Here is a 52,560-nt window from a genome sequence, read left to right on the forward strand (position 1 = left end):
CGCTGGGCGCATGGCAGCTTGCCAATGTCGCCTATCCGGCGATCTGGCCTTACATGGCCATCGCCGCTTACGGATTTTCCACCAGGGACGTGGGCTTGGCCCTTGCCGTGGTCGGGCTGTCGTCAGCGGTGTTCCAGGGCCTGGGCATGCGTTTCATAGTACCACGACTGGGCGAACGGCGCGCGGTGATCCTGGGGGTTGCGGCGCTCGGCGTGTCGGCGGTGCTTTACAGCCTGGTGCACGAGGTCTGGGAAGTCTATCTCGCCATTGTCATCGGCTCGTTCCAAGGGGCGGTCATGCCGTCGATTTCGGCCATGAGCAGCCGTGCGGTCGATGCGCGCAGCCAGGGCGAATTGCAGGGATCGGTGCAGTCGATCGGGTCGATCGCCCAGATCGTCGGACCGCCGCTTTATTCCCAGACCCTTGCCCGTTTCAGCGGCCCGGGTGCGGTGATCGATCTGCCGGCCATGCCGATGCTGGTGGCCGCCGCCGTTGCCGTGGTAACGCTGGTGCTGTTTCTCAAGGGTGCCAGCAGGCGGGGCGAAGCAATCACCTGACCGCCGCGGGCCGCCACAGCCGCTCAGCTTTCCAGTTCGGCATCCCAGTAAAGCCAGTCGCGCCAGCTTTCGTGCAGATGGTTGGGAGGAAAGGCGCGGCCTTTTTCCTGCAATTGCCAGGTGGTGGGGCGGATCGGCTCTTCCATCAGGCGCATATGGGCCTGGGCCGGAGTGCGCCCCCCCTTGGCCATGTTGCACGGCGCACAGGCGGTCGCCACGTTTTCCCAGGTAGTGCGCCCGCCCAGCCGGCGCGGGATCACATGGTCGAACGTCAGGTGTTCGCTGCTGCCGCAATATTGGCACATGAACTTGTCGCGCAGGAACAGGTTGAAGCGGGTGAAAGCGGGAAACTCGCTGGGTTTCACATATTGCCGCAACGCGATCACCGAGGGGATCTTCATGTCGAGCGACGGGCTGTGCACCGCGCGCTCATACGTGGCGATGATGTCGACCCGTTCCAAAAACACGGCCTTGATCGCCGTCTGCCAGGGCCACAGGCTTAGCGGATAATAACTGAGCGGGGTGTAATCGGCATTCAACACCAATGCCGGGCAATTGTCGGGATGGCGATTGGAACCCAGCAAACGCTGCGTCGCGGCGCAATCGCCGCTGTGGGGCCTGGCCGCAGCCGACCGCTCGATCAGCGCCTGGTGAAGCATGCTCCGCTTGCGCTCCTGTGCCAAATCGGCTTCCGCCTCGTTCGGGGCGAGGCATGACGGACAGGCGTGACCGCTTTATGACGCATGGCAGCAACGAACACGTTTGTGCGGTTTGGGTCAAGGCCCGGCTGCCGTGCCCGACAGGCGGCCCGGCGTTATCCACAGCTTGTCAGCGCACGTAGGCGTTCACCAGATCATAGAGATAGGCACGTCCAGTCATCAGCGAGCGGACTTCCATCCTTTCGTTGAGCCCGTGCACGCCATTGCCGTCGGGGTTGCCCCAGGAACCCGGCACGCCATAGGTGGGAATGCCCGCGGCCTCCAGGAAAATGCCGTCGGTTGCGCCGGTCGACATGTCGGGCACCAGCGGCACGCCGGGAAAATATTGCGCCGCAAGCTTTTCCATCGGGCCTATGATCCGGGGATCGAGCGTGGGCGCCCGGGCCAGCGGACGCTGCGGCGGAACCAGCGTGACGGTAACGCCGGCATCGGCCACCACCTCTTGCAGCGCGGCCCGGATTTCTTCCGCCGAATGGCCGGGAAAGATGCGGCAGTTGACATTGGCTCCGGCCCGTTGAGGCAGCGCGTTGTTGGCGTGTCCGCCGTCGAGCAGCGTCGCCACGCAGGTGGTGCGCAGCTTGGAATGATAGGTGCGATCGGTATTGACCAGCTTCTCGGCCTCGAGAAAGGCCGGGCTGCCGACAGGATTGCCGGCCAGCACCGCCATCGCCTTGCCCATGGCATCGCCCCGGGCCGCCCCTGCCTTGCCGAAAAAGGCACGTGTGGTGTCGGTCATTTCGGTGGGGAAATCATGATCGCGCAGCCGGGCAAGGGCGTCGGCCAACTGATAGATGGCATTGTCGCGCACCGGAATCGAGCTGTGCCCACCAGCATTGCGGGTTTCGAAGCGATAGTTCTGGACCGCCTTCTCGCCCACCTGGATCGACTGGTTGACAAGCTTGCCCCCTTCCGACAGGCCCTTGCCGTCGGTACGGCCCCCGCCGCCTTCGTTAAGAGCGAATTCGGCATCGATCAGGTCGCGTCTGTTCTGCGCCAGCCATTGCGCCCCGTTGAACGCCCAGGTGGTTTCCTCGCCGCATGTCAGCGCCATCTTGACGGTGCGCTTGGGTGGCTTGCCGGCCTTCAGGCGGATCATCGTGTCCACCCACATCGCGGCCATCGCTTTGTCGTCGGCCGTGCCGCGGCCATAGAAATAGCCGCCTTCCTCGATCAGAGTGAAGGGGTCGCGCTCCCAATCGGCGCGCTTGGCTTCCACCACGTCCAGGTGGGCCAGCAGCAGGATCGGCCTGGCCGTTTTCGACGTGCCGGGCAGCACGGCCACCAGGCCACCGTCCCTGGGATGTTCGGGCACCGAAAACAACGTCAACTGGTTGTCGGCATAGCCAGCCGTCTTGAGATGCGCGGCCATGCGTTCGGCAGCCAGCGTGCAGGATCCGCTGCTGACTGTCGTATTGGTTTCCACCAGTTCCTTGTAGATCGCGCGGAATTGCGCCTCACCGGCATCACGCGCGGCATCAGGTGCAGCAAGGGCGGGCGTGGCGGCGGCCAGCGCGGCGGCTAAGGCAAAACTGCGGCTGATCAAAGGATGCCCCTTTCGTATCGACAGCGCACCATGCCGCACTGGGCGCGGCATGCAAGGCGGCATCTGCAAACCGACCGCTGGCCTGTGCAAAACACGCCCATTTCGCTTGGGTTTCGGGGGTAAAGTGCCTATGTGCGAAGCTATGGCCAGCAGCAACGAAAACACGCCCAACACCAATTCCTATGGCGCCGACTCGATCAAGGTCCTCAAGGGACTCGACGCGGTGCGCAAGCGCCCCGGCATGTATATCGGCGATACCGATGATGGCTCGGGCCTGCATCACATGGTTTTCGAAGTGTCGGACAACGCCATCGACGAGGCGCTGGCCGGCCATTGCGACCTCGTGCTGATCGAACTGAACCCCGATGGTTCGGTTTCGGTGGAAGACAACGGGCGCGGCATCCCTACCGACATCCATACCGAGGAAGGCGTCTCGGCCGCCGAAGTGATCATGACGCAGCTCCACGCGGGTGGAAAGTTCGAGAACACGTCGGACGACAACGCCTACAAGGTTTCGGGTGGCCTTCATGGCGTGGGCGTATCGGTGGTCAACGCGCTGTCGGAATGGCTGGAACTGACGATCTGGCGCGATGGCCAGGAACATTGGATGAAGTTTGCCCATGGCAATGCCGTGGCCCCGCTCAAAGTGATCGGAGCCGCGCCACTGGCTGCCGACGGCCGGCCCAAGAAAGGCACGCGGGTCACTTTCTTTGCCAGCCACGAAACGTTCAAGAACGTGACCGAATTCGATTTCGACAAGCTTGAGCACCGCTATCGCGAACTGGCTTTCCTCAATTCGGGCGTGCGCATCCTGCTGCGCGACAAACGCCATGAAGAGGTGAAGGAACACGACCTGTTCTATGACGGCGGCATCGCGGCTTTCGTCAGATATCTTGATCGCAACAAGCAGGCGCTGATCCCCGATCCCATTGCCATTTCGGCGATGCGCGACGGCATCGGCATCGATGTCGCGCTGGAATGGAACGACAGCTACTATGAAAACGTGCTGTGCTTTACCAACAACATCCCGCAGCGCGACGGCGGTACGCACCTGGCCGCGTTTCGCGCCGCATTGACGCGCACGCTCAACGGTTATGCCGATCGTTCGGGCCTGCTGAAAAAGGAAAAAGTCTCGCTTTCCGGCGACGACATGCGCGAGGGACTGACCGCGATCGTTTCCGTCAAGCTGCCCGATCCCAAGTTTTCAAGCCAGACCAAGGACAAGCTCGTCTCGTCCGAAGTGCGTCAGCCGCTCGAAAGCCTGATGGCCGACAAGATGAGCGAATGGCTCGAGGAAAACCCGGCTCACGCCAAGGTGGTGATCCAGAAGGTGATCGATGCCGCCGCCGCGCGCGAAGCGGCGCGCCGGGCTCGCGAATTGACGCGGCGCAAAGGCGCCATGGACATCGCCAGCCTGCCAGGCAAACTGGCCGATTGCCAGGAACGCGATGCCAGCAAGTGCGAGCTTTTCCTGGTCGAAGGGGATTCGGCGGGCGGCAGCGCCAAGCAGGGCCGCGATCGCAAGACGCAGGCGATCCTGCCCCTGCGCGGCAAGATCCTCAATGTCGAGCGCGCGCGGTTCGATCGGATCATTTCCTCGCGCGAGGTGGGCACCCTGATCCAGGCGATGGGCACCGGTATCCGCGACGAATTCAATCTGGAAAAGCTGCGCTATCACAAGATCGTGATCATGACCGACGCCGATGTCGACGGCGCACATATCCGCACTCTGCTGCTCACGTTCTTCCACCGCCAGATGCCCGATATCATCCGCGCCGGCCACCTGTTCATCGCCCAGCCGCCGCTATACAAAGTCTCCAAGGGCCGCAGCGAAGTCTATCTTAAGGACAATGCCGCGCTCGACCGCTATCTCGTCGAGGCCGGGCTTGCCGGGCGCGTGCTGGAGACGGCCGGCGGCGCGCGGGGCGGCAACGAGTTGACTGCCCTGGTCGAACACGCCCTGCGTCTGCGCAATCTGATGGCCTTCGTGCCACGCCGCTATAATGCCGATATCGTCGAGGCGCTGGCGCTGGCCGGTGCCCTCGATCCCGATCTGTCTTCCGATCTGCGCGGTACGGCCCTGGCCCGGGCGGCCGCGTGGCTCGATCGAGGCGATGCAGAGGCGCAGTGGTCGGCGGTTATCAACGAGGATGGCGGCTATCACATCCAGCGGGCCTGGCGCGGCGTGACCGATCATCATGTGATCGAGCCCGGCTTCCTGACAAGCGCCGAAGCGCGCAAGCTGGCGCGCCTGGCGGCGGAGCAGGCGGAAGTCTATGGCGGCGTGGCGCGCCTGGTTCGGGCAAGCGCCGCAGCCGTCGAAACGGAGGCGCAAGGAGCCGACGGGGACGAGGCGCCGCCCGCGCGCGCGGACGCCAGGGACGGCGGCATCACCCGGCCCTCGCAACTGCTTGAGGCGGTCATGGCCAACGGGCGCAAGGGGCTGTCGATCCAGCGCTACAAGGGCCTGGGCGAGATGAACGCCGAGCAGTTGTGGGAAACCACGCTCGATCCCGAAGTCCGCTCGCTGCTTCAGGTCAAAGTGGAAGATGCCGACGTTACCGACGAGATCTTTACCCGCCTGATGGGCGACGTGGTGGAACCGCGCCGCGATTTCATCCAGGAAAACGCGCTCAACGTCGCCAACCTCGACGTCTGATCGCGATGAGTACGCAGACCATCCCCTGGGATCAGGCCGCCACGATGATCGATCTGGAAGGCCGCACTCCGATCATCGGCACGGTTCGCGACTGCGCGCTGCATTTTTCGCTCTACAAGCCCCACGCGCGCGCGAACGCCCGCGTGCTGCTGACCGTGCCGATCCACCGGCAAGGCCGCAAGACCCGTACCTGGCTGCTGGATCCGCCGGAAATCGCCGAGCTGGCCGAACGTCTGGCGCGCGAAACGCGGTAGGGCCGGCGTCGCGCGTTCAGGCCGAGGGCATCTGCTGGCTGGCGCAGTGAAAGCCTCCGCCGCCCATCAGCACGGCATCGGCCATCAAGCCTACCGTCGCACGGCCGGGAAACAGTGCCGCAATCGCTTCCACGCCGGCCGCATCGTGCACCGATCCGAATATAGGCACGACCACCAGGTGCGTGGTGATCACGAAGTTCATGTAACTCGCCGGCTGGATCGTCCCGCCCCAGGCGATGCGGCCGGGTGATGGCACTTCGATCACGTTCACCCCGGTGTCGCGCGCGCGGGCGGCGGCATCGGTATAGATGGCGGCGTTCGGGTCATCGGGCCCCGTGGCGCGGGGCAGGGCAAGGCGGTTGGGGCCTACGAAGCGCGCCAGGTTGTCGACATGGCCGTCGGTATGATCGTTGATCAGCCCCTGGCCCAGCCACAGCACACGGCTGAAGCCCAGGTCGCGCTGCAGCCGCATTTCCAGATCGCCGCGCGCAAGATGCGGGTTGCGATTGGGATTGAGCAGGCACTGTTCCGTCGTGGCGACAAGGCCGGTGCCGTCGCTGTCAAGCGCGCCGCCTTCCAGCACCCAGTCCGCCTTGCCGGCCGGCAGACCCGCACTGGCGGCCAGGGCTTGGCCGATGTCCTGATCGCCCGGCATGCGATACTTGCCGCCCCAGCCGTTGAACCCGAACAGTTGCGCGCGTCGCTGCCCCTTTTCCGCCGTAACCACCAACGGTCCGGTGTCGCGCAGCCACACGTCGCCATAGACGTGCTCTTCGATCGTCACGGCGGCACTGGCCAGCCGTTCGGCGCGCATGCGGTTGGCCGCATTGCGGACCACCAGGCGCACCTCCTGGCCGCTGTCGGCCACGGCGCTGGCAAAAGCGGCGATCTGCTCCTGGGCGCGATCGATCACGCCCGACCATTCTTCCGCCAGGTGTGGAAAACCCACCCAGAGCCAGTCCTGCGGTGCGAATTCGGGCGGCATCATGCCGCCCGCAACAGTCGTGTCAGCCATGATGCGCGCTTACTTGGCCGGCGTTACGGCCGCGCGACTGGCATCGCGGATGGCGCGGAATTCGTCGCCGGGATGCCAGTTAGGCCAGGTCGTACCCATGGCCAGTTCGCGGCCCAGCCGGTAATAGAGCTCGACCTCCTGAGCCATGCCGGTCATGTCCCAGCTGTCGGAATATTCGTCGGACGGCTGGTGATAACGGTTCGCGACGTAGTCTTCCGAGGCAGCCTCGCCGGCCTTGCGGCCGCCCGCAACCAGATCGGTGCCCCGGCCCACATCGAACATCGGCACGCCGCGCTTGGCCAGGCTGAAATGATCCGATCGGTAATAGTGGCCGCGTTCGGGGCGATCTTCGGGTGTTTCGGTCAGGTTCATCTGGCCTTCGACTTTGCGCAGAATCGCAGTGAGTTCAGACTTGTCGCCGCCGACCGCCTGCACGTCGCGCGTCGGGCCGATCGGCGATAGCGCGTCCATGTTGACCCCGCCCACTGTGCGCGCCAGCGGATAGACCGGGTGCTGGGCATAGTATTCCGATCCCAGCAGGCCCGATTCCTCAAGCGTCCAGGCGGCAAAGACCTGGCTGCGCGGCGCAGGCCCGGCGCGGCGGTTCATGTCCGCCAGCGCCACCAGCGCACCGATGCCGCTCGCGTTGTCGACCGCGCCGTTGCAGATGTCGTCACCTTTGGCATCGGGCTTGCAGCGGCCCAGATGATCCCAGTGCGCGGAATAGAGCACATATTCGTTGGCGCGCTTGGCGCCTGGGATCACCCCGATCACATTGTGCGAGGGGCTGTGCGTGATCGTGTTATCGAAAGACAGGCTGGCGGTGGCGCCCAGTGGCACGGCGCGGAAGCCCTTCTGCTTGGCAGCCGTCGAGAGCGCGGCAAAATCCTTGCCGGCCGCCTGGAAGATCGCCTCGGCCACCGGGCGGCGGATCCAGCCGTTGCCTTCGGTCTGGTCCATGCCCTTGTTGGCGCTCGCCACGAAATTGCCCGTGCCGCCGCTCGATTCCAGCACGTTCCAGCCATAGGCCGCCGGGAACGTGTCATGCACGATCAGCGCGGCCCTGGCGCCGTGGCGTGCCGCCTCGGCATACTTGTAGGGCCAGCGGCCGTACCACGTCATCCGGCGGCCTTTGAACAGGCCCTGTTCGTCGGCATTCTCGTAATCCGGGTCGTTGACCAGGATCACCGCGATCTTGCCTTTCATGTCGATGCCGGCGTAGTCGTCCCAGCCAAGTTCGGGCGCCGTGATGCCATAGCCGACGAAGACCAGTTCGCTGGCGTCGATCCGGGTGTGGGCGGCCTCGCGATAGGAACCGACGACGAAATCAGTGCCCGGCCTGAACGACAGGGCGCCTACTGTCAGCGGGCTGATATTCCGCGCCGCGATCGTCACCATGGGCACGGCTTGCAGCCACTGGCCCTTGTTGCCGGGCTTGAGGCCGGCCGCCTTGAACCGGGCGATGATGGCGTTCAGCACGGCCTGTTCCTTGGGCCCGCTCGGTGCCCGGCCTTCCATATCGTCGGCAGCCAGCGTCTTGATCGTTTCGCGCATCAACGGCACGGCGACAGCCGGAACCCGCGATGCCGGGGCCGAGGTGGCAGCAATAGGGGTAGCAGCGATGGGGGTAGCACTGGCGGGCGCGGTGCATGCGCCTGCCAGCAAAGCGGCGGCCACTCGGTGGCGAAGGGAAACATGCATGGCAGATCCTTGCTGTAGGACAACTGCACCGGAACAGGGCGCGTTGCATTACCGCTACTTGGCAGAGGCAGCGCGCTGCGGCAAGACGACGGGCCGGAAGCTTGAGAGGATGCCTTGGTGCCGGACGTGATCGACTGGGAAGAGGCACTGGCCCGTGCCCGTTGCCATGCCACGTTCCTGGCTCGGGCGCTCGATCGCCAGCCCGACCTTGCCGCGCTGCTGGGTGAGGGACGCATCGAGGCGGCGCTGGACTGGGCCCGGGCCGCCGGGCAGGGCTGTCACGACGTGGCGGTCGCCCTGCGGCGCGAACGGCTGGCGCTCGCCCTTGCGCTGGCCGTGGGAGACATTGCCGGCGCGCTGCCGCTCGGCCGCGTGGTACAGGAACTTTCCGCCTTTGCCGATCGCGCGCTCGATGCCGCGATTGCCGCCGCCATCGCCCGGCGCGTACCCGATGCCTCGCCGCAGGGTTTTTCCGCAATCGGCCTGGGCAAACACGGTGCGCAGGAACTCAATTACTCGTCCGACATCGATCCCGTTCTGCTTTACGATCCCGACAGCCTGCCGCGCCGCGCGCGCGACGAGCCGGGCGAGGCGGCCCAGCGCGTGGCCCGCGCGGTGGTGGAACTGCTTTCCACCATCACGGAGGACGGATACGTTTTCCGTATCGATCTGCGCCTGCGCCCTGCTGCCGAAGTCAGCCCGCTCGCCATCTCGTTCGAAGGGGCGACCACTCATTACGAATCGAGTGCCCTGGCATGGGAGCGTGCCGCCTATATCCGCGCTCGTGCCGCCGCCGGCGACATTGCCCGAGGGCAGGCCTTTCTCGATACGATCCGCCCGTTCGTGTGGCGCCGCAGCCTGGATTTCGGCGCCATTGCCGAGATCGGCCGGCTGACGGCGCGCATCCGCGATCATTATGCCGCCGGGCAGGTGGTGGGGCCGGGGTACGATCTGAAACGCGGGCGCGGCGGCATCCGCGAGGTGGAATTCTTTGCCCAGACCCATCAGCTCATTCACGGCGGGCGCAACCCGGCGCTGCGCCTGCGAGGCACGCGGCCGGCGCTCGATGCCCTGGCCCGGGCCGGGATCATCGGCGATGACGATGCGCGGATCATGGGTGAAAGTTATGACCGCCTGCGCGTGCTGGAACACCGCCTGCAGATGGTGGCCGATCAGCAGACCCATGCCCTGCCTTTGCAGCAAGCGTCGCTGAACAGCGTTGCGCGCCTCGTCGGCCATGCCGATGGCGCCGGGCTGATCGCGGAAGTGCAGGGCATTTCCCTGACGGTGGCGCAGCGCTTCGACGCGCTGCTCGCGACCATTTCGCCGACCGGCGCCGTGGTCGTCGACAATCGGCGCCTGGCCGCGGATCTGGCCGGCATGGGCTTTGCCGATCCCGATGGCGTCGCACGCCGGGTGGAGGCCTGGGGCAGCGGGGCGTTCCGGGCGCTGCGCGGCGAAGAAGCGCGCGCCGCTTTTGCCCGCGTGCGCCCGCACCTGCTTCAGGCGCTTGCCGAAGCGCCGGATCCCGACCGGGCGCTGACGCGCTGGGAACGGCTGCTTGCCGCGTTGCCATCGGCCATCAACGTTTTCCGCCTGCTCGAAGCGCGGCCCGGCCTGATGGCCGTGGTCATGCGGGTGCTGGCCCATGCGCCGACTCTGGCCGAAGACCTGGCACGGCGGGCGGACCTGCTCGACACGCTGATCGATCATTCCGCTTTTGCCTTGCCCGGCGGGGTGGACGATATCATGGCCGATCTGGCGCGTGGCGAAGTGGGCGACGATTATCAGCGCCTGCTCGATGCCGTGCGGCGCAAGGTTGGTGAACTGCGCTTTGCCCTGGGTGTGCAACTGATCGAAGGGCTGCATCCGCCAATGGCCGTGGCCGCCGCGCTCAGCCGCGTGGCCGAAGCGGCGATTGCCGTGCTGGCTGCGGCAACGGAAGCCGAATTCGTTCGCGTTCACGGCGAAGTGCCCGGTGCGCGGCTGATCGTGCTCGGGCTGGGGCGGCTGGGCGGCGGGGCGCTTACCCATGCTTCCGATCTCGACCTGGTATTCCTGTTCGGCGGCCCGCCCGATGCCTATGTCCGCGAATCCGGCGGTCCGCGGCCGATCGGCGGCACGCTTTATTTCAACCGGCTGGCGCAGCGCGTGATCGCCGCGCTTTCGGTCCCCACGGCGGCCGGCGCGCTTTACGACGTGGATACGCGCCTGCGCCCCTCGGGTGCGCAGGGGCCGATCGCGGTCAGTCTCGACAGTTTCGAGCGCTATCAGCGGGAAGACGCCTGGACATGGGAGCACATGGCGCTGTGCCGGGCCCGGCCTCTGTTCGGCGCGCCGGCCGATCGCGCGGCTCTTGCCGATATTGTCGCCCGCGTGCTGCACCATCCGCGCGGGGCAGACCGATTGCGCCACGATGTGCTGACCATGCGGGCCGACATGGCGCGGCACAAGCCGGCCAAAGGCCCGCTCGACGTCAAGCTGGCGCGCGGCGGCCTGGTCGATCTGGAATTTCTCGCACACTATCTGCAACTGCGCCATCATGTGGCGCTGGAGCCCGATCTTGGCCGGGCAATCGCGGCACTGGAACGGGCCGGCTTGTTGTTGCCCGGGCTGCGCGCGGCGCATGATCTGCTTACCGGCCTGCTGGTGGCGGTGCGACTGGTTGCCCCTGATAGCATGTTTCCGCCCATCGCCAGCCGTGCCATCGTTGCGCGGGCCTGTGGCGAGGCGGGTTGGGCTGACCTGCTTGACGCCGTGGCCCGCGCACGACATCGCATCGCCGAAGCCTGGAGCCAGGTCTTCGGCCAGGTACTGGAGATTGACGCATGAGCACATTCCCCGGCGTGGGCGATCCGCTGCCCGATCTGCCGCTGACGGCGCCCGATGGCACCACTGTCAGGCCGTCCGACTTTGCCGGCCGCAAGCTGGTGCTGTTTTTCTATCCCAAGGACGACACGCCGGGCTGCACGACCGAAAACAAGGATTTCTCGGCGCTTGCCAGCCAATTCGCGGCAGCCGGCACGGCGCTTCTGGGCGTGAGCAAGGACCCGCCGAAGAAGCATGAGAAGTTCATTGCCAAGCATGGCCTGGCCGCTCCGCTCGCCAGCGATGCCGAAAACGGCGGCCTGTCCGACGCGCTTGGCATCTGGACGGAAAAGGCGATGTATGGCCGTACCTATATGGGCATGGAGCGCACGACCTATCTGATCGGCCCGGATGGCCGGATTGCCCAGGTGTGGAACAAGGTAAAAGTCAAGGATCACGCCGCGCAGGTTCTTGCTGCCGCCCAGGCGCTCTAGGCACCATGCCCACGCCGCTTCCCACTGTGGCATCGGCGATCCGCGCGGCGATGCTGACGGCCGATCCTTATGACAAGGCCCTGGCCGTGCGGGCCATCGCGCGTGCGTGGCGGTGCGGACGGCTGGCGCCTGCGTTCGACGTGGCGATGCCCGAAAGGCCCGCACGCCCGGCTCAGCCTGAACTCTTGCCCCCCAACCAGATGCCCCGGCGCGGGCGGGGCGGATCGGAACGCGGCCGTGTCGCGCTGATCCATGCGCTGTGCCATATCGAGTTCGTGGCCATCGACCTGGCGCTTGATGCGGCCGGCCGCTTCGGCGCGGAGCGTGGTCCCGATTTCGTCGGCGACTGGCTCGGCGTCGCGGCGGACGAAGCGATGCATTTCGTCCTGCTCGCCCGCCGTCTGCGTGCTTTGGGCAGCCATTATGGCGCGATGCCCGCGCACGATGGGTTATGGGATGCCGCGCGCGAAACGGCACACGATGTCGCCGCGCGACTGGCTATCGTGCCCATGGTGCTGGAAGCGCGCGGACTTGATGTGACGCCCCAGACCATTTCCCGATTTCTTGCAGCGGGCGATGATCGCACTGCCCGCATCCTGCAACGTATCGTTGACGACGAAGTGCGCCACGTCCGCTACGGCACGCAGCATTTCGCGCAAGTCTGCGCCGAACGTGGTAAACGGGCGCCCGAGTTGTGGAGCATGCTGGTTGCGCGCCACTTCCGGGGCGCTGTTAAGCCGCCGTTCAACGACTCAGCGCGTCGTTCAGCCGGTTTGTCGTACGAAATGATGGCAGCTATTGCGTAACCGGCAATACCGCCGCTACCCCCACAACCACGAGATCGGCGGGGGGTTCCACCAATCTCTGGACAACGTCGGCATGGCGATGCGGTTCCTTCCGCATCAAAAAAACGGCGCGGTTCGCTGGGGGTCAGCACGGAGCAGGTGCCGGCAGTGGCGTGCCCTTTTGGGGTGGCGCGGCCGTGGCACGTGTCGAAAAAGGTTGTACGGGTCGCAATGAAAAAAGCCTTGTTCACCGGTCTGGCTGTCTTGGGCACCATGGTCGTTTCGGGTTTCACCACGCCGGCTTTTGCCAACAACGCGGCGTCAGCCGATATCGCAGCGCCGCTGCGCAATGCCGATGCTGCCAAGGCCGGTCTCGTGACCGGGTCTTCCGGCGACGAGGAATTTTCCAAGCTTTTCGCCAGCTGGGAAGCGCTTGACGGCCGCAGTGCCACATCGGTGCAGGCGCCGCTGGTGCGCAGCCGCACGGTTTCCATTCCCACGCTCATGCCGATCACCAGCAGCCGCGCGATGAGCAGCGGCTTCGGCCTGCGCAATCACCCGATCTATGGCGGCCTGCGCGCGCACAAGGGCGTCGATCTTCCCGCCCCCACCGGCACGCCGATCCGCGCCAGCGCCGATGGCGTGGTGGGCAAGGCCGAACGGTTCGGCGGCTATGGCCTCTATGTCCAGCTCGAACATGGCGGTAATCTGGAAACCCGCTATGGCCATATGTCGCGCATTGCCGTGGCCGAGGGGCAGCGCGTCCGCAAAGGCGATGTGATCGGTTATGTCGGGTCGACCGGGCATTCCACCGGCCCGCACCTGCATTATGAAGTGCGGGTCGCTGGTGCTGCGGTCAACCCGCTGCCCTACATGCAGCGCGATGCCAACCTGGCGCAGCTTGCCAGCGCGGCCGACGCCTCCCGGATCCGCGCGTTCGGCACTACTGACGGTGAAAACGAAGAGTAAGCGTCCGCACGCATCCGGCATCAAAAGAATGCATGAAAAAGGCGGTCCGCAGTGGCCGCCTTTTTCGTATCATCGATTGCCGTTGCCCGGTGGGGGCGGCAAGGCTTTCCTCCCGCCGCGCGGCCGCCCTTGTCTGCGTGCAATCATTCCACCAGTTTCCTGATCACCGCACGTACGTCTTCGGCAAGATCGGGGCGTTCCAAGGCCAGAGCGATGGTCGCTTCGACAAAGCCGGACTTGCTGCCGCAATCGAAACGCCGGCCGGCAAAGGTCACGGCATGAAACGGTTGCGTGCCGATCATCCGGGCCATGGCATCGGTCAACTGGATTTCGCCGCCGGCACCCTTTTCCTGGTTTTCAAGCGTGCGCATCACTTCGGGCTGCAGGATATAGCGGCCCGAGATGATCAGGTTCGAAGGTGCATCCTCGCGCTTGGGTTTTTCCACCAGGCCGGTCACCTCGGTCAGGCTGTCGGAGATCCGCGCGCCCGGTGCGATCACGCCATAGCTCGAAACCTCTTCCTCCGACACTTCCAGCACCGAAATGAAATTGCCGCCCACCGCGTTGTAAGCTTCCACCATTTGCTTCATGCAGCCGGGCGAGCCCACCATCAGTTCGTCGGGCAGGAAAATCGCGAAAGGTTCGTCGCCTACCACTTCGCGGGCGCACCACACGGCGTGGCCCAGGCCCATTGCCACTTGCTGGCGCACGGTCACCAGATTGCCCGGCTTTATGCGGGTATCGTCGAGGACCGAAAGATCCTTGCCGCGACCGGCCATCGTGGTTTCCAGCTCGAAAGCGGTGTCGAAATGCTCGACAATCGCGGTCTTGCCCCGGCCCGTCACGAAAATCAGCTGCTCGATCCCGGCTTCGCGGGCTTCGTCCACGGCATACTGGATCAGCGGCCGGTCGATGATCGGCAGCATCTCCTTGGGCACGGCCTTGGTGGCGGGCAGGAACCGAGTGCCAAGACCGGCGACGGGAAACACGGCCTTGCGAATAGGCTTGGGGCCGATGGGCCCGGGGCGGCTTGCGTTCGTTTCGCTCATGTCGGTCTCTGTCCCATTGTCCTGTTACATATCAATTAAGCAGCATGGCTTGGCGATGACAAGTTCGCTGGCAGCGGCGGCTACGAATAGGCTGCGCGCAAGGCGGTGGATCAATGACCCTTCGCCAGCGCAAGCCCCTTGTCCTGTCCGGCAAACCGGTTAAACCGCCGCGATGGACAAGATCATCATTCGCGGCGGCAAGCGTCTTTCAGGCACGGTTCCGGTTTCGGGGGCCAAGAACGCGGCGCTCACGCTGCTGCCTTGCGCGCTGCTTACCGACGAAGCGGTGACGCTGCGCAACCTGCCCCGGCTGGCCGACATCGATGGTTTCCAGCACCTGATGAATCAGTTCGGCGTGTCGACCGCTATCGCCGGGGCTCGGCCGGAGGATTTCGGCCGGGTGATGACGTTGCAGGCAACGCGGCTCACCTCGATGGTTGCGCCCTATGATCTCGTGCGCAAGATGCGCGCGTCGATACTCGTGCTTGGCCCGCTGCTGGCTCGCGCCGGCGAAGCCACCGTCTCGCTGCCCGGCGGCTGCGCGATCGGCAACCGGCCCATCGATCTGCACCTGAAAGCGCTCGAGGCGTTCGGCGCCCATATCGAACTGGCGGCCGGCTACGTTCGCGCCGTAGCGCCCGATGGCGGCTTGCCCGGCGGGCGCTACAGCTTTCCGGTGGTCTCCGTCGGCGCCACGGAAAACGCTCTGATGGCGGCCGTGCTGGCGAAAGGCAGATCGACCTTGCACAACGCCGCGCGTGAGCCCGAGATCGTGGATCTGTGCAACCTGCTGGTGGCAATGGGTGCCGAAATCGAGGGGATCGGCACGTCCGACCTCACGATCCATGGCGTCCCGCGCCTTCACGGTGCCACCTACATGGTCATGCCCGATCGCATCGAGGCCGGCTCTTATGCCTGCGCGGCAGCTATCACCGGGGGCGAGGTAACGCTGCAGGGTGCCCGGATCGAGGATATGGAAACCACGGTCCAGGCGTTGCGCGACGCCGGCGTCAGTGTGGAGCCGGTGCGCGGCGGCATTCACGTCGCCGCCGATGGCGACTTGCGCCCCCTGACCATTTCGACCGCGCCCTATCCCGGCTTTGCCACCGACATGCAGGCGCAGTTGATGGCCATGCTGTGCCTGGCCAAAGGGTCCAGCGTGCTGACCGAGACCATTTTCGAAAACCGCTACATGCACGTGCCCGAACTCAACCGCATGGGTGCGCGCATCGAAACCGCGGGGCGCACCGCCGTGGTCCACGGCGTGGAGCAGCTTTCCGGCGCCGAAGTCATGGCCACCGATCTGCGCGCTTCGATGAGCCTGGTCATCGCCGGGCTTGCCGCGCAGGGCGAAACTCGCGTTCACCGCCTCTATCATCTCGATCGCGGCTACGAGCGGCTGGAGGAAAAGCTCGCGCTGCTGGGCGCGGATGTGGAGCGGGTCGGCAGCGACTGACGCCGCGCGCCTGGCAAAGCGTCCGGTCCGCCAGCGGCATGGCGGACGCCGCCGCCAAATTCGCCGCGGTCAGCTTGCCGCGCGGGTGCTCAGGATATCGAGCTGGGCGCGGATCGGCGCAATGTCATAGCCCCCGCTTGCCGCCTTGGCCGCGATCTCGGCCGGGTCGGCGCCATCGGCGGCCTGGGCCAGCGCCCATAGCAGCGTCGAGCGGGTGCCCGATCGGCAATAGGCAAGCACCGGGGCGCCCTCTGCCTGGGCCAGCGCCTGTTGCAGCGCTTTGACCTGAGGCATGGAAAAGCCCGCATGCGTGACGGGAATGGCCGCATAGGCGATACCCGCGGCATGGGCGGCCGCGGCGATGGCGGCGCCGGGTGTCTGATCCTCGGATTCGTCTTCGGGCCGGTTGTTGACGATCAGCTTCACGCCCATCTGCTGCGCAGCGCTGACGTCTTCAACGGTGATTTGCGGGCTGGCCAGAAACTGGCTGTCGATCTGGCGAAACTGTGACATTCGCTGCCTTTGCAATCTTGGAGCCGGAACCGGTGGAAATCAGGACTTGTTGCGTGCCGCGGCGCGGCGATGGCGCCCGGTGATGTTGAGCAGTTCGACAAAGACCGAAAAGCCCATGGCCGCATAGATATAGCCCTTGGGAATGTGCGCGCCGAAGCCATCGGCCAAAAGCACGAGGCCGATCATGACCAGGAAGGCAAGCGCCAGCATGACCAGCGACGGGTTGCGTTCGATGAACTGTGCCAGCGGATTGGCGGCCAGCATCATCAGCGAAACCGTGGTGACCACGGCCGCAACCATGATCGGCACTTCGTCGGTCATGCCAACGGCAGTGAGAATCGAATCGATCGAGAACACCAGGTCCAGCGCAATGATCTGGGCGATCGTGGCGCCAAAGTTCGCGGCGACCGCCTGGCCCACGTTCGCCTTGCCGTCGCCCTTGGGATCGAGCATCTCGCCGCTGGGATCGGGATCGAGCGTATGATGGATTTCCTTGGTCGCTTTCCACAGCAGGAACAGCCCGCCGGCTACCAGAATCAGATCCCGCCCAGAAAACGCCGTTTCGAACGACGGTTGGCCATGGGAACCGGCCGCGCCGACCAGGCCCAGATCGAAAAGAGGGGTCTGCAAAGTCACGATCCAGCCGATCAGCGTCAGCAGCGCCAGGCGCAGGATCAGCGCCAGGGCCAGGCCGATGCGCCGCGCGCGCGCCTGCTGATGCGCGGGCAGCTTGTTGGACAGAATCGCGATGAACACCAGATTGTCGATGCCCAGCACGATTTCGAGGAGCACCAGCGTGACGAATGCAGCCCAGGCCTGCGGGTCTGCGAGAAGGGCGACGAGATTCATGCGCTTGCTTGTGCCGCATCGCACCCGCGCTCGCAAGGCATCATCCGCGGTCAAGCGCGGCGTGTTTGTCACGAACGATGGCCGGAGGCGATAATTCATGACTGAATCGCGCGGATCGGTCGATTCCGTTCGCGCATCGGGCTTTTCTTCGTTATAGTCTTTCGCGCAATGGAGAGGGCCGGCTCGAAAACCCGGCGTATTATCCTTGTCGTGCCCCTGGTTCCCGCGTCCGGCCAGAGGCGCCAGGAAGTTTGGGGCGGATTGTAAGGTTTATTGGGTTTTATGGGTTTTGATAGAGGGCGGCGTGGTCGCGGACGCGACAAGCGCGACGGTTTCGGCGACGACAATTTCGATCCCTACGGCGGTGGCGGTTTCGGCGGCGGTTATGATCGTGGCGGCTTTGGCGGCGGCGATCGTGGTGGTTTCGGCGGTGGCAATCGCGGCGGCGGCTTTGGCGGTGGTGACCGCCCCGGCGGTGGTTTCGGCGGCGGCGATCGCGGCGGCTTCGGCGGTGGCAACCGCGGCGGCGGCGGTGGTGGTGGTGGCGGCGGCTTCGGCGGTCCCCGCGGCGGCGGAATGCCTGCCCAGGTTGTCGGCACCGGCAAGGGCGTGGTCAAGTTCTTCAACGGCCAGAAGGGCTTCGGCTTCATCCAGCGCGAAGATGGCGGTGAAGACGTGTTCGTTCACATCAGCGCGGTCGAGCGTGCGGGCCTGGAAGGCCTGGCCGAAGGCCAGACGCTGGAATTCAACCTGGTCGATCGCGGCGGCAAGATTTCCGCGGCAGACCTTCAGGTTGTTGGCGACGTCATTCCCGTGGCGGCCAAGCCAGCCGCTCCGCAGCGCCAGCTGACGGGTGAAAAGGCCACTGGCACTGTCAAGTTCTTCAACAGCATGAAAGGCTTCGGCTTCATCACCCGCGATGACGGGCAGCCCGACGCGTTCGTGCATATCAGTGCGGTCGAGCGTTCTGGCTTGCGCGAGTTGAACGAAGGCGACAAGCTGGAATTCGATCTCGAAGTTGATCGACGAGGCAAGTATTCGGCGGTCAACCTGGTGCCGCGCCAGGATTGATCCCGGCCGCATGCCCGTAGGGTCGGTTGATCCCGGGCCTTGCATCATGACATACGCGTGCAGATGGCGGTCCGCTGGGCCGCCATTTGTCGTTTTGCAGCTCTTTGCCCAGCAACCCGTTTTTCGATTTTCAGGAGTCCTGCCATGTCGATCACCCCGCTCATGCCCGTCTATCCCCGGTGTGGCGTGCGCCCGGTGCGAGGCGAACATTGCCATCTGATTTCGGAAGACGGCACGCGCTATCTCGATTTTGCCAGCGGCATCGCGGTCAATCTGCTCGGGCATTCGCACCCGCACCTGATCGGCGCGATCCAGCGCCAGGCCGAAACGCTGATGCACGTTTCCAATCTCTATGGCAGCCCGCAGGGCGAACGGCTGGCCCAGCGACTGGTGGACCTGACTTTTGCCGATACGGTGTTTTTCACCAATTCCGGCGCCGAAGCGGTGGAATGCGCGATCAAGACGGCGCGCGCCTATCACCAGTACCACGGGCAAAGCCCGGACCGGTTCGAGATCATCACTTATCGCAACGCGTTTCACGGCCGCACGATGGGCACGATCAGCGCGTCGGATCAGGAGAAAATGCACAAGGGATTCCTGCCCATGCTGCCGGGATTCCACTATGTCGATTTCAACGATCTGGCAGCGACCGAAGCGCTGATCGGCCCGCACACAGCGGGTATCCTGATCGAGCCGATCCAGGGCGAGGGCGGCATTCGCGAAGGCGACCCGGCGTTCATCGAGGGCCTGCGCGCTTTGTGCGACGCGCACGATCTGATGCTGATCTTCGACGAGGTCCAGTGCGGCGTGGCCCGCGCCGGCACGCTATTCGCCCATGAACAGTACGGCGTGACGCCCGATATCATGGCGATTGCCAAAGGCATCGGCGGCGGTTTCCCGCTCGGCGGCTGCCTTGCCACCGAAAAGGCCGCGCGCGGCATGGTGTTCGGCACCCACGGCAGTACCTATGGCGGCAATCCCCTGGCCATGGCCGCCGGCAATGCCGTGCTCGACGTGGTCGCCAATCCGGAATTCCTGGCCCAGGTCCGCGCGACGGGCGACCGGCTCAAGGCCCGGCTCGAGCAGTTCATCGGCAACTACCCCGATCTGTTCGAACTGGTGCGCGGGCGCGGCCTGATGCTGGGGGTCAAGTGCAGGATGGAACCGCGCCCCTTCGTTGCCCACATGCGCGACAATCACCAGCTGCTGACAGTGTCGGCCGGTGACATGACGTTCCGCATCCTGCCCCCGCTGGTGATCGACGACAGCCACATCGACGAATTCATGGACAAGCTTTCGGCCGCCGCGGCCAGCTATGTTCCCCCGGCTCCTGCGGCGTGAGGCAGGCAGATATGATCAGGCATTTTCTCAATCTTTCCGATGCCGGCGGTAACGCGGTGGCGGCGATGCTGGCCGACGCGCTCGATCGCAAGGCAATGCGCGCCGGCTATCCCAAAGGGCGCGCCGATGCCGATGCGCCGCTGGCCGGCCACGTGCTGGCCATGGTGTTCGAAAAGAATTCCACCCGCACCCGCGTGTCGTTCGACGTGGCGATGCGCCAGCTGGGCGGCGCGGCCTTGGTGCTCGATGCCGGCACCGCGCAACTCGGGCGGGGGGAGAGCATTGCCGATACCGCCCGCGTGCTCAGCCGCATGGCCGACGCGATCATGCTGCGCACCGACGATCACGCCAAGGTGGAGGAACTGGCCCGTCATGCCAGCGTTCCGGTGATCAATGGCCTTACCGACCTTTCCCACCCCTGCCAGATCATGGCCGATCTGCTCACCGTGATCGAACACGGCAAGGGGCTGCCCGGGCTGGAAGTGGCTTGGCTCGGCGATGGCAACAATGTGCTGAATTCCATCGTCGAGGCGGCCGGCCTGATGAAATTCAACGTACGCATCGGCGTGCCCGAAGGCTATGATTCCGATCCGGCCTTCATCGCCCGGGCGCAGGCCACGGGCGCGGTCGTCACCGTCCATCGCGAGGCTGCCACGGCGGTCGCCGGGGCAGATGTGGTGGTGACCGACACCTGGATATCCATGGGCCAGGCCCACGCCGAGGCCAAACTGGCGGCCATGACGCCGTTCCAGGTGAACGAGGCGCTGATGGCCAGGGCCAAAAGCGACGCGCTGTTTCTCCATTGCCTGCCGGCGCACCGCAACGAAGAGGTGACCGACGCGGTGATCGACGGGTCCCGTTCGGTGGTGTGGGACGAAGCCGAAAACCGTGTCCATGCGCAAAAATCGGTGCTGCGCTGGGTATTTGGCCAGATTTGAAAAGATAACGATCGCGCGACGGAAGCTGCCATGACCGACCAAGCCGAAACCGGTTTCGACCAGGTGTTGCAATTCACCGTTCCCGGGCGCGATGCGCGGGGCCGCGTCGTGCGGCTGGGGCCGGTGCTCGACACAATCCTGTCTGCCCATGCCTATCCGGGGCCGATCCGCAATCTCTTGGCCGAGGCGCTGGCGCTGACCGCTCTTCTGGGGGCGCTGCTCAAGGAAGACGATGGCCAGCTTACCATGCAGGCCCAGACCCAGGACGGGGTGGTAGACCTGCTGGTGTGCGATTACCGCGCCGGCGAACTGCGCGGTTATGTGCGGCACGATCGCGCTCGGCTGGATGAACTGGGACCGCATCCCTCGCTCCATGCCCTGTTCGGCGACGGCTATCTGGCGATCACGTTCGATCTGGCCAGTAGCGACGAGCGGTATCAGGGGATCGTGCCGCTGGAAGGCGAAAGCCTGTCGCGCGCCTGCGAAAGCTATTTCTTTCAGTCGGAACAAGTGCCTACACTGATCCGCGTGGGGGTGCGCAGCGAGAACGGGCATACCGTGGCCGGGGGCCTGCTGGTGCAGCACCTGCCCGATGGCGAGGAGGGACGCGAACGGCTCCATGCCCGGCTCGACCATCCCGAGTGGGAGAATGTGGCGGCCTTGGCCGGTTCCCTGACGGAAGCGGAACTGACAGATCCGCGCCTGGGGCTGGAAAGCCTGGTCTGGCGGCTGTTTCACGAGGAAACCGAAGTGCGTGTCGCGCGCGGCCTGCCCCTTGCCCGGGGCTGCCGCTGCACGGCGGAGCACTACCGCGATCTGCTTGGCCGGTTCGGTGCGGCGGAGCGTGCGGAAATGGCAAATGACGAGGGCGTGATCGTGGTGGACTGCGCGTTCTGCTCCAGGGAGTTTCCGCTTCGTTTCGATTGAGCGCGTAAAGGCGCAGGTCTTCAAACAGGCCCGCGTTGCGCTATATTGCTGCGGGCCTGTCGCATTGCACGTCACAGGGTGGGAAATGGGGTTGATGACGTACCGTGTTGCGTTGCGCCGCGCCTGCGCGGTGGCGATCCTTGCACCGACACTGGCCTGGGTAGCCCCCGCCGGTGCCGAACGAACCCCGGCCAGCCTGGCCATGCTCGATCGCATTGCCCCCGGGCAGTGGCAAGTGCATGCGCGCCAGACCGGCGGTTTCGATGGGCGCCTATGTCTCGACGGCGGGCGCGCGTTGATCCAGTTGCGTCATCCTGGCCAGGCATGCCGCCAGTTCGTGGTCCAGGACGAGGCGAACGCGATCTCGGTCAGCTATGTCTGCGGCGCTGCCGGTTCAGGCCTGACGCGCATCCGTTTCGAAAACGACCGGCTGCTGCAGATCGAGGCGCAGGGGATTGCCCAGGGCCTGCCGTTTGCTTTCAATGCAGAAGCGCGCCACCTCGGCCGTTGCCCGCGCTGAACAGGCCACGCGTGCCGGGGCTTGCCTGCCAGGGGAGACAGGGCTAGCCCGCAAAACCATGAACGACCCTGTACTGCCTTCGTCGCCCGGTGCGCCCCTGCCGCCGCTTGCCGTGGTCCTGCTCTCGGGCGGGCTCGATTCCATGGTTTGCACCGCACTGGCGCAAGAGCAGGGTTTTCGCGTTCTCGCGCTGACGATCGATTACAACCAGCGCCACCGCATCGAGCTTGAGGCGGCGCGCGCTATCGCCGCCCGTCTTGGGGTGGAGCGTCACGTGATCCTGCCGCTCGATCTGCGTCAGTTCGGCGGGTCGGCTTTGACTGCGGCTATCGACGTGCCCAAGGACGGGCTGAGCAACGACATTCCGGTCACTTATGTGCCGGCACGCAATCTGGTGTTCCTGTCGCTGGCCCTCGCCTGGGCCGAAGCGGCAGGCGCCGGGGATCTCTTCATCGGGGTCAACGCGCTCGATTATTCCGGCTATCCCGATTGCCGTCCCGAATTCATCCACGGATTTGAAGGTCTGGCGCGAATTGCCACCAAGGTCGGCAGCCAGGGCGGCACGGTAACCGTGCACGCCCCGCTCCAGCATCTGCGAAAGGCAGAGATCGCGCAGGAAGCGGCGCGGCTGGGCCTTGAGCCGGGGGAAAGCTGGTCATGCTATGACCCGTTGCCCGACGGTCGCGCCTGCGGCCAATGTGATAGCTGCCGCCTGCGCAAGGCCGGGTTTGCCGAAGCGGGCCTGGTCGACAGCACCCCATACGGGGCCTGACCGCCTTTTCCGCACAGCCTGCGACAAACGGACAGGACAGGCCTGATTGCCTGCCCGTTCCTTTGCCGTCACGGGATCATTGCCGTACGAACACGCCACAAGCCAGCCGCGCGCCGCTGTTGCCGCTGGGGTCGGTCTTGTAATCGTCGGGCGCGGCGTGAATCACGAGGGATGTGCCATCGGCATCGAACAGCGCCGGGCCGGTCGCATCGGCTGCGCCGCGCAGAGCAAAGTCCAGCGCGCCGGTGCCATCGGCGTTGACGGTGAGATTGGCTATATCGCCCAGATGGGATCCGGCCGGATTGTCCGAACCGTGCTGGTGCCCGTCGGGATTGAGGTGCGCGCCTGCCGTGGTGAAGCCCGGCGCGTCGCACTTACCCACGGTGTGCAGGTGAATGCCATGGACGCCCGGCGTCAGCCCTTTGGCATCGACATGCACCCGAAAGCCATCAGCACCCTGAAGCACTTCGGCCGTGCCGGCGCTGCCCCCGCTGGCGAGCATCAGCGAAGCGTTGGCCACGACCTGGGCCTTTGCGGCCGAAGCACTGTGCATGCCCGACATGGTTCCCTGAGTACAGGCCGCCAGCGTCAGGGGAACGGCGAGAGCCAGTACAGCGGTTGAAATGGAACCGCGCCGACGATGGGAAAGAGCGGGGAAGGGCATTGCAGATCTCCTTGCCGGGCAAAGGACTTGCCGGCCTGTGCTTCCACCAACGAAAAAGGGGCCGGATTGCTCCGGCCCCTCGTTCGTGTCGGTGTCCGTATCACGGCCCCACCAGGTGGGGCCGTGAGACTTAGTTGCCCGAACCCGGACCGTAGGTGATTTCCACGCGACGGTTCTGCAGTTCGCGCACACCATCCGCTGTCGGAACGCGCGGGTTGGCTTCACCAAAGGCCTGAGTCGTGATCGTCGAAGCGGGGATGCCGTGCGACGTCAGGTAGCTCTGGACCGAAGCGTTACGACGGGTGGACAGACCAAGGTTGTACTTGGGCGAGCCCGAACGGTCGGTGTAGCCGGCCAGCATGATCGGAACCGTCTGGCAGTTGCCATACTGCGAGATGGCGTTGTCCAGAATGGTTGCCGCTTCAGGCGTGATGTCCGACTTGTTCCAGTCGAAGAACACGATGTACGGGCCCTTGTTGCACACAGGCGCCGGAGGCGGCGGCGGCGGAGGAGGGGGCGGCGGAGGCGGCGGAGGCGGGGGCGGCGGCGGAGGAGGCGGCGGAGCGGCCGGCTCTTCACCACCGAAGTTGTAGCTCAGCGTGCCCAGGATCGAGTGCGAGCGCCAACGGGTGGAGAAGTTGGAGCCGGCGATATCGCCTGTGGTGCCCACCAGGTTAACGTCGCTGACGTTGAAGAAGCGATACTTCAGGCCAACGTCGACATGGCTTGTCAGCGGCGCGCGCACGCCGGCAACGACTTGCCAGGCAAACTTGGTCTGCGAGTCATCGAGCGTGCCGAGCGGCGTGGGAAGGAAGTACTTGACGCGGGCGACACCGGCACCACCGCCGACAAAGCCCTGAAGGCCATCGTCGGGTCCGAAATCGAGCAGGCCGTTAACCATGAAGCTCAACGCGCTGCTGTTGCCGCCGATCTGGCCGGCTTCGCGGGTGTATTCCACGCCGGTGGTGTTGTCGCGAAGCTTGTCGTTGCGAGCACGACGATAGCTGGCTTCGGTTTCGAGGCGGAAGCCACCGAAATCGTAGCCGACAATGGCACCGAAATCATAGCCGGTCTTGGAATTGACCGTGAGCGCGTTGTCCGTGCCGTTGACGTTGTGATCGGCATCCTCGAGCAGCATCACGCCGCCGTCGCCTTCCACATACCAGCTCTTGCTCTTGGCAAGCGCGGGCGTCGCCATTGCGCTTGATGCCAAGGCAATGCCAAGGATCAGTTTCCGCATTACGTTTCCCCTTAATTACGAGATCATGCCACGTCGTGGCAGTTGTCTACCGGTTCTGTTATGTTCATGCAAGCGGACACACGCGTGAACTGTTGCCTAAAAACAACTATAACAGTTGCCAGCGCAGCAATTTCCCGGTTGAAACCACCCTCATGTGCCCCCTCCAATGCGGCAAGCGCATGGCGGTTCCCGACGCCATGCCAAAAAATGCCGACGAACCGCATTTTTATGGCGACCAGCGGTGCGATATGGCGCTGCGGCACGGTTGGCAGAGTACCAAACTGGACCCAAACGCTTCGGGGCTTCTCGGGCCGGCTGGCTGTGCGACATGGCTGGCGCGATCTTGTGCACTGCACTAGAGAACGGCAGACAATACCTGTTGCCAGCGACCAGGAGCACGAGACCAGACCATGTTGCGCCGCCTTTACGACTGGACCATGGCCAAGGCCGCTCATCCGCAGGCGCATTGGTGGCTGTTTCTGTTCGCGTTCATGGAGGCGAGCTTCTTTCCGGTTCCGCCCCATCCGCTGCTCGGTCTGATGTGCCTGGCGGAACCGAAGAAGGCCGTGCGCCATGCGGCCTTCGCCACGGCCGGATCGGTGCTGGGCGGTCTTCTGGGCTATGCGATCGGCCATTTCCTTTACGATACCGTCGGGGCGGAATTGCTGGCCCTGTTGCATCTCGAGGAAGGATTTCCCAAGGCGGCCTGCTACTTGCGCGAGTACGGGGTGGAAATCATCGTGCTCAAGGGCGCTACCCCCATTCCTTTCAAGCTGCTTACGATCACCGCCGGGTTCATCGGCATGCCGCTGGTGCCGTTCTTCCTGGCCAGCGTCGTGTCTCGCTCGATCAGCTTCATGATCGTGGGCGTGCTGTTCCGCCTGTTCGGTGCCCCCATCAAGCGCTTCATCGACGCCTATCTGGGCCTCGTTGCCGCCGGCTTCGTCGTTCTGGTGATTGCCGGGTTCGCAGCTGCAACCTTGCTGACCGGCGGCGACAGCAAAAGCGCCAGCGTCGAGCGCTGCGAGCAGGTAATGATGACCCGAATGTAAACGCCGGTCCGGTTAACGCCACGGCTTGACTGTGCGCTGCAACGTGCGAAGCTGAGCGCCTGAAATTTTCAGGCTTTCACGGGGCCTGACCGTTTTGCGTCGGGCCAGGCCCCGTTTTCGGACGGAGGACGGCATGGCGCACGCTGATGTGAATACTGGTCGCATCGACAGCGATTTGGTGAATCAACTTGCAGGCTATGGCCTGACCACGATCGAAGTGCATTATTACATGCCCGACCATCCCGCGTTGTTGCAGATGTTTGCGTTCCAGCAATACGATCTTGCGCCGCGATTTCCGCGTCTCGGCGGCTTTCTCGATCACTGGCGGCGGGAGATCGACGCGGCGCTGCATTCCGTGCGGATCGCCCACCGCCATCTGATCGGCCCGCAGGAATACCGCGCGGTGAACGGCGTGATCACGATCAATTGAAAGTCGGATCAGCGGGCTTTTTCCGCCTCGGCCAGGGCAGCGCGCGCGATCGGCTCCATCACGGCATAGCCGGCCGCGTTGGGATGCACGCCATCGCTGGAGAGGCCCGGCCGCATTGCGCCGTCAGGCGTGGCCATGGCGCTGTAGTAATCGGCATAGGCAAAGCCGCGTGCCCGTGCGAGCTCCTTGAGCCAGGCATTCAGTGCGGCGATCTGTGCTGCAGGCTTCATTTCGGTGCGCCAGTTGAAACCACCCGCCGGCAGCACGCTGCCCAGGACCACGGCAATGCCGTTGGCTTTTGCCAGATCGGCCATGGCCATGACATTGGCGGCATATTCGTCGGGACTGGTCGGCCCGGTGTTGCCGGCCACGTCGTTCGTCCCGCACAGGATATGGACCACGCGCGGGCGCAGGCGCACCACGTCCTGGTAAAACCGCAGGAGGATCTGCGGGCTGGTCTGGCCCGCGATGCCGCGGTCGATGATCCCGCCGGCAAACATCGCCGGGGCCGTCGTCAGCCAGAATTCGGTGATCGAATCGCCGATGAACACCGCGCGCACCGGTTGCGGCACCTGACGATCGGCTTTCTGATAGCGGCACAGGTTGGCCCAGTCATAACCGCCCACGCGGGCCGGCGTGCACGGTTCGGGCACCATCGCGGTCGGCCCGGCGGGCGTGACGATCACCTGCACGCTGGGCGTCTGAGCCACTGCCGCCTGCGGTGCGGCTGCGCGAGCCGCGGTCGCGACAGTCAAGGCCATGGCGGTCGCCATCGTCCCGGTCATGGCAAGGCCCAGGCGCAGGCTGCGCATCAGATGATGCCCACCGCCTTGCCGGCGCGTTCGAACATCCCGATGATAGTCTGCACCTGATCGGCGCTGTGGCCCGCGCAAAGCGAGCAGCGCAACAGGGTCATGCCGGCCGGGGTTGCCGGCGGCCGCGCAAGGTTGACGTAAAGCCCCTCGTGCAGCAGCGCTTCCCACATTGCCGCGCCGCGTTCCAGATCCGGCATGATGACCGAGATGATCGCGCTTTGCGGCGTCTGCGTGCCCAGCGCGAAGCCGCGCTGGATCAGCCCGGCGTGCAGCGTTCGCGAATTGTCCCACAGGTGGGCGCGCTTGTCGGCCGCGTGCATCAGCTTGCGGATCGAGGTACTGGCGGTGTGCACCACGCTGGGCGGCAGCGAAGCGGTGAACACGTAAGGGCGGCATACCAGGCGCAGGATCTCGAACTTGGGATGGTTCGAAACGCAGAAGCCGCCCACGGTGCCGACCGACTTGGAAAAAGTGCCGATGACGAAATCGACCTGGTCCAGCACGCCCTGGTCCTCGGCCACGCCCCGCCCGTTGGGGCCGATAAAGCCCATCGAGTGCGCTTCGTCGACCAGCACCATCGCGCCATGGGCCTTGGCGATGCCGATCATCTCCTTGAGCGGCGCGATATCCCCCAGCATCGAATAGACACCTTCAAGCACGACGAGCTTGCCCGCGCCCTTGGGAATACGCCTCAGGCGCTTTTCCATCGCCTCGATATCGTTGTGCCTGAACGGCACGACTTCGGCATCGCCCATCTTGCACCCGTCCCAGATCGAGGCGTGGCTGTCGATGTCGAGCACGATGTAGTCGCCTTTGCCGGCCACGGTGCTGATGATGCCCAGGTTCGCCTGGTAGCCGGTGGAAAAGACCATGGCATGGTCCATGCCGTAAAAGTCCTTGAGCGCGTCTTCCACGGCGCGATGCCCGGCATAGGTGCCATTCAGCACGCGGCTGCCCGTGGTGCCCGAACCGAAATCGTCCAGCGCCCGCTTGCCTGCGGCGATGACGTCGGGATCGAACGTCATGCCCATGTAGTTGTACGTGCCCAGCAAAATCGTTTCGCGCCCGTTGCAGATCGCAACGGTAGGCGAAATCACTTTTTCCATCACCAGGTTGAACGGATCGGTAACCCCGGTGGACAGCAGGGCGCGGCGCTGTTCGATCAGGGGGTCGAACTTGGAAAACAGATCGGTCATCACGGGCCTTACCCTTGCAGCCTGGTCACCGCGTCGATCAACTGGCCGTAGTTTTCGATCTCGGCCTGCTGGTTCATGCTGATGATGATGTCGAACTCGTCCTCGATCGCGGCGACGAAATCCATCACGGTGAGGCTGTCCCATTCCAGATCGCCGGCAAACGTGGTCGCCTCGGTGATCGTCACGCCCTTCTTGTTGAAGGGCTCGATCAGCTCGGCAATTCTGGCGGCAGTGGCAGTACGGTCCATTTCGTCTCTATCTCCGTGAGGCAGGGTCGTGCCCCTGCCAGAACATTGCGGCGGAAAAGCGGCCCGGGGCCGGTCCTGTCAAGCCTGAACGGGTGGTTACACCAGCTTCATCACCGCCTGCATGAACGGCCCGATCGAAACGGGCTTGGCCAGATAGCCTTCGGCACCCGCCTCGCGGATGCGCTCCTCGTCGCCCTTGCCGGCATAGGCGGTGACGGCCAGCACCGGGATCTGGCGCAGCACGGGATCGGCTTTGAGCGCCTCGATCAGTTCCAGGCCAGAAACATTGGGAAGCTGGATGTCCATGATGACCAGCCCGGGCACGAACTGGCGCGCGCGATCCAGCGCTTCGCGCCCGTCGGCCACCGGCTCTACGGTAAAGCCGTTGGCCACGAGCAGATCGCAGAACAGCTTGCGGTTGAGGTCGTTGTCCTCGACAACCAGAATTCTTTTTGCCACGGAACACCTCTATGGCGCGAGAGGCAGGTGGCGCCCCCGTCACGGGTCCTGCTCTATTGACCCGGAAAGGCTCTGACAATCATCCGCGAACCCGCACCGCCCGTTCCCGATCCGCAGGATCTGGCACTTGCCGCGCTGGGCTGGGTGCTGGCCGAAGGGCACCGGGCCGAACGCTTTCTGGCGATCACCGGCCTTACGCCCGACATGTTGCGTACCGGGCTGGCCGATCCGGCGGGGCCGGGGGCGGTGCTGGGCGCCGTGCTCGATTTCCTCATGGCGCACGAGCCCGATCTTGTTGCCGCGGCGCACGCTCTCGCTATAAGCCCCGGATCCTTGGCCGCCGCACGGGAGAATCTGTCATGACCCGCCCGCTGGTGATCAGCGATTGCGATGAAGTGCTGTTGCACATGGTGGCCCCTTTCAAGGCCTGGCTGAAGGCCCATCACGCTATCGATTTCGCAATGGAGAGCAGCGATTTCGGCAGGGCCATGCGCCATGCCGGGGATGGCCGCGCGGTGGAGCCGGGCGAAATCTGGCGCCTGCTCAACCTGTTCTTCGACACGCAGATGCACGCGCAGCCCGCCATTGCCGGCGCGGTCGATGCCGTGGGTGCCCTGACCGAACGGGCCGACTTCGTGATCCTTACCAATCTGGGCGATGCCTATCGCGATGCGCGAACCGCGCAATTGGAAGGCGTGGGCATCAAGGCGCGCGTTTTCACCAACCAGGGGCCGAAAGGTCCGGCGCTCAAAGCCATTCTCGACGAATATCGACCGACCCGGGCGGTGTTCATCGATGATCTGCCGCTGCATCACCATTCCGCGGCAGAACTGACACCGCATGTCATCCGCCTGCACCTGTGCGGCGAACCGCTGCTGGCGCCGTATATCGATTGCGCGCACAAGGCCGGCCATGCCCATGCCCGTATCGATACCTGGGACCATGCGCTGCCGTGGCTCCTGTCGCAGCTGGACGAAGATGTCTGATTTGGCCCCTGTTTTGTGGAGTTGGTTACGATGACCGTTTCGATCGATGCCCGTCTTGCCGAACTGGGCCTGGAACTGCCGGCGGCCGCGGCGCCGGCGGCAGCCTATGTGCCCACCGTGCTCGCGGGGGGGCTGCTGCATGTTTCGGGACAGCTGCCGTTCGTCGATGGGCAACTGGTGACCGGGCGTCTGGGAGACGACGTCACGCTGGAAAAGGGCACCGCTGCCGCGCGCGCCTGCGCCTTGATGCTGCTCGCCCAGGCCAAGGCAGCGCTTGGCACGCTTGACCGGATCGAGCGGGTGGTCAAGCTCGGCGCCTTCATCAATTCGACCGGCGATTTCACCGATCAGCCCAAAGTGGCCAACGGAGCGTCGGACGTGATGCAGGCCGTTTTCGGCGATGCCGGCCGTCATGCCCGCAGCGCCGTCGGCGTGCCGGTGCTGCCTTTCGGGGTGGCGGTGGAAATCGATGCTGTCTTTGCTGTTCGCGCTGATTGACCGCTTTCTCCTGCCCGCGCGCGCTGCAGAGCGCGCCGGCTGGCTGAAAAGCGCGATCTACGCCCATCGCGGCCTGCATGGCCCCGGCGTGCCGGAAAACTCGCTGGCCGCCGCCGATGCGGCGATCGCGCGGGGCTTCGGGATCGAATGCGATGTCCAGCGTAGCCGCGACGGGCATGCCATCGTGTTTCACGACTGGACGCTGAACCGGCTGACCGGCCGCCCCGGCAGCGTGGCGGAACTGACCGCCGCAGATCTCGCGCACATCGGTCTGCGCGACGAAAGCGGCGCGCCGGCGGCTGGCGAAGCGATCCCCGGCCTGCGCCAGTTGCTCGACCGCGTCGACGGGCGCGCGCCCTTGCTGATCGAGATCAAGTCGCGCGGCACGCAGCGCATCGCCCCGCTCTGCCTGGCGGTCCGCCGCCTGCTCGAAGGCTATCGCGGGCCGGTCGCGGTAATGAGTTTCGATCCGCGTGTGCCGGCCTGGTTCCGCCGCTATTCGCCACGTGTCGTGCATGGCCTGGTGGTGACCGAAGCCGGGCGGCGCACGCTGCTGGCCCGCCTCAAAAGGCACCTTGCGCTGTGGCGCGCGCGACCCCAGTTCCTGGCCTATGACATTGCCGATATTGCCAATCCCGTGGTGCGGCTGGCCCGGCGGCGCGGGGTTCCGGTCTTGACCTGGACCGTGCGGACCCCTGCGGACGCCCGCCGCGCCGGAACGCATGCCGACGCGCCGATCGCCGAAGGGCCGGTGCTGATGACCCTGGGCGCGCCATGAGCCTTACCGCACGGGTCGAACGCGCGGTCGGGGCCATTGCCGCCGACGCCTGGGATCAGCTTGCAGGCGCGGACAATCCTTTCACCAGCCACGCTTTTCTCGCTCTGCTCGAGGAATCCCAGAGTGTCGGCGGGCGCAGCGGATGGACCCCGTTGCCGTTGGTGATCGAGGATGCCGACGGGCGGCCTGCCGCTGCCCTGCCGGCCTATCTCAAGCAGCACAGCCAAGGCGAATACGTGTTCGACCAGGCCTGGGCGGATGCCTGGGAGCGCGCAGGCGGACGTTATTATCCCAAGCTGCAGATCAGCGTGCCGTTCACCCCGGCGACCGGCCCGCGCCTGTTGTGCGGGGAGCGCGCGGACCTGGCGCTTCCGCTGCTGCGCGCCGCCGAGGCGGTGGTGGATCAGCATGGCCTGTCCTCTGCGCATGCCACGTTCATCGCGCCCGATCAGGTTTCCCTTTTCGAAGAGGCAGGCTGGCTGTTGCGGTCCGACCTGCAATTCCACTGGGAAAACCGTGGCTACACCGGGTTCGAAGATTTTCTGGGCGCGCTATCGTCGGCCAAACGCAAAAACCTGCGCAAGGAACGCGCCGCCGCGCAGGAGGGGGTGGAGATCATGGCCCTGACCGGCGATGCGATCGAGCCCGCGCACTGGGACGCGTTCTGGCTGTTCTATCAGGATACCGGCGCCCGCAAGTGGGGCAGGCCCTATCTGACCCGCGCCGCGTTCGATCTGATCGGTCGGCGCATGGCCGACAAGGTCTTGCTGGTGCTGGCGTTGCATGCCGGAAAGCCCGTTGCCGGCGCGCTCAATTTCATCGGCCGTGATGCGCTCTATGGCCGCTATTGGGGCGCGCTGGTGGACAAGCCGTTCCTGCATTTCGAGCTGTGCTATTATCAGGCGATCGATGCGGCGATCGCGATGGGGCTGAAACGGGTCGAAGCCGGGGCGCAAGGGCAGCACAAGCTGGCGCGCGGCTATGAACCGGTGCAGACTTGGTCGGCGCATTACATTGCCGATCGCGGCTTTCGCCAGGCGGTGGCCGATTTCCTGGTTCGCGAGCGTGCCGGGATCGATCAGGGACAGATGGTGCTGGCGGGGCACACGCCTTTTCGCAAGGGCTGAACGGGTTTCACGCGGCGCGGCGAGCCGACGTGCGCAGCCATTCGCGGGCACGGCGCTGTGCTTCGGCGATCTCGCGCGCGGTCAGGTCTTCGGCCACGTCCGCCCGGGCCTGCGCGGCTTCGTCATGGCCGGCCACGGCGGCAAGGTTGAACCACTTGTGCGCTTCGATCAGATCGCAATCGGCGCCATAACTGCCGGTGGAAAACGCAACGCCCAGGTCGAAGAAGGCGTGGCTATCACCCAGCGCGGCGGCGGCAAGGCACGCGGCGATCAGGCTATCCGCGCGATCGGTCGTGAAACATCCGGTCGTGCCGGCCGCGGATGTCGGCACGAGTGCCATCCTGCTTCGCATTTGGCGCATCGAACAATTCCCCCTGCGAATCTGCCATGCCCAACCATGGGCGGCATGTCCAAGGTTGCGAATTAAGGTCAACAAACGGTTAACGATAGAATGCCGCGTTTACGGCCTGCCGGGCGGCACTGTGCCCGCCCGCGTCAGCCCCGTCTTCGCTGCGCCGCAGACCGCGCGCTCCCGCCGTCAGGAAGTGCTTGTGCGGCCTTTCATGCCTGCCTATAGGCGCGGCACCCCGAGGCTGCCCGCGCCGATACGGTGCGTGACTGCCGCGGTGGTCGGAAGGCGCAAACGGAGGGCCGGATGGCTGGGGTTCTGGGTGACGAAATTGACGTGTTGGCGAAGGCCCGACGGGCCATGCCGGGTGATTACGTTCCGCACGACGACGAACCCTACATGAGCGAGCAGCAGCTCGATTATTTTCGCCGCCTTCTGCTCGAATGGAAGAAATCGATCCTGTCGGCTTCGGCCGGTACGCTTTCGGCGTTGCAGGACGGCCCGTTGCGCGAACCCGATCTCAACGACCGGGCATCGAGCGAAACCGATTGGGGCATCGAACTGCGCACGCGCGACCGGCAGCGCAAGCTGATTGCCAAGATAGATTCGGCCATGCGCCGCATCGACGAAGGCGAATACGGATATTGCGAGGTAACCGGCGAACCGATCGGCCTTGGCCGCCTGATCGCCCGCCCCATCGCCACGATGACGGTCGAAGCCCAGGAAGCCCACGAACGCCGCGAAAAGATTTCGCGCGATATGTGAAGGCCCGGGCGGATTGCCGGGCGCCTGCCCGAAGCCCGCCCGAACGCCATGGTAAACGCCAGCGGCGCACCTGTTTCCGCTTTTTGGCGCACGGTGTGGCGGCGATGCCGATGTTAAAGATTTCTTTGCCGTTTTCGTTTACAGAAGCGGTACGGATGGCAGCGCATGGGGAAACGTGCGGCGCACCCACCAACGGAAACCCGCGTGCCTCCCGGCCATCCTTGCTGGAAACGGAACCTGACGGTGACTGACATCGACCATCGGCAACTGGAGCGCGACAGCCTTTTTCTGATGGCCGACCTGCGCCTGGTAGGGCACGAGGGCGAGCATCGCGTGCGGGTGCGCAATCTTTCAGCCGGCGGGATGATGGCCGAAGGGGCCGTGCGCGTGACGCGGGGCAGCCGGCTGGAAGCGAACCTGCGCCATCTAGGCTGGGTGGAAGGCGTCGTGGCCTGGGTGCAGGACAACCGCTTTGGCATCGCGTTCATCGAACAGATCGATCCCAAGCTGGTACGTGAGCCGGTTTCCCCCCCGATGGCCGACACTTATGCGCCGCGTTATGTGCGCCCGCCGCTGACCCCGTTGGAATCCCGACGGCTGCGCAAGCTCTGACCACGGGCCGCGCTGCGTCGCACCGTTCCGTGCTGGCCTGATACGGTCGATCTGCTAGGCAGGGGCATGGCTCAGGTGCTTTGCCATTCGCGCCGCGTCGTCGCCGCGCTCGTGCCGCTTTGCGTCTTCGCGCTCGCTGGTTGCGGCGCCGACCGGCGCGGCCCGCTGCCGGTTGCCCTTGCGGGCGATGACACCGTGTTCCAGACCGCTACGGCGCGGCTTTCGCCGGCCGCGCAGGTCCTGCGCGCCGCGACGGTGGAAGGGCTGGTGGGCTTTGATGCCCAAGGGCGCGTGGTGCCTGCGATCGCCGAACGCTGGATCGTTACCGACGACGGGCTCAGCTATATCTTCCGGTTGCGCGATGGCACCTGGCCCGATGGTGCCGCGATCGATGCGCCCGGCGTTGCCGCCGCGCTGCGTCGCGCGCGCGATGCGCTGGCCGGTACGCCACTGGGGCTGGATCTGGCCCCGATCGAGGACATCCGGGTGATGACCGACCGGGTGGTGGAAATCGATCTGTCTGCGCCATTGCCCGATCTGCTGACTTTGCTCGCCCAGCCGGAGCTGGGCCTGCCACGCCGACGGCTGGGCTCCGGCCCCCTGGGCTTGCGGCGCGACGGGCAGCGTGTCGCCCTTTCGCCGATCCCGCCCGAAAAGCGGGGGCTGCCTGCGCAGGCCGGTTTTCTGGCCGGCGTGCGCCCGCTCAGTGTCGAGGTGCAACCGATGGCCCTTGCCGCCCGCCGGTTCAACGATGGGCTGGTCGATGTGGCGCTGGGTGGAACGATCGATTCGCTACCCCTCGCGGGAACCACCGTGCTGTCGCGCGGGAATGTGCAGCTTGACCCGGTCATGGGCCTCTTCGGCTTGCAGGTGCTGCGCGCGCAGGGATTCCTGGCCGATCCCCTGCGACGCGAGGCGCTGGCCCTGGCGATCGATCGCGAACGGCTCGTCAATGCGTTCGGGGTCGGCGGGTGGGCCGGCACGACGCGGCTGGTTTCGCCCGAAGTGCCCGATGGCGACGACAGCGTTGGCGAACGGTGGACCGGCAGCAGCCTCGATCAGCGCCAGGCGCTGGCGCGTCAGCGTGTGCGGGCCTGGATCGCTACCGGACAGAGCGCGCCGCTGTTGCGCGTGGCCGCACCCGACGGGCCGGGCTCGCGGCTGGTACTGGCGCATCTGGCGACCGATCTTGCCAAGATCGGCCTCGGCCTGGAACGCGTGGACCAAGGCGCGCCGGCTGATCTGCGCCTGGTCGATAGCGTTGCGCGCTATGCACGCGCGGCCTGGTTTCTCAACCAGTTGGCCTGCCCTGTTAGCCCCGCCGCCTGCAGCCCGCAGGGTGACGCCCTCGTTGCCCGGGCCCGGGCCGAGCAGGGCCTGCAGGAACGCAATGCGCTTCTGGCGCAAGCGGAGCGAACGATCACCGCCGCCAACGCTTTCATCCCGATTGCCCGGCCGCTGCGCTGGTCGCTGGTGCGCGGCGGGGTGACGGGATTCGCCCCCAATCCCTGGGGCTGGCATCCGCTGCCGCCGCTCACCGTCGTGCCGAAATAGCCCTGCCTGCCAGCGTCATGCACGGCCAGCGCCGATTTTTCGCATTTGGTCATGGCGGGAAAAGCAACAAGCGGCTAGGGGGCACGGGCCGAACGATGATATATCGGGCCTCGCGTGGTGAGGCCGTGGCATCCAAGACCCCTGCGTATCTGCTCCCCCGCCGGTCTCCGCCCACGCTGCGGCCCGGCCAGACCTGTTGAGTTTCATGCCTTTTTCCTCGCTTCCCGCCGCCGTTTCGCAATCGCTCGCCGCACGTGGCTATCTTGAGCCGACTCCGGTCCAGGCCGCCGTCCTGCAGGCCGAGGCGGCTGGACGCGATCTGCTCGTTTCGGCGCAGACCGGATCGGGCAAGACCGTGGCTTTCGGCGTCGCCATGGCGGCAGACCTGTTGGGCGAGGGAACACCGCCCGCCGGCGCGCCGCTGGCCCTTGCCATTGCCCCGACGCGCGAACTGGCGCTGCAGGTAAGCCGCGAACTGGCCTGGCTTTACGAAAAGGCCGGGCTGCGCATCGCCACTTGCGTTGGCGGCATGGACCCGTCCAAGGAACGCCGCACGCTCAACCACGGCGCGCATATCGTGGTGGGCACGCCCGGCCGCCTGCGCGATCATCTCGAACGCGGCGCGCTCGATCTTTCCGGCCTGCGCTTCGTGGTTTTGGACGAGGCGGACGAAATGCTCGACATGGGCTTTCGCGAAGATCTCGAGGAACTGCTCGACGCCACCCCGGCCCAGCGCCGCACTTTGCTGTTTTCTGCCACCATGCCGCGCCCGATCGCGGCTCTCGCCAAGCAGTATCAGCGCGACGCCCTGCGCATTTCCACGATCGACGAGCGCCAGGGCCATGGCGATATCAGCTATCAGGCCGTCGCCGTCTCACCCAACGACATCGAAAACGCGGTGATCAACCTGCTGCGGTTTCACGAGGCGGAAACGGCCATGCTGTTCTGCGCCACGCGCGACAACGTGCGGCACTTGCACGCCGCGCTGGTGGAGCGTGGTTTTGCGGCCGTGGCGCTTTCGGGCGAGCACAGCCAGAACGAGCGCAACCATGCCATCCAGGCGCTGCGCGACGGGCGCGCGCGCATTTGCGTCGCCACCGACGTTGCCGCGCGCGGGATCGATATTCCCTCGCTCAGCCTGGTGATCCACGTGGAAGTGCCGCGGGATGCCGAAACCCTGCAGCACCGTTCAGGCCGCACGGGCCGTGCCGGCCGCAAGGGCACGGCGGTTCTGGTCGTGCCCTATCCGCGCCGGCGCCGCCTGGAAGAGATGCTGCGCCGCGCACGGATCGCGGCGGAATGGATGGCCGCCCCCGGCGCCGCGCAGATCCGCGCACGCGATCGCGACCGCCTGCTGGAAAAACTGCTCGCTCCCGCCGACCCGGACGACGTGCTGGAAGACGATGTCGCGCTTGCCGAAACGCTGATGGAACGCATGGACGCGCGTGACATCGCGCTGGCCCTGGTGCGCAGCCATCGCCAGGCTCTGCCCCAGCCGGAAGAACTGATCGATCTTTCGTCGGAAGAGGGCCGCAAAGCCACGCACCGGCCCGGGTTCGACGATGTGGTATGGTTCCGCATGGATATCGGCCGTCGGCACAACGCCGATCCACGCTGGCTGCTGCCTTTGCTGTGCCGGCGCGGCCATATCACCCGCAACGAGATCGGGGCGATCCGCATCGGTCCGGCCGAAACCTTTTTCCAGGTGCCGAAGGCACTGGAAGAACGCTTCCGCGCCGCGCTGCAACGCACGGGCCGCGAAGGTGCCGAGGACGAAAGCGGCATTCGCATCGTTCCGGGCGAGCCCCCGCGCGAGATGGCCCGCACCAGCCCCCGTCAAGACCGTCCCCGTCAAGACCGCCCCCGCCAGGGCAACGGCCCGAACCGCCCGCGCGAGGGCTTTCCGCCGCGCGGATCGGGTCCTCGCCCGCCGCACCGCAAAGGCCCCCGTCGCGGCGAGGGCTGAAGCAGCCAGGCCGCGCTTATCCTGCGCGCACGTCCTGCCGTTCCAGCGGTGCGGCACGCAGCAGAGTGGCCAGGGCCCGGGCATCGGCGCAGGTCGCCTCGCCGCCCAGGCGGGCCTGCAACGCGCGATAGTGCGCAAGAACCGCCTGCCCGGCTGCGCTGATCCTGGCGCCGCCGCCATGGCCGCTGCCGGGAAAGGTTTCCACCAGCGGGCTTTGCCAGCACCGGTTCATCACGTCGACCAGTTGCCACGCGCGGCGATAGCTCATCCCCATGGCCCGCCCGGCGCCCGAAATCGACCCTTCGCGCGCAATGGCGTCGAGCAGGTCCGCCTTGCCCGGCCCCATGGCAATGGCGTCGCCGCAATAGAGCTGAAGCTTGATCCTGATCGGGGTAGCCGGTGCCATGCCCCCGTTTAGGCGAGCGCCCCCGCCGGCTCAAGCATGGCGCCCATCCATTTGCCGAAGTGCCTGCCTAACTGGACTGCCCCGTTCCTTTGGAACGGTGGTTGACCTGCCCGCAAAATGCCGTAAATGCGCGGTTTCCCCGGACGGGGGCGGTTAGCTCAGTTGGTAGAGCATCTCGTTTACACCGAGAGGGTCAGCGGTTCGAGCCCGTTACCGCCCACCATCGTTGGCCCTTGCGTTTTCCGCAAGTCTCCCGTTGCGGCTTTACCCGGCTGCCGCCTTGATCAGCGCGGTCGCTTCCGGCCCCGTCCAGTCGAACGCGCCTACCACCCGGCCCGTTTCCCGCCCTTGTCTGTCATAGATCACCGTGGTCGGCAGGACCCCGGTGTTATAGTGGAACGACAGGTCGTTGTCGGGATCGAGCAGCATTTGCACGTCCCCCAGGCCATGGGCTGCGGCGAACGCTTTGACCTTGTCGGCCTGGCCGGCGCTGTCCTGCGATATGGTCAGCACGCGAAGGCCGCCGGCGGCCAGCTTGTCGAGCGTCGGCATTTCCGCCACGCAGGGGCCGCACCACGTGGCCCAGAGGTTGATCAGCACTGGCTTGCCGCGCAGATCGCCAGATGAAATCCGCTTGCCGTCCGGCCCGGCCAGGGCAAAGGCAGGCATGGCCGCCCCCTTGTGGCTGGTATCGATCTTGCCGGTCGCAGCCTCGTTGCCGGCGGGTGCCGTTGCCGGCCCCGCTGTCGAAGAGGCGCTCGATGGTTGCGCCGGCGGGCTTGCTTGCCTATCGCAGCCGGCAAGCGCGGCGCTGGCCAGCGCCCCCAGGATCAACGGCAGGCAGGGCGAACGAGCGGACATGAGCGGCAATTCGGGCTCCAACCAGATGTGGGGCGGGCGTTTCGCCGCCGGCCCTTCGGCCATCATGCGCGAGATAAACGCCTCCATTCCCTTCGACAAGGCGCTGTGGCGGCAGGATATCGCCGCGTCAAAGGCCCATGTGGGCATGCTCGGCGCGCAAGGGATCGTTTCGGCAGAGGATGCCGCGCAGATCGCGCAAGGCCTGGACCAGGTTGCGGCGGAATACGAAGCCGGGGGCGTTCCCGAGAACTGGGACCTTGAAGACATTCACATGACCACCGAAAACCGGCTGGCCGAATTGATCGGCCCGGTTGCCGGGCGCCTGCACACCGCGCGCAGCCGCAATGACCAGGTCGCCACCGATTTCCGCCTGTGGGTGCGCGATGCCATCGACCAGGTCGATTCGGGCCTGCTTGCCCTGCAAGCGGCGCTGGTCGCCCGCGCGGGCGAACATGCCGCCAGCATCATGCCGGGCTTTACCCATCTGCAGACGGCGCAGCCGGTCACGCTGGGCCACCACCTGCTGGCCTATTACGAAATGATCGCGCGCGATCGTTCGCGCTTTGCCGATGCCCGCCAGCGCATGAACCGCTCGCCGCTGGGCGCCGCGGCGCTGGCCGGCACCGGCTTCCCGATCGACCGCTTCCGCACGGCCGAGGCGCTGGGTTTCGACGGACCGACCGACAACAGCCTCGATTCGGTATCAGACCGCGATTTCGCGCTGGATTACCTGATGGCCGCGGCGCAGTGCTCGCTGCACCTTTCGCGCCTGGCCGAGGAATTCATCATCTGGGCCAGCCAGCCGTTCGGCTTCGTCACGCTGCCAGACAGCCTGTCCACCGGCAGCTCGATCATGCCGCAGAAGAAAAATCCCGATGCGGCCGAACTGGTGCGCGGCCATGCCGGGCGGATCGTGGGCTGCCTCACCAGCCTGATGGTCACCATGAAAGGCTTGCCGCTGGCCTATTCCAAGGACATGCAGGACGACAAGCCGCCGGTGTTCGAAGCGGCCGGCCTGCTCGCCTTGTCGATCGCGGCGATGACCGGCATGGTGGCCGAGGCGCGCTTCCGCACCGACCGCATGCGCAGTGCCGCCGAACTGGGCTATGCCACGGCGACCGACCTTGCCGACTGGCTGGTGACCTGCGCCGACATTCCCTTTCGCGAGGCGCATCACATCACCGGCAGCGCGGTGAAGCTGGCAGAAAGCCGCGGCATCGCGCTCGATCAGTTGCCGCTCGAAGATCTCAAGGCGATCGACGCGCGTATCGACGATCGCATCTATGCCGCGCTTTCGGTCGAAGCATCGGTCGCGGCACGTTGTAGCCATGGCGGAACCGCGCCGGCCGAGGTAAGAAAGCGCGTGGCCCAGGCGCGCGAAGCTCTGGGCATGGAGGAGTAGTCGCTTGATCCGTCCCAATGCCCCGAATGCCGCTGGCTTGGTGTTCGCTGCGCTTGCCGTGCTGGCCCTGGCCGGCTGTGGCAACAGACGCGAACTGAAACCGGCACCGGGGCGTGGCCTGCCGCCCGCGCCTTATGGCCGGGTGCAGGGCCGCGGGGCGGACGAGCTTTTGAAAGCGCCGATCCAGGCCAAGCCCGATCGCAACGTGGAGTTGCGCAGCCGTTCGCAGGAGCGGGAAGACGATCCCTTTGATCTTCCGCCCGAAGAATAAGCGTTTTCAAACCGATCCCTGAGAGTTTCGATGGACCATTTCCAACAGGTAGACGGCGTGCTTCATGCCGAGAATATCGCCCTGCCCATTCTAGCACAGGCCGTGGGCACGCCGCTCTATGTCTATTCGCGCGCGACGTTGACCCGCCACGCCCGCGTGTTTCGTGACAGCCTCAAGGTGCTGCCGCGGGTGAAGCTGGCCTTTGCCGTCAAGTCAAACCCGAACCTTGCCGTGCTCAAAGTGCTGGCGGCCGAAGGTTACGGCGCCGACGTGGTTTCGGGCGGAGAAATGGAGCGCGCGCTTGCTGCCGGAATGCCGGCCGAGAGCATCGTCTTTTCGGGCGTGGGCAAGACCCATGCCGAGCTCGCCCGTGCGCTTGAGGCCGGCATCGGCCAGTTCAATCTGGAAAGCGAGGAAGAGGGGCTCGAGCTCGGGGAGATCGCCACGGCCCTTGGCAAGACCGCTTATTGCGCCCTGCGCGTCAACCCCGATGTCGACGCGGGCACCCACGGCAAGATTTCTACCGGCAAGGCCGAAAACAAGTTCGGCGTGCCTTATGACCGGGCGGGCGCGATCTATACGCGCCTGGCGGCAACGCCGGGGCTGGTCATGCGCGGCCTGGCACTGCACATCGGCAGCCAGCTTGCGCGGCTCGATCCGCTCGAGGCCGCGTTCCTCAGGATCGGCGATCTGATGCATGCGATCCGGGCCGCCGGCCATGCCGTCACCCATATCGATTTCGGCGGCGGCATCGGCGTGCCCTACAAGGCGGGAGAGGTCTTTCCCCAACCTGCGGACTATGCCGCGATGGTGGCGCGGGTGGCGCGCGACTGGAACGTTACCGCGATGTTCGAACCCGGCCGGGTGATCACCGGCAACACCGGCGTGCTGCTGACCCGGGTGATTCGCGTGAAGGAAGGCGTGGGCGCGCCCTGGGTGGTGGTCGATGCGGCGATGAACGATCTGGCGCGGCCGGCGCTGTACGATGCCTGGCACGATTTTGCCGCCGTCACGCCCACGGGCGAGACGATGCAGGCCAATATCGTCGGCCCGATCTGCGAGTCGAGCGACACGTTTGCCATGGGCCGCACGATCGACACGGTGGCGCGCGGCGATCTGGCAGTGTTTCGCACGGCCGGCGCCTATGGCGCGACGATGGCCAATACCTATAATTCGCGCCCGCTCGTGCCCGAAGTCATGGTCGATGGCGACAAGTGGGCCGTTGTCGCCGACCGCATCGAGCCAGCCACGATCCTGGCAGCCGAGCGTGTGCCGGCGTGGCTGGCATAGGCGCCTGATGCTGCCGGCGCTGCCCCTGTTTCATCGCTTGGCGGGCCAGCCGGTGATCGTGCTGGGCCACGGAGAGGCGGCGCAGGCCAAGCGGCGGCTGGTGGAGCGGGCCGGGGGGCAGGTGGTGGAAGACCTGGCCCACGGCATCGATATCGGCGCGCGGCTGGCTTTCATCGCCCATGACGATGCCGATGCCTGCACTGCCGATGCGCTGCGTGCGCGGGGGGCGGGCCTGCTGGTCAACGTGGTGGACCGGCCGGCGCTGTGCGATTTTACCACGCCATCGCTGATCGATCGCAGCCCCGTGGTCGTGGCGGTGGGCACCGGCGGGGCCTCGGCCGGGCTTGCCAAGCATGTACGGCTGCGGCTCGAGCGCATATTGCCGCAAGGTTTGGGAGCATTGGCGCAGGCGCTTCATGATGCCCGCGATGCCTTGCGGGCACGTTTCCCCGACGGGGCGGAGCGGCGCCGGGCGCTGGATGCGGCGCTGGGCGAAGGCGGGCCGCTCGATCCCCTGGCGGCGCACGCGGCGGGCGCGGTTGGGGCCTGGCTGGTCAACGCGGCCGACGTGGCCGTGGCGCATCATGTCATCGTGCTGCGCTCTGCCGATCCGGAAGATCTGACCCTGCGCGAGGCGCGGTTGCTGGGCATGGCCGATGCCGTGGCAGCCGATGCCGCGGTGCCGCCGGCGATCCTTGATCGCGCGCGCGCCGATGCACGGCGCCTGCCGCCCGGCGCCGCGCTGCCGCAGGGGCTTACGGTGGAACTGCGCTTTCCGGCCTGATCGGCCGCGGCGTTCAGGCCCTGGGCGCGGAAAGGTGAAAGTTCATCCAGCAACTGGCCACCGGAACGGCGCGATCGGCCTGCCACGCTTCCACCCGCACGTTGGCCACGCGCCGCCCGGCGCGCAGCACCTGGCCCATGGCATGGATCGGCTGCGGCATGCCGGCGCGCAGATATTCGATCGAGATGTTGATCGGCTTCATTCGTGTGATGACGCCGCGCCGGTCAAGCTCGGCGCGCAGCGCGGCAAAGCCGGCCATTTCCAGCAGCCCGCCGATCGCGCCGCCATGCAGGAAGCCGGGGCGCCCCATCGATTGTGGGCCGAATTCCATGGTCACGATCGGGCTGTCTCCATCCGTCGCTGATAGCACCATGCCCATGGCCAGCGCATAAGGGGGCAGCGCGAAGGGCGATACCGGTGCGCTCATTCGGCCTCTCCCACGGCCATGAAGATGCCGGTGGCGTGGGCCAGGGGATCGGTACGATCGCCATCGTGGGCGAGCGCGCGGACGAATGCGAGATCGCCGCGCACCTGATAGCACTCCGCCCGCGCGATCACGCTGCGCCCGGGAACGGCCGCGCGCACATAATCGATCCGCAGATCGAGCGTTACCTGGGGGATGTAACGCTGGCGCCTTGTCCAGATCGCATAGGAGGTGCAGGTGTCGAACAGGCTGATTATCGGGCCGGACGCCAGAATGCCGGTGTTGCCCGCGCCAACCAGATCTTCGCGCCACGGCAGTTCGGCTTCGAACCAGTCCGACCCGTGATCGACATGGCGCAGGCCAAGAAACCCGCCATGCCCGCTGCGGCCCATTTTGAGGCCGGCCGTGGCGGGATCAAAAGGACTTTCGCGCCGCCAGTCCATCGGTAAGTCGTTTGCCATCCCGGCTCCTTGCCGCAATGCAGCGCAGGGTTCAACAGCCCGGATCGCGTTCGGGCGCCAAGGCGGCTGGGTCTGTTGCCGTTGTCGAGCCGCATGTTGAGCAGCACGTTCGCTTTCACAGGACGCCGCCGGCCAAAGCATCGATAGCGGCTTGCAGGATCAGCGCAGCCGCATGCGAATCGATGCGCCGAGCGCGTTTCGCGCGGCTGAAATCCTGCTCGATCATCGCCCGTTCGGCCGCCTGGGTGGACCAGCGCTCGTCCCACATCAGGATCGGCAGGCCGAAATCGGCCAGATTGCGCGCCATGGCGCGGGCGGACTGGCTGCGCGGGCTTTCGCTGCCGTCCATGTTGAGCGGCAGCCCAATGACCAGGCCCTTGACCGTACGCTGGCCGACGATGGCCGCCAATGCGGCCTTGTCCTGCGAGAACTTGCGGCGGATCACCGTCTGCCCGGCGGTGGCAAAGCGCCAGCCGGCGTCGCACAGCGCCACGCCGATCGTCTTCGTGCCGGGGTCAAGCCCCATCAGCACGCCGCCCGTCGGCAGGGCAGCACGCAGTTCCGCGATGCTTTGCGTGATCATGGCCTGTGTTCCTCGCGCGTGCCCGGCCAGGCTGCGCTGCGCCGTTGGGCATCGGCGCGCAGATTGGCCCAGAACAGCGGGATGTCATAGATGTGATAGTTGTTGCCCGGCAGCACGAAGGGGCCAATCGGCGGCGGTGGAGCGATCATCAGGATGCCCCGCGTGTCGCAGCGTGCCGAGACCAGCCCTGCCACCAGCGGGCCGGCGCGCTCGGTTTCCTGGTCGTCTTGATCGGGCAGCAGCGTCCCCCGGTTGGCCGTCGCCGGTGCCTGGCTGCCTTGCGTGCCGGTCAGAGGGTTTATGCAAAGCAGGGGCTCCCCAGCCGGCGCGGCCGCCGGCCAGGGACGATAGATATCCAGCAACAGGGCCGGGTCGGCCGGATCGGCAAAGGATACCCATCCGGCAAGACACCCGGTCTGATCGGGCGCGGTGCAGGGCGGCAGGCCGGTTTCGGCCGCCGCGTTCCTCGCCGCGATCGGCCATCCGATAGCGTAAGCCGCCACTACCCGCTGAGCCAGAGGTTTGCCCCGCACCATTTCACGCAGCAGGCGCGCCACGATCAGGCCGCCCTGGCTGTGCCCGGCCAGCACGATCGGCGTCCGCGGGGGCAGCATTGCCAGAAACGTAGAAAAGGCGGCGCGTACATCCGCATAGGCCAGATCGATGGCGTGCTGGCGATCGGCGCCCCCGGCCAGGAAAGCGCCGAAGGCGGCCTGGCGGTAACGCGGCACCCACACGGGGCCAAGGCCGTTGAACGCGCTGGCCGTGGCGGCAACCAGAAGGTCGGCCCGGCGGCGCGAGTCGCGATCGTCCAACGGGGCGTTCCAGTGATTGCGGCTGAGATAGCTGGTGGTATGGACGAAAAATACGGCGGTGCCGCCGGCCGCGGTGCGGCGCACGCCGGGGGGCAGCCATTGCGCCGGGCCATTGGGCAGGCCCGGCCGCGCGATCCACATGGCAGGATCGCGATAGGCCCCGCGCGGCAGCGATGCCAGCGGCTCAAAGGCGCGCGTCGGAGCAAAGGTATAGCGTACGAGTTCGCCCGAACATTGCCGCAGCGCGCCAAGGCACAGAAGCGCCAGCGCCACGAAGAGGGCGCCGGCCTGGCACACGCGCTTGATCATCATGCTGTCACGTCGATAGGGCTGTCACGCCGATAGGACCTGTCTGGCGTCTTCGCTGCCCTCGTGATCGTTGCGCTCGGCCTGGCGTTCCAGCGCGATCTTGATCATCGCCACGATCGGATCGGCCAGGGCCAGTCCCAGAATGCCGAACAGCACGCCGAAGACCAATTGCGCCCCCAGCACCATCGCCGGCGCCAGATCCGCCGTTTTCTTGGCCACCATCGGCACGATCACGTTGCCGTCCACGGTCTGGACCACCAGATAGACGATGATGCAGTAGATGCCCATGCTGGTGCCGCCGGAAAACCCGACGAGCACCATCAGCAGGCCGGAGATGGGCGCGCCGATATTGGGCAGAAACACCAGCAGCCCGGTAAGGATGCCCAGCAGGGCCGACATCGGCACGCCGTAGATCGCCAGCAGCAGCCAGGTCCCCAGCCCCTCGGTGAACATTCCGATCATCCGCCCCAGCAGCAGCATGCGCAGCGATTTGCCCATGCGCTGCAACGTGGCCTGGAAGAAGGCGCGGCTCTCCAGCGGCAACAGCCAGGCGAACCCGCGCCGATAGATATCGGGCTCGAGCACGAAATAGATGCCCAGAATCACGATCAGGAAGAATGTGGTGAAGCCGCCGAAAATGCCGCCCAGCGCCCGGGTCACCGGGCCGACCCCGCCGATCACCTGCTCGGCGATCTTGGACACGTCGGCCTCGCCCACGTTGATGCCGTGGCCATGCAGCCAGCCCAGCGTGCGCTGGGCCTGCGTTTCGATGATATGCGGAAACTGGGCGGCCTGCGCGGCGATCTGGTTTCCGGCGAAATAGCCCAGCCACACCAGAAAGCCGACGGCGGCCAGCATGACCAAGGCGATGCGCAGGCTGCGCGGCCCCGGCATGATCCGGCCTAGCAGGCGTTGCCCGCCTTCGATCAGCGAGGCGAAGACCACCCCGCCGAAGATGACAAGCAGCGGCTGGGCCAGGAACACCGCCAGCACCACCAGCGCCGCGATGCCGATCCACACGAAAGCCTTCTTGGCTTCCTGCCGAATGGTTCGGTCGGCAATGTCGGTTGGGCCAGGCGCATGGGCTTTGCCTGCGGTCGCCGCCGGCGTGGCGGAACTGGCAGTTTGGGCGGAACTGTCGGGCTGGGCAGGATGATGCATGGCGTCGGGCCCCCTCGGCATGGATTTCAAGAAGCGGGAACGGGCGTTGCGACAACACGTTCCGGCCGCAGGCTGGTTCCACTGCGGGCACGGCGCACCGCGGGCCACCAGGTCAGCGGGTTCCACGTTTCGCTGCCATCGAGCGAGACGGTCACGAACTCCGCCCGGCCGCCCACATCGGCCAGGGCCACCGGCCCGCCCAGCCCTTTGAGCGCCAGCGGTTCGCGGCTGTCTGCCGAATGATCGCGGTTGTCCCCCATCAGGAAAACGTGCCCCGGGGGCACGGTGATTTCGCCATAATCGTCCAGCGGCTGCTGCTTGTGATCGATAATGCGATAGCTCGCGCCGTTGGGCAATGTTTCCCGCAGGATCGGCAGCTCGCAGAATTCGCGGCCCAGCGCGTTGCGAAAGCGCAGGCCGGGAAAATCGGCCGGCTGGCAAGGCTCGTTGGCATCGACCGGCAGCTCGAGCGGGGCTTCCACGGTCTGCGGCACGGCGCGGCCGTTCAGCACGATCTGCCCGTGGATCACCGCGATGCGGTCACCCGGCAGGGCCACGACCCGCTTGATATAGTCCTCGTTGCTGCCCCTTGGCACCACGATCACGATATCGCCATAGCGCGGCGTTGCCGGAAACAGCCGGGCACCCGATCGCGGCAGGACATGGAACGAGGGCGAAACCCATGACCAGCCATAGGGATACTTCGAAACCACCAGACGGTCGCCCACCAGCAGGTTGGGCATCATCGACATCGATGGGATGTAGAACGGCTTGGCCAGCAGGCTGTGGAACACCAGCACCGCCAACAGCATCCCTATCAGGCCGCGCAATTCCTCCCACCAGTTCACCCCGGCGCGCTGCACTTGGGCTTTTTCCGGCGGGGTGCCGGCGAGGCCTTCGCTCATAGTCCGTCTTCCGCGGCCAGAGGTAGGGCTTCTATCACCACGAACGCCTGCGCCCAGGGGTGATCGTCGGTCATTGTCAGGTGTACCACGGCTTCGTGGCCGGGCGGGGTGATCGCGGCCAGCCGGGCAGCGGCTCCACCCGTCAGCGCCAGGGTCGGCGCGCCCGACGGCGCATTGACCACGCCGATGTCCTTCATGAAAACCCCGGCCCTGAACCCGGTGCCCACCGCTTTGGAATAGGCTTCCTTGGCGGCAAACCGCTTTGCCAGCGTGTCGGCGCGGGTCAACGGCCGCCGTGCCGCCTTGGCCTGTTCGACGGGCGTGAACACCCGTTCGATGAAGCGGCCGCCGAAACGGTCCAGCGATTGCTGGATCCGTTCGATACTGCACAGATCGGAACCCAGGCCGATGATCACGCGGTTTGATCCTTCCTGGTGCGCAGGGGCTTCAGCGCACTTCGTCCATCAAGCCGCGCATCCTGCGCACGGCAGCATCAAGCCCCACGAAAATCGCCTCGCCAATCAGATAATGGCCGATATTGAGTTCGGCCAGCTGCGGAATGGCGGCCACTGGTTGCACATTGTCATAAGTCAGCCCGTGTCCGACATGCGGCTCGATCCCGTTCCTGGCCGCCAGCGCGGCCATGTCGGCCAGACGCCGCAGTTCCGCCGCGCGGGCTTCTCCTTCGGCGTGGGCATATTCCCCGGTGTGCAGTTCCACCACCGGCGCGCCCAGTTTGATCGCGGCTTCGATCTGCCGCGCCTCGGGCGCGATGAACAGGCTTACGCGGATGCCCGCGTCGGCCAGGCGCGCCACGATCGGTGCCAGCCGGTTGTGCTGGCCCGCGGCGTCGAGCCCGCCTTCGGTCGTGCGCTCTTCGCGCCGTTCGGGCACGATGCAGCAGGCATGCGGCTTGTGCCGCAAGGCGATGGCCAGCATTTCCTCGGTGGCAGCCATTTCCAGGTTCAGCGGCAGGCTGGTCGCGGCCTGGATGCGCGCCAGGTCCTCGTCGCGGATATGGCGGCGATCCTCGCGCAGGTGGGCGGTGATGCCATCGCCGCCCACGGCGGCAACGATCTCTGCGGCGCGCACGGGATCGGGATGATTGCCCCCGCGCGCGTTGCGAATCGTCGCCACGTGGTCGATGTTGACTCCCAGCCGCAGCCGCGCCGGTGCGAACAGTCCGCTCACCGTCTGGCCCCCCCGCTTATGGCTGCGCCCGGCTGCCCGGCTTGACCGCGGGCAGCGCGGCCAGTTCCGCCGGCAGCGCATCGGCGGCATATGTCGGGAAATGCAGCGAGACCAGCGGATAGAACGGCACGCCCAGATCCACGGTCCCGGCCGACCGATCGACCAGTGCCGCCTCCGCAACGACCACGCCGCCGGCGTCCTGCACCGCTTTGATCGCTTCGCGGCTGGAAAGGCCCGTGGTGACCACGTCTTCCACCATCAGGATCTTTTCGCCCGGCGTCAGCGCAAAGCCGCGGCGCAGTTCGAACGTGCCGGTAGGCCGTTCCACGAAAACGGCTTCCACTCCCAGGGCGCGGCCCATCTCGTGACCGAAGATCACGCCGCCCATGGCTGGCGAAACCACTTTTGAAATCTGCTGGCGCACGTCGCGCGGCAGCTTGGCGGCCAGCGCGCTGGCCAGGCGTGATGCGCGCATCGGATCCATCAGCACGCGGGCACATTGCAAGTAATGGGCGCTGTGGCGGCCCGAAGAGAGCAGGAAATGCCCTTCGAGCAACGCCTGGCAGGCACGGAATTCGGAAAGGATGTCGTCTTCCTGCATGGTTTTCGTTCGCTGGCCCTGCATCGTGTTTCTATGTCTGTGTGGTTGCCATGGGCGTTGGCGCGGCGGCGGGCAAGGGTTTTTCGCCCGGGACAGGGCACCGGGCGGGCACTGCTGGCCCAAGGGGCAATTGTTTCGTGCGGCGATGGTGCAGGAGGCAACTTGTGGGGCGCGACAAGGCCGCGTATAGCCGGGCAGAACAGAGGCAAGTGCAATCACTGCACGCGGCGTTTTTGAAGCCGGCGTGCATACGGGGAAGAGCGGAACAAGCGACGATGAGCCCACTCGAATTCGTCCGCCAGGCGGGCACTGCGTTCCGGACCGCGGGTCCTGTCGTGGCCGGCATTGCGGCAAGTGCGGCAGCAGCGGTGCCTTCAATGGCGCTCGCCGCGGCTACTTACGTCCCGGCCAAGCCGGTACCTGGCAAGGGGCAGCCGGTTCCCGGCGGCTGGACATTCCAGGACCAGTATTCGCCGATCGGCCAGGAAGCGCTGAAAATGCACGATTACGTGCTGATGCCGGTGATCACGGCGATCACCCTCCTGGTGCTCGTCCTGCTGATCGTGGTGATGGCCAAGTTCAACCGCCGCAAGAACCCGGTCGCTTCCAAGACCAGTCACAACACCGTGATCGAGGTAATCTGGACGCTGGTGCCGGTGCTCATCCTCGTGGTGATCGCCGTCCCTTCGATCCGCCTTCTTGCCCATCAGTTCGAACCCGCGCCCAAAGGCGCGCTGACGGTCAAGGTCACCGGCTACCAGTGGTACTGGGGCTATGCCTATCCAGACAACGGCGGGTTCGAAGTGATTTCGAACATGCTGTCGCCCGAAGATGCGATCAAGCATGGCGAACAGCCGCAACTGGCCGTCGACAACCGCATGGTCGTTCCGGCCGGCGTGCCGATCCGGCTGCAGACCACGGGGGCCGACGTGATCCATTCGTTCGGCGTGCCCTCGCTGTGGTTCAAGCTCGACGCCGTGCCGGGCCGCATCAATGAAAAGGTGCTGCTGATCAACAAGCCCGGCGTCTATTACGGCCAATGCTCCGAACTGTGCGGCGCGCGCCACGGCTATATGCCGATCGTGGTCGAAGCCGTGACCAAGCCCCAGTTCGACGCCTGGATCAAGAGCCAGGGCGGCACCGTTGGCGGCGCAGCCGCGCCCGCCGCCTGATCAATTCAAGAGGACCCGCCCGCCATGGCCACCATTCCCGCCGATCATGAAAGCTTCGATGCGCACCATGATCATGCTCACGATCACGATCACAAGCCGGGCTTTTTCGCCCGGTGGTTCATGTCCACCAACCACAAGGACATCGGCACGCTCTACCTGATCTTCGCAATTTTCGCCGGCGTTGTCGGCGGTGCGATCTCGGGCATCATGCGGGCCGAACTGGCGCATCCCGGGATTCAGTACCTTGCGTTCTGGACCAGGTTCGTCGGTGGCGACGGCGCCGATTTCAACCAGACGCTGCACATGTGGAACGTGCTGATCACGGCGCACGGCCTGATCATGGTCTTTTTCATGGTCATGCCCGCGATCATCGGCGGTTTCGGCAACTGGTTCGTGCCGATCATGATCGGCGCGCCCGACATGGCCTTCCCGCGGATGAACAACATTTCGTTCTGGCTGACCTTCTCGGGCTTCTGCTCGTTGATGATCTCGCCGTTCGTGCCCGGAGGCACCGGGCATGGGGCGGGTACCGGCTGGACGGTCTATGCGCCGCTTTCCACCTCTGGTTCGGTCGGTCCGGCAGTCGATTTCGCGATCTTCTCGCTGCACCTTGCCGGCGCCGGCTCGATTCTTGGCGCGGTCAATTTCATCACGACCATTTTCAACATGCGCGCCCCGGGCATGACTTTGCACAAGATGCCGCTGTTCGTGTGGTCGGTGCTGGTCACGGCGTTCCTGCTGCTGCTCGCCCTGCCGGTGCTGGCCGCAGCCATCACCATGCTGCTTACCGATCGTAACTTCGGCACGACCTTCTTCGATCCGGCCGGCGGCGGTGATCCCATTCTCTACCAGCACCTGTTCTGGTTTTTCGGCCACCCCGAAGTCTACATCATGATTCTGCCGGGCTTCGGCATCATCAGCCAGATCGTCTCAACCTTCTCGCGAAAGCCGGTGTTCGGCTATCTGGGCATGGCTTATGCCATGGTCGCGATCGGGCTGGTCGGCTTCATCGTGTGGGCGCACCACATGTACACCACCGGTATCGACGTGAATACCAAGATGTATTTCACGGCCGCCACCATGGTCATCGCCGTACCCACGGGTATCAAGATCTTCTCGTGGATCGCCACGATGTGGGGCGGTTCGATCGAGTTCAAATCTCCAATGGTCTGGGCCATCGGCTTCATCTTCCTGTTCACCATGGGCGGCGTCACCGGTGTGGTCCTGGCGAACGGAGGCATCGACGACAACCTTCAGGATACCTATTACGTCGTGGCGCACTTCCACTACGTACTGTCGCTGGGGGCGGTCACTTCGCTTTTCGCCGGGTTCTTCTACTGGTTCCCCAAGATGAGCGGGAGGATGCACTCCGAGTTTCTCAGCCATCTCCAGTTCTGGGTATTCTTTGTCGGGGTGAACCTGATCTTCTTCCCGATGCACTTTCTCGGCGTGCAGGGCATGCCGCGCCGTTATCCCGATTATGCCCCGGCGTTCGAATATTGGAACAATATCGCCACGATCGGCTACATGGTCATGGCCGGCTCGCTGGTGATCTTCTTCATCAATCTCGTCTATGCCTTTGCCGCCGGCAAGAAGGCCGCGCCTAACTACTGGGGTGAAGGTGCCACGACGCTGGAATGGACCCTGTCCAGCCCGCCTCCGTTCCACCAGTTCGAAACGCTGCCGGTGATCGAGGACGTGCATCACCACTGACGTCGCACGATCCGTCGCAACATGACAAAGCCCCGCAGCTTGCGCTGCGGGGCTTTGTCATGTTTCCTGCCCGCTACCGCGAATCCCTCCGGCGCCATGACGGGCTGCTGCGCTGGTTGCTGCCTGGTGTTGCGGGGTTGGGGGGATGGTTGTTAAGGGTTTGATGTGTGGTTGTTTTTGTCAATTGGACAAAATTATGTCGGATGACGGTTGACGGTAGTTTGAGTGATTTATATATGGCGCTTCACCGACGCGGTTGTGCGGCTGGTTTTGGCTGGTTGCATGCGGGTTGCATCTTTGTTGGGTGCATCTGCGCGGGTTGCGTTGTGACTGTCGGATAGCTGGGGTTGGCATGGTTTCCGGTGAGAGCTGGGGATTGTTTGCCGGTCTTTGTTTTTGCTGTTTGCGGTTTGGTTCTTTGACATTGTTGATGAGATGAAGGGACATGCGGGCGACGGCGCCTGGTGCCGGGGGTCTTTGGGCTCCGGCGGCCAGAACAATCAAGCCGTTGTTTTGCATGTCTTCGTATCCA

Annotated in this window: 58 protein-coding genes and 1 tRNA gene (1 of these 59 only partly in view); 33 read left to right on the forward strand and 26 right to left on the reverse strand. The window is 65.5% G+C overall.

Translation table 11 applies throughout. The features are described 5' to 3' along the window. Positions 1–557: the end of a TCR/Tet family MFS transporter gene (locus AC3EDY_RS08470; RefSeq protein WP_488572045.1), read on the forward strand. The gene continues 664 nt to the left of window position 1, outside the view; 557 of the gene's 1,221 nt are visible here — the last part of the coding sequence; the start codon falls outside the window, past its left edge; the stop codon is at positions 555–557. Between the two features lie 23 nt (positions 558–580). Here the strand turns inward: AC3EDY_RS08470 and AC3EDY_RS08475 are convergent, their stop codons facing one another. Continuing rightward, the gene (locus tag AC3EDY_RS08475; protein ID WP_488572046.1) at positions 581–1,216 is read right to left on the reverse strand and encodes an HNH endonuclease; all 636 of its coding nucleotides are present in this window, start codon (positions 1,214–1,216) and stop codon (positions 581–583) included. Positions 1,217–1,385: 169 nt separating this feature from the next. Continuing rightward, positions 1,386–2,819: a M20/M25/M40 family metallo-hydrolase gene (locus tag AC3EDY_RS08480; RefSeq protein WP_488572047.1), complete on the reverse strand. Its 1,434-nt coding sequence runs from the start codon at positions 2,817–2,819 to the stop codon at positions 1,386–1,388. A 142-nt stretch (positions 2,820–2,961) separates the two neighbouring features. On the opposite strand from AC3EDY_RS08480, the gene gyrB reads away from it, so the two are divergent. Both gyrB and AC3EDY_RS08490 read left to right on the forward strand, forming a co-directional pair. Next, complete coding sequence (gyrB, locus tag AC3EDY_RS08485; RefSeq protein WP_488572048.1) at positions 2,962–5,478, forward strand: DNA topoisomerase (ATP-hydrolyzing) subunit B; 2,517 nt, start codon at positions 2,962–2,964, stop codon at positions 5,476–5,478. 5 nt (positions 5,479–5,483) lie between these two features. Beyond that, a complete protein-coding gene (locus AC3EDY_RS08490; RefSeq protein ID WP_488572049.1) occupies positions 5,484–5,732 on the forward strand; it encodes a hypothetical protein in 249 nt (82 codons plus the stop codon). 16 nt (positions 5,733–5,748) lie between these two features. On the opposite strand, the gene AC3EDY_RS08495 is transcribed toward AC3EDY_RS08490, so the two are convergent. Continuing rightward, on the reverse strand, positions 5,749–6,747 hold the full coding sequence (locus AC3EDY_RS08495; protein WP_488572050.1) for an agmatine deiminase family protein: 999 nt from the start codon (positions 6,745–6,747) through the stop codon (positions 5,749–5,751). A gap of 9 nt (positions 6,748–6,756) precedes the next feature. After that, entirely contained in the window at positions 6,757–8,448 is a 1,692-nt protein-coding gene (locus AC3EDY_RS08500) for a M28 family peptidase (protein ID WP_488572051.1), read from the reverse strand. Positions 8,449–8,565: 117 nt separating this feature from the next. Between AC3EDY_RS08500 and glnE the strand changes: the two genes are divergently transcribed. The 4 genes from glnE to AC3EDY_RS08520 all read left to right on the forward strand — a co-directional run bounded on the left by glnE (position 8,566) and on the right by AC3EDY_RS08520 (position 13,504). Next, positions 8,566–11,280, forward strand: a complete 2,715-nt coding sequence (gene glnE, locus AC3EDY_RS08505; RefSeq protein WP_488572052.1) for a bifunctional [glutamate--ammonia ligase]-adenylyl-L-tyrosine phosphorylase/[glutamate--ammonia-ligase] adenylyltransferase — start codon at positions 8,566–8,568, stop codon at positions 11,278–11,280. Then, the gene (locus tag AC3EDY_RS08510) at positions 11,277–11,750 is read left to right on the forward strand and encodes a peroxiredoxin (protein WP_488572053.1); all 474 of its coding nucleotides are present in this window, start codon (positions 11,277–11,279) and stop codon (positions 11,748–11,750) included. The genes glnE and AC3EDY_RS08510 overlap by 4 nt, the downstream gene beginning before the upstream one ends. 5 nt (positions 11,751–11,755) lie before the next feature. After that, positions 11,756–12,556, forward strand: a complete 801-nt coding sequence (locus AC3EDY_RS08515) for a ferritin-like domain-containing protein (protein ID WP_488572054.1) — start codon at positions 11,756–11,758, stop codon at positions 12,554–12,556. 210 nt (positions 12,557–12,766) lie between these two features. Further along, complete coding sequence (locus AC3EDY_RS08520) at positions 12,767–13,504, forward strand: M23 family metallopeptidase (RefSeq protein ID WP_488572055.1); 738 nt, start codon at positions 12,767–12,769, stop codon at positions 13,502–13,504. Positions 13,505–13,647: 143 nt separating this feature from the next. Here the strand turns inward: AC3EDY_RS08520 and galU are convergent, their stop codons facing one another. Next, positions 13,648–14,553 (reverse strand): UTP--glucose-1-phosphate uridylyltransferase GalU, encoded by a 906-nt coding sequence (gene galU / locus AC3EDY_RS08525; RefSeq protein WP_488572056.1) that lies wholly within the window; start codon positions 14,551–14,553, stop codon positions 13,648–13,650. Between the two features lie 172 nt (positions 14,554–14,725). Between galU and murA the strand changes: the two genes are divergently transcribed. After that, complete coding sequence (gene murA, locus AC3EDY_RS08530; protein ID WP_488572057.1) at positions 14,726–16,009, forward strand: UDP-N-acetylglucosamine 1-carboxyvinyltransferase; 1,284 nt, start codon at positions 14,726–14,728, stop codon at positions 16,007–16,009. 69 nt (positions 16,010–16,078) lie between these two features. Here the strand turns inward: murA and AC3EDY_RS08535 are convergent, their stop codons facing one another. Further along, on the reverse strand, positions 16,079–16,522 hold the full coding sequence (locus AC3EDY_RS08535) for a protein tyrosine phosphatase family protein (RefSeq protein WP_488572058.1): 444 nt from the start codon (positions 16,520–16,522) through the stop codon (positions 16,079–16,081). Positions 16,523–16,561: 39 nt separating this feature from the next. Continuing rightward, positions 16,562–17,371: a TerC family protein gene (locus AC3EDY_RS08540; RefSeq protein WP_488572059.1), complete on the reverse strand. Its 810-nt coding sequence runs from the start codon at positions 17,369–17,371 to the stop codon at positions 16,562–16,564. A 282-nt stretch (positions 17,372–17,653) separates the two neighbouring features. On the opposite strand from AC3EDY_RS08540, the gene AC3EDY_RS08545 reads away from it, so the two are divergent. From AC3EDY_RS08545 to queC, 6 genes are all read left to right on the forward strand, one after another. After that, positions 17,654–18,442: a cold-shock protein gene (locus AC3EDY_RS08545; protein WP_488572060.1), complete on the forward strand. Its 789-nt coding sequence runs from the start codon at positions 17,654–17,656 to the stop codon at positions 18,440–18,442. A gap of 144 nt (positions 18,443–18,586) precedes the next feature. Continuing rightward, the gene (locus tag AC3EDY_RS08550) at positions 18,587–19,783 is read left to right on the forward strand and encodes an acetylornithine transaminase (RefSeq protein ID WP_488572061.1); all 1,197 of its coding nucleotides are present in this window, start codon (positions 18,587–18,589) and stop codon (positions 19,781–19,783) included. Positions 19,784–19,794: 11 nt separating this feature from the next. Continuing rightward, a complete protein-coding gene (gene argF / locus AC3EDY_RS08555) occupies positions 19,795–20,721 on the forward strand; it encodes an ornithine carbamoyltransferase (protein WP_488572062.1) in 927 nt (308 codons plus the stop codon). Between the two features lie 30 nt (positions 20,722–20,751). After that, the gene (gene hslO / locus AC3EDY_RS08560) at positions 20,752–21,648 is read left to right on the forward strand and encodes an Hsp33 family molecular chaperone HslO (RefSeq protein ID WP_488572063.1); all 897 of its coding nucleotides are present in this window, start codon (positions 20,752–20,754) and stop codon (positions 21,646–21,648) included. A 94-nt stretch (positions 21,649–21,742) separates the two neighbouring features. After that, positions 21,743–22,168, forward strand: coding sequence for a DUF3617 domain-containing protein (locus tag AC3EDY_RS08565; protein ID WP_488572064.1), 426 nt, complete (start codon positions 21,743–21,745; stop codon positions 22,166–22,168). Between the two features lie 58 nt (positions 22,169–22,226). Then, positions 22,227–22,940 (forward strand): 7-cyano-7-deazaguanine synthase QueC, encoded by a 714-nt coding sequence (gene queC, locus AC3EDY_RS08570; protein WP_488572065.1) that lies wholly within the window; start codon positions 22,227–22,229, stop codon positions 22,938–22,940. A gap of 76 nt (positions 22,941–23,016) precedes the next feature. On the opposite strand, the gene AC3EDY_RS08575 is transcribed toward queC, so the two are convergent. Continuing rightward, positions 23,017–23,493 (reverse strand): superoxide dismutase family protein, encoded by a 477-nt coding sequence (locus AC3EDY_RS08575; RefSeq protein ID WP_488572066.1) that lies wholly within the window; start codon positions 23,491–23,493, stop codon positions 23,017–23,019. Between the two features lie 241 nt (positions 23,494–23,734). Further along, positions 23,735–24,844 (reverse strand): OmpA family protein, encoded by a 1,110-nt coding sequence (locus tag AC3EDY_RS08580; protein WP_488572067.1) that lies wholly within the window; start codon positions 24,842–24,844, stop codon positions 23,735–23,737. Positions 24,845–24,879: 35 nt separating this feature from the next. Between AC3EDY_RS08580 and AC3EDY_RS08585 the strand changes: the two genes are divergently transcribed. The 3 genes from AC3EDY_RS08585 to AC3EDY_RS08595 all read left to right on the forward strand — a co-directional run bounded on the left by AC3EDY_RS08585 (position 24,880) and on the right by AC3EDY_RS08595 (position 26,326). Further along, positions 24,880–25,203 (forward strand): hypothetical protein, encoded by a 324-nt coding sequence (locus AC3EDY_RS08585; protein ID WP_488572068.1) that lies wholly within the window; start codon positions 24,880–24,882, stop codon positions 25,201–25,203. Between the two features lie 51 nt (positions 25,204–25,254). Then, complete coding sequence (locus tag AC3EDY_RS08590) at positions 25,255–25,896, forward strand: YqaA family protein (protein WP_488572069.1); 642 nt, start codon at positions 25,255–25,257, stop codon at positions 25,894–25,896. 133 nt (positions 25,897–26,029) lie between these two features. Beyond that, a complete protein-coding gene (locus AC3EDY_RS08595; protein WP_488572070.1) occupies positions 26,030–26,326 on the forward strand; it encodes an usg protein in 297 nt (98 codons plus the stop codon). Between the two features lie 8 nt (positions 26,327–26,334). Here AC3EDY_RS08595 and AC3EDY_RS08600 read toward each other — a convergent pair whose 3' ends face one another. From AC3EDY_RS08600 to AC3EDY_RS08615, 4 genes are all read right to left on the reverse strand, one after another. Next, entirely contained in the window at positions 26,335–27,138 is an 804-nt protein-coding gene (locus AC3EDY_RS08600; RefSeq protein ID WP_488572071.1) for an SGNH/GDSL hydrolase family protein, read from the reverse strand. Further along, entirely contained in the window at positions 27,138–28,337 is a 1,200-nt protein-coding gene (spt, locus tag AC3EDY_RS08605; RefSeq protein WP_488572072.1) for a serine palmitoyltransferase, read from the reverse strand. Before spt ends, AC3EDY_RS08600 begins: the two co-directional genes overlap by 1 nt. A gap of 8 nt (positions 28,338–28,345) precedes the next feature. Next, positions 28,346–28,585 (reverse strand): acyl carrier protein, encoded by a 240-nt coding sequence (locus AC3EDY_RS08610; RefSeq protein ID WP_488572073.1) that lies wholly within the window; start codon positions 28,583–28,585, stop codon positions 28,346–28,348. Positions 28,586–28,681: 96 nt separating this feature from the next. Beyond that, a complete protein-coding gene (locus tag AC3EDY_RS08615; RefSeq protein WP_488572074.1) occupies positions 28,682–29,044 on the reverse strand; it encodes a response regulator in 363 nt (120 codons plus the stop codon). Positions 29,045–29,188: 144 nt separating this feature from the next. Between AC3EDY_RS08615 and AC3EDY_RS08620 the strand changes: the two genes are divergently transcribed. The 5 genes from AC3EDY_RS08620 to AC3EDY_RS08640 are packed head-to-tail and all read left to right on the forward strand — an operon-like array spanning position 29,189 to position 32,433. After that, positions 29,189–29,407, forward strand: a complete 219-nt coding sequence (locus tag AC3EDY_RS08620; protein WP_488572075.1) for a DUF3572 family protein — start codon at positions 29,189–29,191, stop codon at positions 29,405–29,407. Beyond that, on the forward strand, positions 29,404–30,030 hold the full coding sequence (locus tag AC3EDY_RS08625) for an HAD family hydrolase (RefSeq protein ID WP_488572076.1): 627 nt from the start codon (positions 29,404–29,406) through the stop codon (positions 30,028–30,030). The genes AC3EDY_RS08620 and AC3EDY_RS08625 overlap by 4 nt, the downstream gene beginning before the upstream one ends. A 30-nt stretch (positions 30,031–30,060) precedes the next feature. Next, entirely contained in the window at positions 30,061–30,528 is a 468-nt protein-coding gene (locus tag AC3EDY_RS08630) for a RidA family protein (RefSeq protein ID WP_488572077.1), read from the forward strand. Further along, complete coding sequence (locus AC3EDY_RS08635; protein WP_488572078.1) at positions 30,500–31,306, forward strand: glycerophosphodiester phosphodiesterase family protein; 807 nt, start codon at positions 30,500–30,502, stop codon at positions 31,304–31,306. The genes AC3EDY_RS08630 and AC3EDY_RS08635 overlap by 29 nt, the downstream gene beginning before the upstream one ends. After that, positions 31,303–32,433, forward strand: a complete 1,131-nt coding sequence (locus tag AC3EDY_RS08640; RefSeq protein WP_488572079.1) for a GNAT family N-acetyltransferase — start codon at positions 31,303–31,305, stop codon at positions 32,431–32,433. The genes AC3EDY_RS08635 and AC3EDY_RS08640 overlap by 4 nt, the downstream gene beginning before the upstream one ends. A gap of 7 nt (positions 32,434–32,440) precedes the next feature. Here AC3EDY_RS08640 and AC3EDY_RS08645 read toward each other — a convergent pair whose 3' ends face one another. After that, a complete protein-coding gene (locus AC3EDY_RS08645; protein ID WP_488572080.1) occupies positions 32,441–32,764 on the reverse strand; it encodes an SEL1-like repeat protein in 324 nt (107 codons plus the stop codon). 324 nt (positions 32,765–33,088) lie between these two features. Here AC3EDY_RS08645 and dksA point away from each other — a divergent pair, with 324 nt between their 5' ends. From dksA to AC3EDY_RS08665, 4 genes are all read left to right on the forward strand, one after another. After that, positions 33,089–33,547, forward strand: coding sequence for an RNA polymerase-binding protein DksA (gene dksA / locus AC3EDY_RS08650; RefSeq protein WP_488572081.1), 459 nt, complete (start codon positions 33,089–33,091; stop codon positions 33,545–33,547). 243 nt (positions 33,548–33,790) lie between these two features. Beyond that, a complete protein-coding gene (locus AC3EDY_RS08655; RefSeq protein WP_488572082.1) occupies positions 33,791–34,159 on the forward strand; it encodes a PilZ domain-containing protein in 369 nt (122 codons plus the stop codon). A 66-nt stretch (positions 34,160–34,225) separates the two neighbouring features. Then, positions 34,226–35,713, forward strand: coding sequence for an ABC transporter substrate-binding protein (locus AC3EDY_RS08660; protein WP_488572083.1), 1,488 nt, complete (start codon positions 34,226–34,228; stop codon positions 35,711–35,713). A 205-nt stretch (positions 35,714–35,918) separates the two neighbouring features. Continuing rightward, positions 35,919–37,679, forward strand: coding sequence for a DEAD/DEAH box helicase (locus AC3EDY_RS08665; RefSeq protein ID WP_488572084.1), 1,761 nt, complete (start codon positions 35,919–35,921; stop codon positions 37,677–37,679). 16 nt (positions 37,680–37,695) lie between these two features. Here the strand turns inward: AC3EDY_RS08665 and AC3EDY_RS08670 are convergent, their stop codons facing one another. Beyond that, on the reverse strand, positions 37,696–38,085 hold the full coding sequence (locus AC3EDY_RS08670) for a winged helix-turn-helix domain-containing protein (protein ID WP_488572085.1): 390 nt from the start codon (positions 38,083–38,085) through the stop codon (positions 37,696–37,698). Positions 38,086–38,232: 147 nt separating this feature from the next. Here AC3EDY_RS08670 and AC3EDY_RS08675 point away from each other — a divergent pair. Then, positions 38,233–38,308, forward strand: a tRNA-Val gene (locus AC3EDY_RS08675). A 41-nt stretch (positions 38,309–38,349) separates the two neighbouring features. On the opposite strand, the gene AC3EDY_RS08680 is transcribed toward AC3EDY_RS08675, so the two are convergent. Beyond that, complete coding sequence (locus tag AC3EDY_RS08680) at positions 38,350–38,946, reverse strand: TlpA family protein disulfide reductase (RefSeq protein ID WP_488572086.1); 597 nt, start codon at positions 38,944–38,946, stop codon at positions 38,350–38,352. A 25-nt stretch (positions 38,947–38,971) separates the two neighbouring features. Between AC3EDY_RS08680 and argH the strand changes: the two genes are divergently transcribed. From argH to AC3EDY_RS08700, 4 genes are read left to right on the forward strand one after another with little or no spacing between them, the layout of a single operon-like run. Beyond that, positions 38,972–40,348: an argininosuccinate lyase gene (gene argH / locus AC3EDY_RS08685; RefSeq protein WP_488572111.1), complete on the forward strand. Its 1,377-nt coding sequence runs from the start codon at positions 38,972–38,974 to the stop codon at positions 40,346–40,348. Positions 40,349–40,352: 4 nt separating this feature from the next. Further along, positions 40,353–40,619 (forward strand): hypothetical protein, encoded by a 267-nt coding sequence (locus AC3EDY_RS08690; RefSeq protein ID WP_488572087.1) that lies wholly within the window; start codon positions 40,353–40,355, stop codon positions 40,617–40,619. Positions 40,620–40,649: 30 nt separating this feature from the next. Further along, positions 40,650–41,909, forward strand: a complete 1,260-nt coding sequence (gene lysA, locus AC3EDY_RS08695; protein WP_488572088.1) for a diaminopimelate decarboxylase — start codon at positions 40,650–40,652, stop codon at positions 41,907–41,909. Between the two features lie 7 nt (positions 41,910–41,916). Beyond that, positions 41,917–42,693 (forward strand): precorrin-2 dehydrogenase/sirohydrochlorin ferrochelatase family protein, encoded by a 777-nt coding sequence (locus AC3EDY_RS08700; protein ID WP_488572089.1) that lies wholly within the window; start codon positions 41,917–41,919, stop codon positions 42,691–42,693. A 13-nt stretch (positions 42,694–42,706) separates the two neighbouring features. Here the strand turns inward: AC3EDY_RS08700 and AC3EDY_RS08705 are convergent, their stop codons facing one another. The 9 genes from AC3EDY_RS08705 to pyrE all read right to left on the reverse strand — a co-directional run bounded on the left by AC3EDY_RS08705 (position 42,707) and on the right by pyrE (position 49,143). Then, on the reverse strand, positions 42,707–43,120 hold the full coding sequence (locus tag AC3EDY_RS08705) for a PaaI family thioesterase (protein WP_488572090.1): 414 nt from the start codon (positions 43,118–43,120) through the stop codon (positions 42,707–42,709). Further along, positions 43,117–43,578, reverse strand: a complete 462-nt coding sequence (locus AC3EDY_RS08710; protein ID WP_488572091.1) for a PaaI family thioesterase — start codon at positions 43,576–43,578, stop codon at positions 43,117–43,119. Before AC3EDY_RS08710 ends, AC3EDY_RS08705 begins: the two co-directional genes overlap by 4 nt. A 115-nt stretch (positions 43,579–43,693) precedes the next feature. Continuing rightward, positions 43,694–44,161 carry a Holliday junction resolvase RuvX gene (ruvX, locus tag AC3EDY_RS08715; protein ID WP_488572092.1) on the reverse strand — a complete coding sequence of 156 codons (468 nt, stop codon included), beginning with the start codon at positions 44,159–44,161 and terminating at the stop codon, positions 43,694–43,696. Next, a complete protein-coding gene (locus tag AC3EDY_RS08720) occupies positions 44,158–45,288 on the reverse strand; it encodes a DUF3089 domain-containing protein (RefSeq protein ID WP_488572093.1) in 1,131 nt (376 codons plus the stop codon). The genes ruvX and AC3EDY_RS08720 overlap by 4 nt, the downstream gene beginning before the upstream one ends. Before the next feature lie 21 nt (positions 45,289–45,309). Further along, positions 45,310–46,446, reverse strand: coding sequence for an AI-2E family transporter (locus AC3EDY_RS08725; RefSeq protein ID WP_488572094.1), 1,137 nt, complete (start codon positions 46,444–46,446; stop codon positions 45,310–45,312). 26 nt (positions 46,447–46,472) lie between these two features. Next, the gene (gene lepB / locus AC3EDY_RS08730; protein ID WP_488572095.1) at positions 46,473–47,351 is read right to left on the reverse strand and encodes a signal peptidase I; all 879 of its coding nucleotides are present in this window, start codon (positions 47,349–47,351) and stop codon (positions 46,473–46,475) included. Further along, entirely contained in the window at positions 47,348–47,767 is a 420-nt protein-coding gene (acpS, locus tag AC3EDY_RS08735) for a holo-ACP synthase (RefSeq protein WP_488572096.1), read from the reverse strand. The genes lepB and acpS overlap by 4 nt, the downstream gene beginning before the upstream one ends. Before the next feature lie 31 nt (positions 47,768–47,798). Further along, positions 47,799–48,542, reverse strand: coding sequence for a pyridoxine 5'-phosphate synthase (locus AC3EDY_RS08740; RefSeq protein ID WP_488572097.1), 744 nt, complete (start codon positions 48,540–48,542; stop codon positions 47,799–47,801). A 16-nt stretch (positions 48,543–48,558) separates the two neighbouring features. Further along, complete coding sequence (gene pyrE / locus AC3EDY_RS08745; RefSeq protein WP_488572112.1) at positions 48,559–49,143, reverse strand: orotate phosphoribosyltransferase; 585 nt, start codon at positions 49,141–49,143, stop codon at positions 48,559–48,561. A 275-nt stretch (positions 49,144–49,418) separates the two neighbouring features. On the opposite strand from pyrE, the gene coxB reads away from it, so the two are divergent. Next, positions 49,419–50,315, forward strand: a complete 897-nt coding sequence (gene coxB, locus AC3EDY_RS08750) for a cytochrome c oxidase subunit II (RefSeq protein ID WP_488572098.1) — start codon at positions 49,419–49,421, stop codon at positions 50,313–50,315. A 24-nt stretch (positions 50,316–50,339) separates the two neighbouring features. Further along, the gene (gene ctaD / locus AC3EDY_RS08755; protein ID WP_488572099.1) at positions 50,340–52,028 is read left to right on the forward strand and encodes a cytochrome c oxidase subunit I; all 1,689 of its coding nucleotides are present in this window, start codon (positions 50,340–50,342) and stop codon (positions 52,026–52,028) included. Between the two features lie 180 nt (positions 52,029–52,208). Here ctaD and AC3EDY_RS08760 read toward each other — a convergent pair. After that, positions 52,209–52,560: hypothetical protein (locus AC3EDY_RS08760; RefSeq protein ID WP_488572100.1), on the reverse strand; the 352-nt coding region annotated here is incomplete at its 5' end.

The organism is Novosphingobium sp. DS6-6 (genome assembly GCF_057784975.1).

Coding starts and splice junctions, on each gene's coding strand:
- AC3EDY_RS08475 (WP_488572046.1), bottom strand. CDS start 1,216: ATGCTTCACCAGGCGCTGATCGAGCGGTCGGCTGCGGCCAGGCCCCAC.
- gyrB (WP_488572048.1), top strand. CDS start 2,962: ATGGCCAGCAGCAACGAAAACACGCCCAACACCAATTCCTATGGCGCC.
- AC3EDY_RS08490 (WP_488572049.1), top strand. CDS start 5,484: ATGAGTACGCAGACCATCCCCTGGGATCAGGCCGCCACGATGATCGAT.
- AC3EDY_RS08495 (WP_488572050.1), bottom strand. CDS start 6,747: ATGGCTGACACGACTGTTGCGGGCGGCATGATGCCGCCCGAATTCGCA.
- AC3EDY_RS08500 (WP_488572051.1), bottom strand. CDS start 8,448: ATGCATGTTTCCCTTCGCCACCGAGTGGCCGCCGCTTTGCTGGCAGGC.
- AC3EDY_RS08510 (WP_488572053.1), top strand. CDS start 11,277: ATGAGCACATTCCCCGGCGTGGGCGATCCGCTGCCCGATCTGCCGCTG.
- AC3EDY_RS08515 (WP_488572054.1), top strand. CDS start 11,756: ATGCCCACGCCGCTTCCCACTGTGGCATCGGCGATCCGCGCGGCGATG.
- AC3EDY_RS08520 (WP_488572055.1), top strand. CDS start 12,767: ATGAAAAAAGCCTTGTTCACCGGTCTGGCTGTCTTGGGCACCATGGTC.
- galU (WP_488572056.1), bottom strand. CDS start 14,553: ATGAGCGAAACGAACGCAAGCCGCCCCGGGCCCATCGGCCCCAAGCCT.
- murA (WP_488572057.1), top strand. CDS start 14,726: ATGGACAAGATCATCATTCGCGGCGGCAAGCGTCTTTCAGGCACGGTT.
- AC3EDY_RS08535 (WP_488572058.1), bottom strand. CDS start 16,522: ATGTCACAGTTTCGCCAGATCGACAGCCAGTTTCTGGCCAGCCCGCAA.
- AC3EDY_RS08540 (WP_488572059.1), bottom strand. CDS start 17,371: ATGAATCTCGTCGCCCTTCTCGCAGACCCGCAGGCCTGGGCTGCATTC.
- AC3EDY_RS08545 (WP_488572060.1), top strand. CDS start 17,654: ATGGGTTTTGATAGAGGGCGGCGTGGTCGCGGACGCGACAAGCGCGAC.
- AC3EDY_RS08550 (WP_488572061.1), top strand. CDS start 18,587: ATGTCGATCACCCCGCTCATGCCCGTCTATCCCCGGTGTGGCGTGCGC.
- argF (WP_488572062.1), top strand. CDS start 19,795: ATGATCAGGCATTTTCTCAATCTTTCCGATGCCGGCGGTAACGCGGTG.
- hslO (WP_488572063.1), top strand. CDS start 20,752: ATGACCGACCAAGCCGAAACCGGTTTCGACCAGGTGTTGCAATTCACC.
- AC3EDY_RS08565 (WP_488572064.1), top strand. CDS start 21,743: ATGACGTACCGTGTTGCGTTGCGCCGCGCCTGCGCGGTGGCGATCCTT.
- queC (WP_488572065.1), top strand. CDS start 22,227: ATGAACGACCCTGTACTGCCTTCGTCGCCCGGTGCGCCCCTGCCGCCG.
- AC3EDY_RS08575 (WP_488572066.1), bottom strand. CDS start 23,493: ATGCACAGTGCTTCGGCCGCAAAGGCCCAGGTCGTGGCCAACGCTTCG.
- AC3EDY_RS08580 (WP_488572067.1), bottom strand. CDS start 24,844: ATGCGGAAACTGATCCTTGGCATTGCCTTGGCATCAAGCGCAATGGCG.
- AC3EDY_RS08590 (WP_488572069.1), top strand. CDS start 25,255: ATGTTGCGCCGCCTTTACGACTGGACCATGGCCAAGGCCGCTCATCCG.
- AC3EDY_RS08595 (WP_488572070.1), top strand. CDS start 26,030: ATGGCGCACGCTGATGTGAATACTGGTCGCATCGACAGCGATTTGGTG.
- AC3EDY_RS08600 (WP_488572071.1), bottom strand. CDS start 27,138: ATGCGCAGCCTGCGCCTGGGCCTTGCCATGACCGGGACGATGGCGACC.
- spt (WP_488572072.1), bottom strand. CDS start 28,337: ATGACCGATCTGTTTTCCAAGTTCGACCCCCTGATCGAACAGCGCCGC.
- AC3EDY_RS08610 (WP_488572073.1), bottom strand. CDS start 28,585: ATGGACCGTACTGCCACTGCCGCCAGAATTGCCGAGCTGATCGAGCCC.
- AC3EDY_RS08625 (WP_488572076.1), top strand. CDS start 29,404: ATGACCCGCCCGCTGGTGATCAGCGATTGCGATGAAGTGCTGTTGCAC.
- AC3EDY_RS08630 (WP_488572077.1), top strand. CDS start 30,061: ATGACCGTTTCGATCGATGCCCGTCTTGCCGAACTGGGCCTGGAACTG.
- AC3EDY_RS08635 (WP_488572078.1), top strand. CDS start 30,500: ATGCTGTCTTTGCTGTTCGCGCTGATTGACCGCTTTCTCCTGCCCGCG.
- AC3EDY_RS08640 (WP_488572079.1), top strand. CDS start 31,303: ATGAGCCTTACCGCACGGGTCGAACGCGCGGTCGGGGCCATTGCCGCC.
- dksA (WP_488572081.1), top strand. CDS start 33,089: ATGGCTGGGGTTCTGGGTGACGAAATTGACGTGTTGGCGAAGGCCCGA.
- AC3EDY_RS08660 (WP_488572083.1), top strand. CDS start 34,226: ATGGCTCAGGTGCTTTGCCATTCGCGCCGCGTCGTCGCCGCGCTCGTG.
- AC3EDY_RS08665 (WP_488572084.1), top strand. CDS start 35,919: ATGCCTTTTTCCTCGCTTCCCGCCGCCGTTTCGCAATCGCTCGCCGCA.
- AC3EDY_RS08670 (WP_488572085.1), bottom strand. CDS start 38,085: ATGGCACCGGCTACCCCGATCAGGATCAAGCTTCAGCTCTATTGCGGC.
- AC3EDY_RS08680 (WP_488572086.1), bottom strand. CDS start 38,946: ATGTCCGCTCGTTCGCCCTGCCTGCCGTTGATCCTGGGGGCGCTGGCC.
- argH (WP_488572111.1), top strand. CDS start 38,972: ATGTGGGGCGGGCGTTTCGCCGCCGGCCCTTCGGCCATCATGCGCGAG.
- lysA (WP_488572088.1), top strand. CDS start 40,650: ATGGACCATTTCCAACAGGTAGACGGCGTGCTTCATGCCGAGAATATC.
- AC3EDY_RS08700 (WP_488572089.1), top strand. CDS start 41,917: ATGCTGCCGGCGCTGCCCCTGTTTCATCGCTTGGCGGGCCAGCCGGTG.
- AC3EDY_RS08705 (WP_488572090.1), bottom strand. CDS start 43,120: ATGAGCGCACCGGTATCGCCCTTCGCGCTGCCCCCTTATGCGCTGGCC.
- AC3EDY_RS08710 (WP_488572091.1), bottom strand. CDS start 43,578: ATGGCAAACGACTTACCGATGGACTGGCGGCGCGAAAGTCCTTTTGAT.
- ruvX (WP_488572092.1), bottom strand. CDS start 44,161: ATGATCACGCAAAGCATCGCGGAACTGCGTGCTGCCCTGCCGACGGGC.
- AC3EDY_RS08720 (WP_488572093.1), bottom strand. CDS start 45,288: ATGATGATCAAGCGCGTGTGCCAGGCCGGCGCCCTCTTCGTGGCGCTG.
- AC3EDY_RS08725 (WP_488572094.1), bottom strand. CDS start 46,446: ATGCATCATCCTGCCCAGCCCGACAGTTCCGCCCAAACTGCCAGTTCC.
- lepB (WP_488572095.1), bottom strand. CDS start 47,351: ATGAGCGAAGGCCTCGCCGGCACCCCGCCGGAAAAAGCCCAAGTGCAG.
- pyrE (WP_488572112.1), bottom strand. CDS start 49,143: ATGCAGGAAGACGACATCCTTTCCGAATTCCGTGCCTGCCAGGCGTTG.
- coxB (WP_488572098.1), top strand. CDS start 49,419: ATGAGCCCACTCGAATTCGTCCGCCAGGCGGGCACTGCGTTCCGGACC.
- ctaD (WP_488572099.1), top strand. CDS start 50,340: ATGGCCACCATTCCCGCCGATCATGAAAGCTTCGATGCGCACCATGAT.